Consider the following 57,671-nt stretch of genomic DNA (forward strand, 5'->3'; position numbering starts at 1 on the left):
GCTTGGCCCTTTGCCTTTTTTACGGCCCCGATTCCTCGGAGATGGAGCGCGTAGAGCTTACATACAATGGGGAAGAGCTTTCCTATCGAGGGAAGACTTCCTTGATTCGGGAGGACGTATACAGCCTTCGCGGGGCGGAGAAGATCCTGTATTTTGCCGATGACGAGGGGGAAAGCCTGATTCCCGTCAGACGGACTGTGCCCATCCAGCGGCCCCTGGATGAATTCTGGATCATACGGCAGATTCTAGCCGGTCCCCTGGAAGGGGAGGACGCGGACGCCCGGCCCCTTATTGCGGATACCCGTTTGACCAGCTCCTTTTTGGGTGGACGGCTCAGCGGCAATTTAGCGGTACTGGACTTTGATAGAAGTTTTTATTCCTATGCCGAGACCCTATCCGATGGGGAAACACGGCTTTTGATCTATGCGTTGGTAAACTCCCTAACGGAGGAGGGCAACATCGAGCAGGTGCTGTTTCTCCGAAATGGGGAAAATATACAGAAGCTGGGTAGCATTTTCTTGTATCAGCCCCTTTTACGAAATCCGGGAATGATTTCCGGAGGCTGACCAGATTCTTGTTAGGAGGAAAACCGTGGATTTTAGTTTATTACGGAGTGCGTTCCATGGAGGATTTTCTGCAAAGGGCCAAACCGTTGTCCGTGCGGCCCTATTCCTGCTCTTGGGCGTGATGCTGGCCCTATGGCCCGGCATCGCCGTGGGGCAAACCCTAGCCATTACCCTTGGAAACGTGGTGCTGTATCTATGTATCTATACCCTGCCCATGGGCTGGGGCGCTGTTTCCGTTTGCGGCGCCGGCTGTATTGCATGGTTGATCCAGGGGAAGGGACTTCTAGCCGTTGCTGTCGTGGTGGTGCGCCTCATGGCGTTTATGGGGGGAAAGGCGCTGTTTGTCTGCTCCACCAGCCAGGGAGCCAATCGCCTGGTGATCCCCGCCATCTGGTGCGGCGTGGCACTGCTGGCAGGGCATTTTTGCTATGACTCCGCCTTTTATGGCGTTTTGACGGGGGCCTTGAATCTGCCCTTCCGGCTGGTGGAATGGATTGTTTGTGCCGCTCTGGGGGTTCTCCTTGTGGCCTTCTTGGAGAGCCGAGGGGAGAGTACGTCCTCCGGGCTGTTGTCCCTTTTGGGGTTCCGGTCATGAAACTCCATATCATCGGGAAGTATGGCCCCTATCCCAAAAGGGGGAAGGGAACCTCCAGCTATCTGGTGGAGGCGGAGGGCAAAAGGATTTTACTGGACTGCGGCGCTGGCGCAGCGTCCTTTCTGGGGGAGGAAGCCGCCGGGCTGGACTGCGTCGTTTTAAGCCACCTGCATCCCGATCACATCTGTGATTTGCTTCTGTTGGATCAGGCCATCCGCATGCAGGCGCCTGGGCGGAGGGTGGATCTGTATTTGCCCCAGGTAGCCGGATCAGTTCATGGGCTGCTGCGGTCCTTGGAGGGATTTTCTCCCATCCCGGTGGAGGGGGAGTGCAGCTTTGATCGGAAGGAGCTGGTCCTCCGTTTCTGGCCTTTGACCCATCCCGTTCCAAGTTATGGAGTGTCACTGGAAGCGGGGGGACGCCGATTGGCCTATACCGGGGATACCACTTTGGATTCCCGCATAGTCAAACTATTGGCTGGGGCGGATGCCGCTCTGATGGACGCCGCTTTTACCAGGGAGACCCTTCCTCCGAACCCCGCCCATCTATGGGCGGAGCAGTGTGGCCGCTATGCCCGGGAGGCGGGGGTAGGAAGGCTCCTTTTGAGCCACATTCATCCCTTGGCCGATGAAGCCGTAGTGGAGGCTGAGGCGGCGGAAGCCTTCCCCGGGGCCCAGGTGGTGCGGGAAGGGGCCTGTTATACCATCTAGGAGGGGCTATGGGGCTGTTTCATAACCGGGCTTTGGTGGGGTATACCGTAGCCTTTTTGGCCGGCATTGTGGCGGCGCGGTACATGGCGCCGCCGGCTTTTTTATACCCTGCGGCCCTAGTTGCCCTGGTCTTTTTGCTGTTGGTCGTGTGGAAGAAAGCCCGGGGTTTTCTGGTGCTCATCGCCCTGCTGGCCGCTATGGCCGGATTTATGCGGGCCTATCCCGCCATCTATCCCAACTACGTTTATCGGGACAATGCGACGGTGGTTTCGGTGGCGGGAACCGTCCGGGAGGTTTGGAAGGAGGAAACTAGCCGGTCGGTGGTGCGCCTGGAGGATGCGGCTTTGTTATCCAACGGCCGGGAGCTGGAGTTGGGAGTCCAGGTATCCCTTCCTAAAAGCGGTGTTTCGCCGGGAGATCGGGTGGAGGTCAGCGGAAAATTGCGCATTCCTGAAAGGGAGGAGCAGAGGATCTCCCTTTTGGAGGAGGGCGTGGGATATCTTATGGATGCCCGGGAAGAGGGCCTGCGGGTGATCCCGCATGAGGGGATGCCCTTTCAGTACTGGCCCCAGTATGCCGCCGGATGGGTGCGGGGCGTCATCCAGGAGCTGTTTCCCGAGACCCATGGAACCGTTACCGGCATCCTCTTAGGGGATAAGAGCCGTATGGAATCCCAGGTGCTGGAGGAGTTTCGTGGGGTGGGCATCGGCCATGTGTTGGCGGTATCCGGCCTTCATGTGGGGTTTCTCACCGGCCTTCTGATGCTGATTTGCCGCTTGATACGGCTTCGGGGGCTGGGCCGGTTTTTGGTGGTATCCCTTTGCCTATGGGCCTATTGTTTTCTGACGGGGCTGCCGCCCTCTTCCATGCGCGCAACCATTATGGCAAACTGTCTGCTTTTGGCGGGGGCTTTGGGCAAGCAGTACGATCTGTTTACCAGCTTGGCTCTATCGGCCCTGGTGGTAACGGGGCTGAACCCCTTGGAGCTGTTCGACGTGGGATTTTTGATGTCCTATGGAGCTGTATTGGGTATCGGTGCCCTATCGGGAGCGCTGTACCGGAGGCTTTACAGGCTGCCTAAATCTTTGGCCGGCAGTATCTCCGTCTCCCTGGGCGCTCAGGCGGGGGTTCTGCCCGTATCCCTCTATGTGTTTCAGAACTGGTACGTGTTTTCCTTAATCAGCAACCTCTTGGCGGTACCGGTGGCAGGAACGGCCACCACGCTTGCATTTTTATCCTGTATGATACATCCGGTGCTGCCCTTTCTTGCCCGGCCCATTGCCTTTCTTTCCGAGGGGCTTATAATGGTGATGGAAGCCATTGCCCGTTTTCTGACGGCCTATTTGCCCGGCACTGTGAACTTGGAGGGGCTAACTCTCTGGGGCGTAGGATGCCTTTATGCCATGCTGCTGTGCATCTCTCCCTGGTTCGGGGGAAGCCGGCGTCTAAAGGGGTGGGTGCTGTTGGCTTTGGCCCTGGGCTTTCTTGCCTCTATCCTGTTTTAGGGAGGGAATCTATGGATTATCTCGCGTTAAATGACGCTATCAAAAAGGGGGAGCTGGGCAACCTCTATTTGTTTCAGGGGGAGGAGAACTTCACCAAGGAACGATCCCTTCGCCGGATTATGGAGCTATGGAAGGACCAGCTTCCGGAGATCAACCTATCGGTATACCAGGATACCGCTGGGGAAGACGAGCTGGTAGCGGCTATAAACGCCCTCCCCATGATGGCGGACCGCCGGCTGGTGGTGGTGAAGGATTGTCCGGCGCTCCAATCACGGGGCGGGGATATGCCGCAGCTGCTGGAAACCGTCAAGGACCTGCCGGAAACCACCATGGCGATCTTTTTCATGCGGGGCAAAGCCGATGGCAAGCGAAGCCTAACGAAGGCCCTTAAGCCTTACGCGGTGGAATTTCCACGGCTGGGGGAGAAGGAGATGCTGCAATACCTCCGGGTGGATGCCCGGCGCAGGGGCCTTGCCTGGGACGGAGGTGCTGCGGAGCGGTTGATCTTTCAGGTAGGAGACGACATGGCCTGCGTGGCCCTGGAGGCGGAAAAGCTGTATGCCGCGGTCCAAGAAGGGCGAATTACCCAGGAGGATGTGGAGCGGTACGGTACTCGGAATATTACCGCCAATGTTTTTCAGATGATGGATCAGGTGCTGCGGGGCCGAATGGGGGAAGCTATGGTACGATTGGAGGAGGTTCTTTCCGAAGGGGAGCAGCCGGTGATGCTCCTGGGAGGCATTGCGTACCGAATCCGGGGTCTCATGGTGGCAAAAGCTGCTGAACTCGGCCGGATGACCCAGGGGGAAGCCATCAAGAAGCTTCGGGGTTCCCGTTACTTTTTTCAAAATGCTTCTCGGGAAGCAAAAAAATATAGTGAAGCGCAAATCTGCCAAGCCATGATGGCGGTAACCGAGGCGGAATTTGCCATTAAATCCGGCCGGATGCGGGACAAGGCGGCGGTGGTTTCCGCCATCTTTTCGGGATTCGGCGTCAGGGGGTAGAGAAAGATGAAGACGAAAAAACTAACCCAAGCCGGAGTGTTGACGGCCGTAACCCTTGTTCTAGGGTTGACGCCTCTGGGCATCATCCCCATCCCTCCGGCCAACGTGACCATTATGCATCTGCCGGTGATCATTGGCACCCTGACCTGCGGGTTGGGGGTGGGGCTGGTGCTGGGCGGAGTATTTGGCCTATCCAGCGTCTACGCCGCCTTTACCCGGCCATCCGCTCTGGTGGCGCCCATTCTGGCTCAAAGCCCCGTTCTGGTGGTGGTCATGTCCCTGGGAGCCCGCTTGCTGGTTCCTCTTTTGACCCATCTGGTCTATCGAGCCATAACCCAGGGCGAAATCCGCCGCCAGCGAACCGGCGTGCTGGTGGCGTCCGTATGCGGCTCTCTTACCAATACCGTCTTCTATTTGGGCCTAATGCTGCTGTTCTATACCTTATTGGGCCTTAACGCTGGGGTGGTGCTGGGGGTGATCGCCGGCGCTGGCGCGCTCAACGGTTCCTGCGAGGCGGTGGCCGCCGCTCTGCTGTGTACGCCCATTGTGCTGGGGGTGCGGAGAGCTTTTGGAGATATCAGGGGATAGGGAAGGGGGTCCTCATGAAGTTGGACGGGAGAGCGTCCCCAATGAAGATGGAGAATACGCCGGAACTGACCACCGAGCGCTTGCTCCTGCGGCGGTTTCGTCCGGGAGACGAGGAGGATCTGTTCGCCATTTACCGGGACTGGGAGGTAAACCGGTTCCTGCCCTGGTTTCCCTTCGAGACCCTATCCCAGGCGGAGGAACAGCTTGCCAAGGAACTGGCCTTTTACCGGAACCCCGCGGGCTACCGCTATGCCATCTGTCTGAAAGAGGAGGATCACCCCATCGGCTATCTGAAGGTGGATGAGGGAGAGAGCCATGACTTTGGCTATGGCCTGCGGAAGGAATACTGGAACCAGGGGATTGTTACCGAGGCTGGGCAGGCACTGCTTTTGCGGCTAAAGGAGGCCGGGTATCGCTATATCACCGCTACCCATGACCGGGAGAACCCCGCCAGTGGACGGGTGATGCAGAAGCTTGGCATGGGCTACCGTTATTCCTACCTGGAACAGTGGATGCCCAAGGACATCCCGGTGACCTTTCGGATGTATCAGCTCAATTTTGATGGATCGGACTGGACCTATCTGGAATATTGGAACCGCTACGAACCGCATTTTATCGAGACGATTTAAGCTAGAAAAACGCTCCCATTAGGGAGCGTTTTTGGTACAAAAAAAGGCCTAAAAAGGCCTTTTAAGTTCTTTCGTTAGTTGATGGAAGCCAGCGTACGGGTCAACTGAGCCTTTTTACGGTCGGACGCATTCTTATGGATTACGCCTTTGGAAGCGGCCTTATCCACCATGCTAACGGCTTCCCGATAGCTGACAACGGCCTCATCCTTGGAACCGGCGGCAACAGCGGCTTCAAACTTCTTAACGCTGCTCTTCATCCGGGACTTGATGATGCGGTTATGCATGTTCTTCTTCTCGCTGACCAGAACCCTCTTCTTAGCGGATTTGATATTGGGCATTGGATTCACCTCCCATGGCGTAATGGACAACGGTTATTCTAGCACAGCCCCCGGTTATTTGCAATAAAAACCTATTTTACCAGGGTATATCTTTTGTTTTGGGGCACAATCTATGAAAAACAAAAGCGCTTATGGGCAAAAAATCGCGGTGGGTTATCCCGGGAAGCCTGTTTATCCGGGGATGGGGAACCAGTGCGATTATGGAAGAGGAGTGCGAAATGGGGGCGGGCAGCGCCCGCCGGGGAGGTATGCAATGAACTTTTTCCGAACGGATATGGCGGTGGAATCGGCCCAGGCGGTTGGTCGGAGCGTCAGAGGACTCCAGGTGGAGGAACGGACCGAGGGCGAGGGCATCAAGGTGACGGTGGTGGACGTAACCGACGCCTATGGGGAAAAGATGGTGAACAAGCCCATGGGCCGATATGTAACCATCGACGTACCGGATATGGCATTGGGGGATATCCCCACCAATAAGGAGGCTGCGCGCATCTTTGCCCAGGAGCTGGAAAAACTTCTTCAGGTGGGCGGAGAGGATGCCCCCTATCTCGTTGTAGGAGTGGGAAATCGGTCGGTGACCGCCGACAGCGTTGGTCCGCTGGCGGCTGAGGGCATCATCGTTACCCGGCATATGTTTGGAGAACTCCGGGAATTTCTTCCGCCCAAAGCCAGAAGCGCCTGTGCCATTGCGCCCGGCGTTCTAGGGGAGACCGGTTTGGAGACGGGAGAAGTGATCAAGTCTTTGGTGGAGGAGATCAAGCCTCGGGCGGTCATCGCCATCGACAGCTTGGCGGCCCAGAAACCCCAGCGGATTGCCGCTTCCATCCAGGTGGCCAACACCGGCATTTCCCCAGGCAGCGGCCTGGGCAATAACCGGCCCCGGCTGGACAAGGCCTATTTGGGGGTGCCTGTTATCGCCGTGGGGGTGCCTATGGTGGTGTACGCCAGCTCCATCGCCTATGAAGCATCCTCCAGCGCGCTAGAGGACGCGGATGTGCCTGAACGGGTTAAGGAACGGCTGGTGGAGATGCTCAATACCTCCTGCGGGGATCTGGTGGTAACGCCCAAGGATGTGGACGCCATTGCGGATAACTGCGCGGCCATCCTTTCCTCGGGGATCAATATGGCGATCCACGATTTAAGCTATGATGAGGCGGCGGAGTACCAGCTCAGCCTTTCATAAATATGACAACTTCTTCATATGCATAGGAAAGCCCGCTGTGTTGCGAGGCATCCCACTGGGGAGTTTCCGAGGTGTTGTCATCTATGAAGAAGCGGTCGATTGGAAAACGGTTTGCCACCCCATACAGGGGTTTGCCCGTCATTTTGGTGGGATTGGCGGTGATCATTGGAGGATTGGCGCTGGGGCAGCAGGCTCTGTTGCCCGTCCTGGGCCAGGAGGGTGCGTCCGGGGGAGCGGAAGCGGCTCAGCCTCAGGAACGGGATCCTGCCCGCGGGATGCTGGCCATGTCCTTTCCCATGGTGAACGGCTACGACCTGGATGAGGACGTGGAGTGGGCCTATGTTCCTCCTGCTGAGTCTGATCCCGCCTCTTCCACCTTTACGCCCAACGTTCAGCCGGGGGATAGCCCACGGATCATGATCTACTCCAGCCATTCCAACGAAGCCTATACGGGGGAGTACGAAGCATCCGGCAACTACCGCACCTTGGACCGTAACAACAATATCATGCGGATTTCAGGGGAGCTGGCCACCCTTTTAAGCAACCAGTACCAGATGCCCGTCTACTTTGAGGAGACGGATCATGAGCAGGGAAAGTATTATAACACCGCCTATAATCGCTCCTTGGAAAGCATGCTGAAACGCAAGGAGGAATACCCTACCCTAGATGTGTTTCTGGACATCCACCGGGACGCCTATTCCGCCGCGTCCACCGATATGGTGGTCATAGACGGCAAGGAATGCGCCCGCATCATGATTGTGGTGGGAACCGGCGAGGGACAGACCGGCGCTGGGTTCAAGGATAAGCCCAACTGGCAGGAAAACAAAAAATTTGCCGACGCCCTGTACAATCGCCTGGAGGCCAACGCCCCCGGCATTGGCCGGAAGGTGCTGGTGAAATCCGGCCGGTACAACCAACATGTCTCCAACATGTGTCTTGCCATCGAGGTGGGGTATACCGGAAACAACCTTCAGCAGGTGCTGAACGCCGTGCCCTATCTGGCCAAATCTCTGTACGAGGTGCTATCCGCCTCCTGACCGCCTTGACAGGAGAAATGGGCTGTGCCAAAATAAGGGCAATCAAGCAAACGAGGCGCTGCCATGAACTTACAGCCCATTGGCGTATTCGACTCCGGCATTGGAGGCATCAGCGTGCTGGCCGAACTGATCCGCCAACTGCCCCAGGAAGACTTTATCTTTTACGGTGATAATCAGAACGCCCCCTATGGGGTGCGGGAAGCCCGGGAAATCCGGGCTCTTTCCACTGTCTGTGTACAGCACCTGGTGGACCAGGGGGTAAAGGCCGTGGTGGTGGCCTGCAATACCGCTTCCTCTGCTGCCATTGACCATCTGCGGAGGGTATTCTCCCTGCCCATTGTGGCGATGGAACCCGCCATTCGCCCAGCCAGCAGGATGCGGCGGCAGGGAAAGATCTTGGTTCTGGCCACCGAGGCTACCTTGGCTCTGGAACGGTATCATAGCCGTATCGCGGAACTGGGGATCGCGGGAGAGGTGATCAGCTTGGCCTGTCCCAAGTTTGTGGAGCTGGTGGAGCGGGGGATCCAAGAGGAAGCGGCCCTTTTGCCGGTAATCCGGGAGACCTTCCTACCCGCCCGCGGCCAGCAGGTGGATGTGGTGGTGCTGGGCTGCACCCATTTTATCCATATCCAGAAGGCCATCGCCAGGGTGGTAGAGGAATTCTTTCCGGGGGCTGCCATTATCGATGGCAACCATGGAACCGCCGTCCAGCTGGATCGGGTGCTGGAACGGGCGGGGCTGGCCAACCACACCCGCAGGATTGGCCGGGTGGTGTTGCAGACTTCGGGGGATCCGGAGGTATACCTGCCTATCATGGAAGAGATGTTAAAAGAACATCGGTAAGCGGAATCTCAATAAAGCCAAAAAGCCAGACAGCGAAAGCTGTCTGGCTTTTTCCTGTTAAGTTTACTCCTGATATTCCAGTACATCTCCAGGTTGGCAGTCCAGCGCTTCACAGATTGCTGCTAGAGTGGAAAATCGAATGGCGGATACCCTGTTGTTTTTGATTTTGGATAGGTTGACGTTGGAGATACCAACCTGCTCCGCCAGTCCATTGAGGGATATCTTCCTTTCAAGCATTATGCGATCCAGTCGCAACACAATTTTACCCATAAGACATCCCTTCCTTTATACCAGGCCATCCACATCCCGCTGGAGTTCTATGCCGTAGGCAAATATCTGAGATAGGCAGAGAACCACAATACCGGTGATAAAGCCGCCCAGGCTCATGCTGGTCTCCAGGGACTCGGCGCCCAGAACCAGACGGGCGATCCAGGAGATGAAGAGGCCCAGTACCGGCACACCGATGTGGAAGATGCCGATCTCCCGCACCATGCGGACAATGTCGTTCTGGAAGGGGGTATCCCCCTTGGCGAACCAGGTCTTGCCCTTGGCGGTTCGGAGGATCAAATAGATGTTGCGAAACACCATCCCCATCAGACTGCAGAAGAAGAACCCGGCTACGGCGAAGGCCCGCACCGCGCCAAAGCTGACCCCTCCGGCGGGGGTGAGCACACCGATGGAGAAGCCGTAGAACTGGAGCTCTCCGTCGCTCAGGGCCACAAGGCCGGTGGCCCAGTCCTTTGCAACAAAACTCAGGATAAAGAGCGCAATTGCCGCCAGGATGCCTAGCCAGTGGAGTACCTCCAATACCTTTGCCGTTGCCATTACAAACCGATTTAGTTTTTCCATATGATACTGCCTCCTAAAGTAATAATTGTTCCTGCAAGAAAAGATAGCACCAATATTATTGAAAGTCAATATATTTTTATTGATAAACATTAAAAATATAGCTTTATTCGTTAAATATTGTAACGGGTGTAGTCCGCGAAATTTGGGGTGGCAGCATTGGTCTTTGATTGCAGCACTTTGGATGGAGGCGGAGGATTGGAGGGAAGAAGGGATAGCCGTAAAATACAACCGACCGGGATGAACCTTCTTTGTAGATACGGTACCGAGAGCACATCGGATATTCATTTGGAACCCAATCACATGATGGCGAATGGGCGGGAACGGGCGCATCATCAGACGGCGTCAACGCTGGTCTATGGGGAGCCAGATGAAAAAAGGGAGTGATAGGGGACTTTGGCAGGATCTTTACCGGAACTTTTTTGGATCAAGAAAAATTGATGGGAAACCATATTGCCTTATAATCCGCCGGATGCTAGAATGTTGCTACAATATCTAGTGAAATACTCTTAGAGAAACACAAAATATATGGTATACCATGGAGGAGGACAAGCAGTTGAAACTATCGGAGAATGCCATTAAAGTGCTGGAACGGCGCTATTTTGCAAAGGATGAGGATGGCACCCTTTTGGAAAACGCGGAGGGGATGTTCCGTCGGGTAGCCAGGAGCATTGCCCAGGCGGATTTGAACTTTGATCCCAATGCCGATGTGAAGGCGCTGGAGGATGCCTTTTACAACCGCATGGTGAATCTGGAGTTCATGCCCAACTCTCCTACTCTGATGAACGCTGGCCGGCCCATGGGCCAGCTTTCCGCCTGCTTTGTGCTTCCGGTGGAGGATTCCATGGAGGGAATCTTTGACGCGGTGAAAAACGCGGCGCTCATCCATAAGAGCGGTGGCGGCACCGGGTTCTCCTTTTCCCGGATCCGTCCGGCAGGTGCCAGCGTACGGTCCACCGGCGGTGTGGCCAGCGGCCCCATCAGCTTTATGAAGGTTTTCAACACCGCCACCGAGGCGGTGAAGCAGGGGGGAACCCGCCGGGGCGCCAATATGGGCATCCTGCGGGTGGACCATCCCAATATTTTGGACTTTATCACCTGTAAGAAGAATCCCGAAGAGATCACCAATTTCAATATCTCCGTGGGCCTTACCGAGGCCTTTATGCGGGCGGTGGAAGCTGGCGAGGAATATGAGCTCATTGATCCCGCCCACGGCGACGTGGTGGGCACCCTCAACGCCAAGATGGTGTTTGACCTCATCGTGGATATGGCTTGGACCAACGGCGAGCCCGGCATCATCTTCCTGGACCGGCTCAACGAGGATAACCCCGTGCCGCAGCTGGGCCAGGTGGAAAGCACCAATCCCTGTGGCGAACAGCCCCTTTTGCCCTATGAAAGCTGCAACCTGGGCAGCATCAACCTAAACGCCGTTATGACGGAACAGAACGGCAAGTATGCCCTGGATTTTGACAAGCTGGGTCAGGTGGTGGACGATGCGGTCCATTTCCTGGACAACGTCATTGAGGTAAACAACTACCCCCTCCCCGAGATTGAGGAGATGACCAAAAAAACCCGGAAGATCGGCCTTGGTATCATGGGCTTTGCGGAGCTGCTGTATAAGCTGAAGATTCCCTACGACTCCGATCAAGCCATTGAGACCGCCGAGATCGTCATGAAGTTTATCGATGACCGGAGCAAGGAGGCCAGCCGGAAGCTGGCTGAGGTGCGAGGAGCTTTTCCGGCTTTTGCTGGCAGCGTATATGACGGCGGTCCGGCCATGCGCAACGCCACCACCACCACCATCGCGCCTACGGGCACCATCAGCATCATCTGTGGAGCCAGCAGCGGAATCGAGCCTTTGTTTGCCCTGGCCTTTGTCCGAAACGTCATGGACAACGACGCGCTGCCCGAGGTGAACCCCTATTTTGAGGAGGTGGCCCGGGAAGAGGGATTCTATTCTCCCCAGGTTATGCGGGATATCGCCGCCCATGGCTCCGTCCGGGGAGTGGACGGGGTGCCGGAGGAGTACCAGCGCATTTTTGCCACCGCCCACGATGTTTCCCCTGAATATCACATCCGCATGCAGGCTGCTTTCCAGAAGTATGTGGATAACGCCGTCAGCAAGACCGTAAACTTCAGCCATGACGCTACCCGGGAGGACGTCCGGGAGGCTTATATGCTGGCCTTTTCCCTGGGCTGCAAGGGCGTGACCATCTATCGGGATGGCAGCCGGGACAGCCAGGTGCTGAACATTGGCACCTCCTTGGACAAGGCGCCGGAAGCTCCGGCGGCGCCGGTGAAGATCGTGCCCCGGCCCCGGCCCGATGTGACCCAGGGCTATACTGAAAAGGTGAAGATGGGCTGTGGAAATCTGTACATCACCGTCAACTACGATGACAAGGGCATTTGCGAGGTGTTTACCAATCTGGGCCGGGCCGGCGGTTGCCCCTCCCAGAGCGAGGCCACCAGCCGCCTGGTGTCCACCGCTCTTAGAAGCGGTATGGATGTGCCCACCATTGTGGAGCAGCTGAAGGGCATTCGCTGCCATTCCACCATGCGGCAGAAGGGGCTGAAGGTGCTGTCCTGTCCTGATGCCATCGGCCGGGCTATTGAGAAGGTATATAAGATGATCCAGGGCCAGGAGGCCATCCGGCCCACCGTGGATTTTGATGCCGACGATGAAAGCCGGGAGTGCACCGGCAACTGCCAAGTATGCCCCAGCCGGAGTTCCTGCGGCGACGCCCAGGTGGACAGCCCCTGTCCCGAGTGCGGAAGCCCTATGGAGCACGAGGGCGGCTGCGTCATCTGCCGGGCCTGTGGATACAGTAAGTGCGGCTGATAACCCATTGGAACATCCTTGCACCGTTTGCGTCTAATTGTTAGAATTAGACGCAAACTTTTTTGGTGATGAGATGAAAGATGAATTTCTTGAACAACTGAATGCCTATGCCGATGGGGAGCTGTCGGAAAAGGATCGACAGCGGGTGGAGGAACATTTGGCCGCCTGTCCGGAATGCCGGGCCGCCTATGAGGAGATTTTGGAGCTGAAAGCGCTGATGGGCGAGGCGAAGACCCCGCAGGGGTTATCGGCTCGGTGGCGTCAGGCGGCGGCGCGATCCCAGGAGCGAAAGGCACGCGGCCGCCGGATGGTGCGCACCGTGGCCTCCTTGGCGGCTGTGGCCTGTGTTGGAATCCTCTGTTTTCGGGCGATGCCCTGGTGGAGCGGAGATCAACCGACGGATCAACCTGCTTCCCCAGCTCTGGAAGCACGGGAGGAGACCGAAGGGGGCTCCACGGATGCCGTCAGCCGAGCAGCCGAACAGGAGAGCATGCTGCAGGATAGCGCCGAAGAGAAGAACGCGCTGTCTGCGCTCCAGAAGCAGGATGGGGCGGTTCTTGCCATGGAGGAGGACGACGCCATGGATATGGTGGCGGATCTTGGTTTAAAAAAAGCCACCAGAGAGGATAATGTGCTTTCCCTTTCCCTCTCCCAGGAGGAGGGGCAACGGGTACTGGCCTGGCTTAATGACCGGGGATATCACCTTGGCTGCCAAGGGCCGCCGTTGCATCTTACCATTACGCTACAATAGGCCGATTTCCACGCCCTTGGAGTAAAATCCGAGGGCGCTTTTTTGTGGCTTTCTGTGGCTTTTCCAGAAAACGCCCTGGGGCGGCTTTGGGACCGTAGGACCCCTTTCGGAATTTGGACGGAAAAACCATCCTATTTCTGGGAAAAAACTTTGTAATTGAGGACATAGTCTGCTAAAATGTAAAAGTAACTGTCGGGAGCAGTAAACGGAAAACAACTTTTGATTTTCATATACCATAACAATGGCAAGGGGGACTACTATGAAGAACTACAACGCCCAATCCCTCCGCAATGTGGCCATCGTCGGCCATGGCAGCGAGGGGAAGACCACGCTGACGGAAGCCATTATGTTCAACGCCGGGCTCATCGACCGGATGGGTAAGGTGGAGGACGGAAACACCGTCTCCGACTACGATGCCGAGGAGATCCGCAGGGGCATTTCTATTTCTGCCTCGTTGGCGCCCGTTGAGCACAAGGACGTGAAAATCAACTTCATCGACGCACCTGGGTATTTTGACTTCGTCGGTGAGATGGTGCAGGCTATGCATCTGGCCGATAGTGCCCTCATCGTCGTAGGAGCCATGAGCGGCATTGCCGTGGGCACCGAGAAGGCCTGGGATATGTGCGAGAAAAAGGGCATGCCTCGGATGATCTTCGTCAACCAGATGGATCGCGAGCATGCCGATTATCAGAAGGTATTCCATGAATTAAAGGAGAAATACGGTACCCATGTGGCGCCCATTGCCTGCCCCATTCTAGAGGGGGGCAAGATCACCGGCTATGTGGACATCGTCTCCATGAAGGCTTACCGGATCAACGGAAAGGCCTATGCTGAGACCGAAATCCCCGGCGACCTGGCGGACTTCATCGAGGAGTGCCGGGAGGCTTTGGTGGAAGCCGCTGCTGAGACCGATGACGCCCTTTTGGAGAAGTTCTTTGGAGGAGAGGAGCTCAGCGAGGAGGAGATCATCTCCGGTCTCCGTACCGGTATCAATCAGGGACAGGTGGCCCCCATGCTGGGCGGTGCCGCTGCACCCAATCTTCTGATTGCTCCCCTGGTGGATGCCATCGTAAAGTTCCTGCCCTCGCCCGCCGATCGGCCGGCGGTGACGGTAACGGACGTAAAATCCGGTGAGGAGATCGCCCTTTCCTGCGACGAATCCGCGCCTTTTGCCGCCCAGGTCATCAAGACTGTGGCCGATCCTTTTGTGGGGAAACTCTCCATTTTCCGGGTATATTCCGGCTCCCTTAAGGGCGGAAGCTCCTTCCTGAACGTCAGCCGGGATAAGACCGAGAAGGTTGGATCCATTTCCTCCATGCGGGGCAAAAAGCAGGTTGAGATGGATCGCATCATCGCTGGGGATATCGGCGCCATCGCCAAGCTCCAGAATACCGGCACCGGAGATTCCATCTGCGATCCCGCCCGGCCGGTACGGTTTGCGGATATGGAGTTCCCGGCCCCCTGCATCTCCATGGCGGTCAACGTCATGAAGGAAGGGGAGGAGGATAAGGTCTTCGGCGGTCTGGTCCGTCTGGAGGAGGAAGATCCTACCTTTGAGCTGGAGAAAACCACCGATACCATTGAAACCTTGATCAAGGGAATGGGCGAGCTCCATCTTGAGGTGATCATCAAGAAGCTGGAGAATAAGTTTGGCGTCAGCGCTAAGTTGAGCGAGCCCAAGGTGGCCTATCGGGAAACCATCCGCAAGGCCGTTAAGGCGGAGGGCCGTCATAAAAAGCAGTCGGGCGGACACGGCCAGTTTGGCCACTGCTGGATTGAGTTTGAGCCCCTTTACGATGGCCAGGACTTTGAGTTTGTGGATAAAGTCGTGGGCGGCGTGGTACCCCGTCAGTTTATTCCCGCGGTGGAAAAGGGCTTGCGGGAGAACCTGAGCCGGGGCGTGCTGGCCGGATATCCCATTGTGGGGATCCGCGCTACCCTTTACGACGGTTCCTATCATGCGGTGGACAGCTCGGAAATGGCCTTTAAAACGGCTGCCCGCCTGGCTCTGCGCAAGGGCTGCTCTGAGGCGAACCCGGTGCTGCTGGAGCCCATCTATAAGGTCAACGTCCAGATCCCCGATGAGTACATGGGGGATATCATCGGCGATATGAACCGCCGCCGGGGTCGGATCATGGGAATGAATCCTCTGGAAGGCGGCTTGCAAGAGGTAATGGCCGAGGTTCCCCAGGCGGAGATGTTCCGCTACGCCACCGACCTGCGCAGCATGACCCAGGCCCGCGGTACCTTCGATATGACCTTCGAGCGGTATGAAGAGGTTCCCAGCAACATTGCCCAGAAGATCATCGAAAACGCCAAGATTGAGGAGGACGAGGACTAACCCTCCTCTCAACAGGACAGCAAGTAAAAAGCTGCAACGCTGTTGCAGCTTTTTCCATGGAGTGAATGAAATGTATCGTATTACCGTTCCGGCCAGCAGCGCAAACCTAGGTCCCGGCTTCGATTGCATGGGAGTAGCGCTGACCCTTTATAACACCGTGACCCTGGCGCCTAGCCCGGCTCTATCCATCCGTGTAACGGGGGAGAGCGCGACCCGCATTGCCCGCAATCAGCGGAACCTGGTCTATGCTACCTATGCCCGGACCATGGAGTGGTGGGGGCTGGAGCCCCAGCCCATCCGCCTTGTGCAGGAAAACCGCGTTCCCAGTACCCGAGGTTTGGGCAGCAGTTCCACCGCCATCGTGGCCGGGATTCTATCGGCCTATGCCATGGCGGGGCGGGAGGTGGACCGGGAGGAAGCGCTAAGCTTGGCCACCCTGGCGGAAGGCCATCCCGATAACGTGGCTCCCGCTATCTTGGGAGGATTTACGGTATCCTTCTTTGACGGGGCCAACACCTATAGCATCCGGCAGGATGTGCCGTCTGAGGTGGTGTTTGTGGCGCTGGTTCCGGATTTTGAGCTATCCACTCGCAAGGCGCGGGAGGTACTCCCCAAAGAGGTATCCCAGGCGGACGCGGTCTTTAACCTGTCTCGGGGGGCATACCTGTCCGCCGCCATGATGGCGGGGGATGTGAAGAAAGCCGCCGCAGCGATGGAGGATCGTCTCCATCAAAACCAGCGCAGTGTGTTGATCCCCGGTTACGGGATCATCGCGGATGCAGCCCGATCGGCGGGAGCCATGGCGGTCTATCTTTCGGGCGCTGGCCCTACCATGATGGCTTTGGTGGAGGGGGAAAGGGTGAAGGGATTCACCGTCCAGATGCGGAGCGCCTTGGAACAGCTATCCAACCACTGGAGGATCTTGCCTCTATCGGTTTGCAACGGAGGAGCGCGGCTGGAGCGGATCTAACGATTATTTTGTTGTGACCTGATCAATCAGGACGGGGAGTCCCTGCCCTTTCTTGAAGGATGTGACGCCGATGAGTCGGCCAATTGGACAGAAGAACAGAAATGGGCACGCTTCCTCCCGTAAAAACCACAGTCAACGCGCCGGGAAAAAGAGGACGCGACGCCGTCCCACCGCACGGACATGGTGGTTTTTCGTGTCGCTGGTACTCGTAGTGGCATGTATCCTTGTGGTCCATCGCGCCATGTTCGGATGGGAGGCACGGCGGCTGCTCCATGTTCCCTATTTGGATCAATCCCTGGAATACCCCACCGGCTGTGAATCCGTTACCACCGTCATGGCCCTGCGCTATGCGGGGGTGGACATCACCGTGGATGAATTCATTCAGAACTACCTGTCCCAGGAGGATCTGGTGACGGAAAATGGCGTTACCTACGGCCCTGACCCCAACGATGCGTTTGTGGGAAGTCCCTATGAGCCAGATGGATTTGGTTGCTATGCCCGTACCATCGCTGTGGCATGCCGGGATATCGTTATAGAGCGTAATCTTACGGATTTTTATGTGGACAATGAGACGGGAAGCGATTTGCAGAAGCTGGTGATCCGGTATGTGGATCGGGATATCCCGGTGATCCTTTGGGCCAGTATGGAAATGAAGGGCGTCCATCCCGGAAAGCAATGGGTGATCCGGGAAACAGGGGAGACTTTCACCTGGAAGGCGGGAGAACACTGTCTTTTGCTGGTGGGTTACGACGACCTATACTACTACTTTAACGATCCCCGCAAAAACAGCGGCACGGTACGGTATCCAAAGGAGCTGGTGGAAACCTGCTATGGGGAAATGGGCAAACAGGCCGTGGTGGTTCGCAAGGAAGAAAGCGAGACGTGGTGGGAGGAAAAGTTGATGCAGTAGAAGGCAGCTTCCCTCCATAGCATAGGGTAAAAATGGTACGCAAATATGGAAAGAGCGCCACGAAATATGGCGCTCTTTTGTGGTTTTTTTGGAATCTTTGTGGACTTGGCCTGCCTGATCTGGGTTTATGGTAAACTGATAAAAAACGAAAAAGGTTGTGATCATATGGAGCGGTCCCGGCAAGAGGGCCAGGTACGGAGCCGCCAGGGGCGCTCTCGAACCAGGCGGGCAGGCTGGCACTGGGTGGTGGTATGCGCCATTCTTCCTGCTATCTGTTTGATGCATGATTATTTGTTTGGGTGGAGCAACGGGCGGCTGTTGGATGTACCCTATGTGGATCAATCCCTATTATATCCCACCGGCTGTGAGTCCGCCAGCGCCGTCATGGTATTGCGGTATACTGGAGTGGACATCTCCATGGATACCTTTATCGACCGCTATCTGCCCCGGGAGGACCTGGTTCAGGTGGGGGATACCCTCTATGGCCCCGATCCCTATGCGGCTTTTGCCGGAGACCCCCGGGATCCTGGCGGGATAGGATGTTACGCTCCGGCCATCGTCACAGCCTGTGAGAGGCTGATCCTGGAGCGCGGGGAGGCGATGCAGGTGGTGGACCTCACCGGGACGGGGCTTCGGACGCTGATCCGGGACTATATTGACCATGATATGCCGGTGATGATCTGGGCCAGTATGGGGATGAACGGCATCCGTCCTGGCAAACAGTGGGTGGTTCGGGACACCGGTGAAACCGTGACCTGGACAGCGGGGGAGCACTGCCTGGTCTTGGTTGGATATGACAAGGACTATTACTATTTTAACGATCCCCAGGATGGAAACGGCGTAGTGCGGTATCCCAAGGGTCAGGTGGAGGCCTGCTATGCGGAGATGGGACGGCAGGCGGTAGCCGTCTGCAAGTGGGAGGACTTGGAGGATTGGAGTACGGAGGAATGGGAAGCGGAGGAGGAACGGCGCGTGCGTTATAAGATGGAAACGGAGATGGGTACCCCTTGGGGATAGAAAAAAGCCCGCGGTCATTCGCGGGCTTTTGATGTTTTGGCGGAAATGAAGCCGGGACAAAAGGCTACTCACAGGGCTCCCAGAACCATCGGGCTTCATCCAAATAGAGCCAGATGGATCGGCCATGCACCAAACAGGTATAGCGTATGCCCCGCCCTCCCGACTTGAGGCTGGCGGCCGGCCGTACATCGGTAACTCGGTCCACTCGGAGCCGCCGATCTTGGATGTTGAGAAAGAGCGGGATAATCTCCCCGGCGGTGTTGAAGCAGGCGATGACGTCGATATATTCCGGCATGCTACATCACCCCTTTAAAGAAACTGGTGGGATGGACGGTATTGTCCTCAATGGGGCTGATGTTGAGGGAGGGGTCCATCAGCAATACACCCCGGGCGACGCAACTCTGCCCAAAACGCTGGCGTAGGCTGTCTATACAATGGTCCAGCCGCTCCTGGCGTTCCAGTCGGGGGGAGGAGAAGGTGGCCTGGCGTCCGCTGGATAAAAAGGAGAGATCGGCCACCCGTACGCCGATGGCTCGAAGGGGCGTGCTACAGCTCCAATTTTGTTCCACCAGCTCCATTGCGAGGTCGGCGATGGGAGAGCAGGCGCAGGTGGGTTCCATCAGAGATGCCTGGCGCTCTATGACACAGAGGCCTGTGTCCTTTAGGGAAATCTGTACCAGCTTGCCTACCATGGATTTTTGCCGCAGCCGCTGGGCTACGCTGTCGGACAGCATGTAGACTACCTGCCGGGCGTCCTCCATGGTGGCGATATCCCTGGGAGTGGTGGTGCTGTTGCCCACGCTCTTGGCGGCATCCACCGCGCCGTCCAGGTGTACGGGGGAATCGTCCAGCCCCATGGCGAAGGCGTAGATGGTGACGCCCCATTTGCCCAATACCGACTGCAGAAAGGCGGGGCCCGCCTGGGCGATTTCCCCAATGGTGCGGATACCCACCCGCAGAAGCTTTTTCTCCGTGACTGGGCCTACATAGAGAAGTTCCCGGCAGGGAAGCGGCCAGATGATCTCCTGGAACCGCTCCCGGGGAATGGGGGTAACGGCATCGGGTTTTTGTAGGTCGCTGCCCAGTTTGGCGAAGATTTTATTAAAGGAAACTCCGATGGAAAGGGTAATGCCCAGCTCCTCACTGACGGTACGACGAATTTCCTGGGCCTTTTGAACCCCTTCCGCAAAGGAGGAGACCCCATGGGTAAGGTCGATCCAGCTTTCGTCGATGCTGAAGGGCTGGATTCGGTCGCTATATCGGCGATAGACGTCGTTCACCAGCCGGGAAAATTTCTGATAGAGGGCCATGTTCGGCCGGATGGTAATTAGCTTGGGGCATTTGTCCATGGCCTGGTAGATGACTTCCCCTGTCTTTACCCCGAAGCTCCGGGCGATCTGGTTTTTAGCCAGTACAATGCCGTGGCGCTGGTCGGTATCGCCGCAGACTGCCACCGGAAATTCCCGGAGCTCCGGGTGGTAGAGGCACTCCACCGAGGCGTAGAAATTGTTGAGGTCGCAGTGCAGAATCACCCGGTCCATAAAACTCACTCCAATAATAAGAACATTTGTTCGTATTTAGTATATCCAGGAAGGACGAAAAAGTAAAGGGGAATGGGGGTGGATTCGGAAGAAAAAATAGTTGTAAAAAAATGAAAAAAGGGCTTGCATTTGGGAAAAAACTGCATATAATATAGATAAAAGTCAAAGAAAGTCAAAGTTAAAGACAGGAGTGGTCAGGATGTCACAGCTAAGCGATACCATCGAGCGGTTCATCATGGAGCTGATGGCCGAGGACGGGGAAGCGGAGCTCCAGCGGAACAAGCTGGCCTCTCAATTCCAATGCGCGCCCTCTCAGATCAACTATGTGATCTCTACCCGGTTTACCTCCCAGCAGGGGTATGTGGTGGAGAGCCGGCGGGGCGGGGGCGGCTATATCCGCATCATTCGGCTGGACGATAGCGATCGGGATCTGATGGCCATGCTAAAGGAGCAAATTGGGGACCGGCTCTCCAAACGGAACGGGACCTTGATCATCCGGCGGCTGCTGGAGAACGGGGCCGTGAGCCCGGAAACCGCCCGGGCCATGGATGCCGCTCTCCTGGATGACAACTTCCCGGGAATTCCCGGGGAGGAACGGGATAGAATAAGAGCGAGGACCTTCCAACACATGGTACTTGCCATCATAGGAAATCAGGGGTGAACGAGATGATCTGTGAACGTTGTAAACAAAAGGAAGCCACCGTCCATATGGCGCAGATGGTCAACGGCGATTATAAGGAGATCCACGTATGCGCCGACTGCGCCCAGAGCCTAGGGGCCTATATGTCCCCCTTCTCCCTCTCGGATATGTTTCAGTCCCTTTCGGGAATTCGGACGGATCGGGGGCAGACCTGCCCCACCTGTGGGATGTCTTACGGGGAGTTTAAGCGCACTGGGATGCTGGGCTGCGCCGATTGCTATAAGGCGTTTTCAGCGGAGCTGATGCCCATGATTTCCGCCATCCACGGCAGTACCGCCCACGTGGGGCGCACCGCTCCGGCGGAGGGTGCTCCAGCTACCCAGCCGGTGGATGAGCTGACCAGCCTTAGGGGAGAGCTGGAAAAAGCCATCCGAGAGGAGCGGTATGAGTATGCCGCTCAGCTGCGGGATAAGATCAAGGAACTAGAAGGGAGGGAGAAGGATGCGTAATGATGAATACCTGGCCGTCTCCTCCAGGGCACGGCTGGCACGGAACCTCTTTGGCATTCCCTTTTCCCGGAAGATGTCGGGCTATGATGAGGAAAAGGTATTGAACCAGGTTCGGGAGGCTCTCTCTGGAACGGATTTTACCCTCTATGCCATGAAGGATCTGGATCCCGACCAGAAGCGGGCGCTGATGGAGAAACACCTTATCAGCCCCGACCTGATGAAGAATCGGCAGGGGGCCGCTATGATCTCCCGGGATGAGCGGATCTCGGTGATGATCGGCGAGGAGGATCACCTTAGGATCCAGAGCTTTTCCGATGGGCTCAGCGTGGAGAAAGCCCTGTCCACCGCCCTTCAGATGGATGAGCTTTTAGGGAAGAAGCTGTCCTATGCCCAGGATCGTCTTTTAGGATACCTCACCGCTTGTCCCACCAATGTGGGCACGGGGCTCCGGGTCAGCGTCATGCTGCATCTGCCCGCCCTTACCATGACGGGACGGATGCGGGAACTGCAGCAGGAGCTCTCCAAGCACGGCATTGCTGTTCGGGGAATGTACGGGGAGGGCAGCGCGGCCTTGGGTCAATTATACCAGCTATCCAACAGCGTTACCCTGGGTATCACCGAGGAGAACATTGCCAAGCAGGTGAAGGAAACCGCTTTGTGGATTATGGAGCGGGAGGAGGAGACCCGAGCTGCCCTGATGCGCTCATCGGGACTGGCCCTTTCGGACCGCATGGGCCGGGCCTACGGCATCCTGCGGTATGCCCGCCGCTTGTCCTATGAGGAATTTATGGGACTGTGGAGCGATTGCATGATGGGGGCCGAGGAACAAGGGCTTTCCGCCCGCGGGATGAAAGAAATTTTGAACGCCGGCCAGCCCTCCCAACTCAACCTGGGGGACTGGAACCAGGAAATGCCGGTGGACGCCAGACGTGCGGAGGCCGTCCGCAATCTATTGGTCTCCATGGAACAGGAAAAACAGAAGTAAGAGGTGAAAGGATATGGAATACGAACGGTTTACCGAGGGCGCCCAGAAAGCTCTTGCGATTGCCCAGGAAGAGGCAAAGAAGCTGGGACATAACTATGTGGGTACGGAGCATGTGCTGCTGGGCCTGGCAAAGGCGGAGGAAGGGGTTACCGCAAAGGTATTTCGCGAAAACGACATCACCCCGGAACGGGTTCAGGATCTGGTCTATCGGCTGGTGGGCCAGGGGGACGGGGTATTTACCCAGGCGTTTGACTATACCCCCCGCACCAAGCGGGTGCTACAGATGAGCGTGGCCTTGGCCCGTTCTCTGGGCCATAGCTATGTGGGGTCGGAGCACATTTTGCTGGCCATCCTGAGGGAGTCAGACGGCATCGCCGCCCGGCTGCTCATGGAGATGGGAGTGAACCTCAACACCATGAATGTACAGATCCTGCAGAACATCGCCCCTACCGCGGGCGGCGCGCCGCAAGGAGAGGCGGGCACCCCTGGCGGCGAGGAGTTTAAGGTTCTAAAGGACTATGGCAAGGATTTCACCCAGATGGCTCGGGAGGGGGCTTTGGATCCCGTCATCGGCCGGGAAAACGAGGTGGAGCGGATCATCCAGATTCTAAGCCGCCGTACCAAGAACAATCCCGTTTTGATCGGCGAACCCGGTGTGGGGAAAAGCGCTGTGGTGGAGGGGTTGGCCCAACGCATCGTAGCGGGCAACATCCCTGAAAGCCTGAAAAACAAGCGGATCATCTCTCTGGATCTGGCCGGCATGCTGGCCGGTGCCAAGTACCGGGGTGAGTTTGAGGAACGCCTTAAGGCCGTCATGGAGGAGGCCACCCGCGCCGGTAACGTGATCCTGTTCATCGATGAGCTGCACAACATCATCGGCGCCGGCTCCGCCGAAGGGGCCATGGACGCCGCCAATATCCTGAAGCCCGCTTTGGCTCGTGGGGAGATGCAATGCATCGGCGCCACCACCTTTGATGAATACCGCAAGCACATTGAGAAGGACGCCGCCCTCCAGCGCCGGTTCCAGCCGGTGACGGTGGGAGAGCCCAGCCGGGAGGAGGCCATCGAGATTCTAAAGGGGATCCGGGACCGGTACGAAGCCCATCATAAGGTAAAGATTCAGGACGACGCCATCGTGGCGGCGGTAGAGCTGTCCGACCGGTATATCACCGATCGTTTTCTGCCCGATAAAGCCATCGACCTGATGGACGAGGCGGCTGCAAAGGTTCGTATCGACGCCTATACCGCTCCCTTGGATATGAAGGAGTTGGAACAGAAGCTGGAATCCATCCGCAAGGAGAAGGAGGAGGCTGTCGTTGGCCAGAACTTTGAAAAAGCCGCCCAGATGCGGGATCAGGAACAGGAACTGAACCGAGAGATGGAGGAGAAGAAAAAGGCCTGGCAGGAGGCGCAGGACAGCCGGGAGCTGGTGGTCACCGAGGAGGAGATCGCCAGTACCGTAGCGGCCTGGACCGGCATCCCGGTGAAAAAGCTCACCGAGGACGAGAGCCAGCGGCTTTTGAATCTGGAGAAGATTCTCCATGAGCGGGTCATCGGTCAAGAGGAGGCCGTAGTGGCGGTATCCCGCGCCATCCGGCGTGCCCGGGCGGGGCTGAAGGAGCCCAATCGTCCCATCGGCAGCTTTATCTTCCTGGGCCCCACAGGCGTGGGCAAGACCGAATTGAGCCGTGCCCTGGCCGAGGCTATGTTCGGAGATGAAAACGCCATGGTGCGCTTGGATATGAGCGAATACATGGAGAAGCACTCCGTCAGCCGGATGATCGGGTCTCCTCCGGGCTATGTGGGCTATGACGAGGGCGGCCAGCTCACCGAGGCGGTTCGCCGTCGGCCTTACAGCGTGGTGCTGTTTGATGAGATTGAAAAGGCCCACCCGGATGTGTTCAACACCCTTCTGCAGATTCTGGAGGATGGCCGGCTTACCGATGGCAAGGGGCGTACGGTGGATTTCCGGAATACCATCATCATTATGACCAGCAACGTGGGCGCTCACTCCATCGGCCGCAACCGCACCATGGGCTTCGGCGCCAACAACGACGCCAAATCCGTGGCTGACTATGACGCCATGAAGGAAAACGTCATGGAGGAATTAAAGCGCACCTTCCGTCCGGAGTTCCTAAACCGGATCGACGATATCATCGTGTTCCATAGCCTTACCGAGGAGGACATCAAGTCCATCGCTGGACTGATGCTGAACAGCCTTGGCAAGCGGCTTCGGGAGCGGAATGTGGAACTCAAATTCGACGATGCCGCCGTGGCCTATTTCGTCAAGGAGGGGTATGATCCCACCTACGGCGCCCGGCCCCTGCGGCGTGCCATCCAGCAGAAGCTGGAGGACCGCCTCAGCGAGGAACTGCTGGCGGGCCATATTTCCCTGGGCGATATAGTGGAGGTATCCGCAGAGGATGGAGAGCTTACGGTGAAGAGAGCCGGAAGGATTCAGGAGGAGGCTCCAGCCTCTGAGGAATAACGACGCCAAAGGCCGGTACAAATTGTACCGGCCTTTTTTATTGGGATTTTCACCTCTGGGGAATTGGACAAGCCCAAAATGAACGGATCACATGCCCAAACGCTGCCTTAGATGGGGAAGCTGTATTGAATTTTCTTGGCAAAGCTGCTTTTTATCGCCGAATATCTGTTATATAATAAAAATAAAAGGGGTGCGGCCATGGAATCCACCAGAAAACAACAGCATACCACCTGCCTTGTGGGCGGGGAGCGGGTGGCAAAGGACCATTCCATCATCGTCTTCCGGGGTGGATTGGACGAATTGTCCGCACTGGCGCAGCTCATCGCGATAAAGTACCCCGATGGCAGCGTCCCAGCCGTTTGCGCGCGGGAGGTGGCTCGCCGGTGTGATGGCATCTTTGCTGCTGAATACAGCGGAACGCCTCTAGACAAGAGCCCATATCCCTTGATTGAGAAGCCCCATGCCATGTCCCATGACCCCATGACGTACTTTGGCGTTCCCCACTTTTTCGGGGCTCGGCTCGCCGATGAGCCCCTTTGCTGGCTGAATCTCCTGCGAACCAAAGTCCGGCAGGCGGAACGGCAGGCAGTGGCGGCCTTCGGGGAAAAGCGGGCAGATCTTGTGGAGGAATTGAATCTTTTAAGCAGCTATGTATACTGCTGTATGTGCCGGTACCGGGCGGAGACGGAGGCCCGGCCGTGAGGTTTGGCGTATCCACCGCTTGCCTGTTTCTCCGGGAGTATACCGAGGACGCCCTTGCCGTACTCAGCCGCATGGGAGTTTTGCGGGTTGAGATCTTCTTGGAAGGGGAGTATGAATACGCGCCGGAGTACGTTCGAGGCCTGCGAAGCATCCTGGACAACCATGGAATGGCCTGCGCGGGGGTTCATGCTCTGCCCACCCAGTTTGAGCCGCAGCTCTTTTCCCGGCATGATCGGCTGTGCCGATCGGCAGAGGAGATATATTGCAGGGTGTTGGAGGCGGCCCGTGTTCTGGGCGCCGGATGCTATGTGATGCACGGAATCGTAAAAGCCCGGCGGGGAAGCCGAATCAATTATGAAGCGGCGGGAAAACGGCTTGGAGACCTGGGCCGGATGGCGGCGGATCATGGGGTGCTTTTAGCCCTGGAAAACGTTCATTGGTGTATGCTGTCCGATCCCTGCGCTCTAGAGGCCCTGGATCCTTATGTGGATGGCGTAACCTTGGGCTATACTCTGGATGTCAAGCAGGCGGTACAATCGGGGTATACGCCGTGGACGTATCTGGAACGGATGGGGAAGAAGCTCCGGCATGTCCATATATGCGGAACCCGGGTTCGGAAAGATGGATCCATCGCCACCTGTATGCCGGAGGAGCAGCCTGGACTCATGGAGGAGCTGCTATCCCGGCTCTGTGCTCAGGAATATGACGGCGATGTGGTTTTGGAAGTTTACAATCAGGACTATGGGGATTACAATGATCTAGCTCGGAGCTGTCGAACTTTGGCGGCCATGGTCGAGCGAAATAAATGATGATATCAATAAAAAGGCAGTACAGGAGGTACGCATATGCGCAAAGAAAAGATTCGTCTGGATTACAACAACATGCTGTCCCAGCGCATCGGGGATAAGGGAATCACCCCCGAGGAGCTTGCGGCGTTTGACGGGGAGCTGGCCGCTGCCGCTCAGCGGATGGCCGAGAAGAAAGCCAATATGGGCTTCCGCAGCCTACCCACCCGCGCTCCTGAGGTAACTGCGGATATCCTTGCTACCGCCAAGAACATCCAGGCGGAGTTCGATACCTTCGTGGTACTGGGCATCGGCGGCAGCGCTCTGGGCCCCCTGTGCGTTCAGACTGCCCTCAACCATCTGCGGTACAATGAGCTGACCCCTGAGGGCCGGAAGTATCCCCGCATCTATGTGGAGGATAACGTGGATCCCGAGCGGATGCTGGCGCTTCTTGACGTGCTGGATCTAAACAAGACCTGTTTCAACGTCATCAGTAAATCCGGTACCACCAGCGAGACCATGAGCCAGTTTATGGTGATTGCCGACGCTCTCAAAAAGGCGGGTGCCGACATCGGCAAGCATGTGGTCATCACAACCGACCAGGAAAAAGGCAACCTTTTGAAGATCGCCCGGCAGTACGGCAACAAGACCTTTGTGATCCCCAACGACATCGGCGGGCGGTTCAGCGAGCTGACCCCCGTGGGCCTGTTGGCCGCGGCGGTGGCCGGTATCGATATCGAAGCCCTTCTGGCCGGCGCTGCCTATATGGAGGAACTGTGCCAGGGTACCGACTATAAGACCAATATGGCCTATATGGACGGCGCGCTCCAGTACATCGCCTATAAAAAGGGCGCCAACGTTTCCGTCATGATGCCCTATGCCGACTCTCTCAAATACTTCGCCGATTGGTATGCGCAGCTGTGGGCGGAGTCCCTGGGCCGTAACAACGGCTACGGCAAGGGAATCAACGTAGGGCAAACCCCCGTCAAAGCTCTGGGCGTTACCGATCAGCATTCCCAGATTCAGCTCTATGTGGAAGGCCCCTATGATAAGGTCATCACCGTCATCGGCGTAGACGACTATCGGGGCGACGTGGTGATTCCCAACTCCTTCCCGGAGATTGAGGATATCGCCTTCCTGGCGGGCCACACCATGGGCGAATTGACCAAAACCGAGCAGTTTGCCACCTGCTATGCTCTCAACCGGGCGGGCCGGATGAATAAGACCATCACCCTGCCGGAGGTCAACGAGTTTACCCTGGGCCAGCTGCTGCAGCTGTTCCTCATCGAGACCGCCTACTTTGGCGAGCTGTGCGGGGTATATCCCTTTGACCAGCCCGGCGTTGAGGAAGGAAAGAACGCCACCTACGCCCTCTTTGGCCGCAAGGGCTATGAGGCCAAACGGGAGGAAATGGAAAATGCTCCCAAAGCCGATGACGCTTACATCCTGTAAAGCGGTTTGAATCTTAAAATACAATCGTAAAAAAGCGGCGGTATGGCTATACCGCCGCTTTTTTGTTGTGCGATGCTGCCGGCGTGGGGCATGATAACAAAGGCCCATATCGCCTAAAAACGGTATTCTAGTAAAACAAAACGCCCTCCCTTGGAAGGCGTTTTTTGCTGTGGACCTAAAGGACGCTTTTGTTCCGTAACGATCGTAAGATAGCCATTCGGGGTTTGTGCTTGGCGTCTCTCTGAGGGATGGGCTGTATGCCTCCGCTCTGCAGAAAACGGTCCACTCGGCCCATGAGCCAATATCCCAGGATGGAAAAGAGCAACAAAGCCATAGCCAGCAGGATATCCCTCATATCCGCCACCTTCTTTCTATCCTTAGAATAGGCGCTTTTTTACAAAGAGGGCATTATGAACGGGAGCGCGCTGCAAAGATTTCATTAAGGGACTGGGCTATATTTATACAATCTTAATGTTCTAGAATGGATTTTGATATTCTCTTAACTGGATGTTCCGTATAGTGAGGTTAATTGAGTATGCCAGAACGGGAGGATGAATGGTGAACCAAATCATTGGGCGGCTGCGCCGTATGTCCCCCATGAAGATCATTTTTCTGGGGTACTGTGTCATCGTTCTCATGGGGACGCTGTTGCTTTCCCTGCCGGCGGCTACCCGAACGGGGCAGCCATCATCGTTTTCCGACGCCTTTTTTACCGCTACCTCTGCCACCTGTGTGACCGGCCTGGTCCGGTTTGACACCTATCTCCATTGGTCCCCCTTTGGGCAGGGGGTCATTTTGTCGTTGATTCAGATTGGCGGGATGGGATTCATGACCTACGCCATCGCCCTCATTGCTCTCATGCGGCGAAAGATAGGACTGGGCACTCGAGTGGTGATGCAAAACTCTATCGCGGCGCCCCATGTAGGGGGAATTGTGCGGATGACCCGATTTATTCTCCTTGGCAGTCTTCTGGTGGAGGGGATCGGGGCGCTGCTGCTGGGATTTTATTTCTGCCCCCGGATCGGTCTGTGGCAAGGGATCTGGTTTGCCGTGTTTCACAGCGTGTCGGCGTTCTGCAACGCAGGGTTTGATTTGATGGGCGATGTCACTGGGCCGTACAGTTCGCTGACCGGCTTTGTGGGCAACTGGTATGTTACAGGCATCATCATGGCGCTGATTGTCATCGGCGGACTGGGCTTTTTTGTCTGGAAGGACCTCCTGGATACCCGGTTTCGGTTTTCCAGGATGCGTCTCCACACCAAGATGGTCCTATCCGTCACCCTGCTGCTCATCCTGATAGGGGCTCTGGGGATCTTTTTGATGGAGCAGGAGAGCGAGGCCTTTGCGGGTAAAACCCTGTCGGAGCAGGCGGCTGGAGCCCTGTTTCAGTCGGTAACCGCCAGAACAGCGGGGTTCAATACCCTGAACCTATCCGCTATGACCCAGTCCAGCCAGTTTTTGCTGATCTGCCTGATGATGATCGGCGGATCTCCCGGATCTACGGCGGGCGGTATCAAAACCACAACCTTTGGCGTAATGGTGATGACCATCTTTTCCATCTTTCGGAAACGAAAAAACATGGAGGCCTTTGGCCGCCGGATGGAGGACGGGGTGGCTCGGTCGGCAAGCTGCGTCTTTATGATGTATCTTACCCTCTCCTTGGTGGCGGCCATGGTGATCTCCCGGGTGGAGGGATTGCCGCTTTTGTCGGCCCTGTTTGAATGCGCCTCCGCCATCGGTACGGTGGGGTTATCCTTTGGCATTACTCCAACGCTTGGGATGCTCTCTAAAGCGCTGCTGGCGGGGCTGATGCTCTTTGGCCGGGTGGGATCCATCACCATCCTCTTGGCCTTTGCCTCCGAGAAAAACCAAGCGGCCAGTAAACTGCCCTTGGAAAAGATTCAGATTGGATAACGGAAGGGGAATGTTGCAATGAAAAATGTGCTTATCATCGGCCTGGGCCGGTTTGGACGCCATATGGCCCAACAGCTCATCGAGGATGGGAACCGGGTCCTGGCGGTGGAAAAGGACGAAGAGCGTGCGGATTCCGCCATCGATATCCTTCAGGATATCCAAATTGGGGACGCTACCAACGAGCATTTTGTACAGTCTCTGGGCGTCAATAATTTTGATCTGTGCGTGGTGGCTATCGGAGATAACTTCCAGCGGGCCCTGGAGATCACGGTGCTGTTAAAGGATCTGGGTGCCAAATACGTTCTGGCTCGGGCATGCCGGGATGTCCACAAAAAGCTGCTGCTGCGCAACGGCGCGGATCACGTGGTCTATGCCGAACGGGAAATGGCGGAACGCCTGGCCATTAAATACGGCAGTAAGAACATCTTTGATTATATCGAATTGACGCCGGAATATGCCATCTATGAAATTGCCGTTCCCGCCTCCTGGATCGGGAAAAGCATCCTGGAAAAGGGGATCCGCACCCGGTATGGCATCAGCATTCTGGCCACCAAAAAGGGGAGCAAGATCTTCCCGCAGCCTCATCCTGACCATATCTTTTCGGCGGATGAAACCCTGATGGTGATGGGAAACCGCCAGGACATCAAGGCCATCACCCGCTGACGGACGCCAGCAAATAGGGAAGCATGAAGGGGAAAAGTCTGAAGGGAATACCTTTAGACTTTTTTTATACCGTCAGAAGCTCCTCTAACGCCATTTTTAACTGGTCTCTGGCATTCTTGTTCCGAAGGAGGGATGCGGCATGCAGGTGATTACTGCCGTCATCGGTCTGGTAGGCGTGGCACTTCTGGCCTACTATTTTGTAATTCTAATGCGGGGTGATAGGCAATGACCCAAGCAATCTTACAGTATGGCATGTACCTGGTCATTCTAGTGCTGTTGGCCATTCCATTGGGCAGGTATATGGGGAAAGTCATGAATGGGGAACGGGTATTTCTTTCCTGCGCACTGGTCCCCTGTGAGCGGTTCATCTACCGGGTAATGCATGTCCGTGTGGATGAGGAGATGAGTTGGAAGAAGTACGCTGCAAGCGTGCTGCTATTCAGCCTAACGGGATTTATCGTCCTATTTTTGATTCAGGTGCTCCAGGGAGTGCTGCCCGGCAATCCACAGGGGATCGAAGGAATGTCCTGGCACCTTTCCTTCAATACGGCTTCCAGCTTTGTGACCAACACCAACTGGCAGGCGTACAGCGGAGAAGCCCAGGCCAGCTACCTGACCCAGGCTCTGGGGCTGACGGTTCAGAACTTCGTTTCTGCGGCCACCGGCATTGCGGTGTTGTTTGCGCTCATCCGGGGCTTCATTCGGGTTAAGACCCAGGGGTTGGGCAGCTTCTGGGTGGATATGACCCGGATTATCCTTTATGTGTTGATCCCGCTTTGCCTGGTCATCTCCGTTTGTCTGGCTTCTCAGGGGGTTTCCCAGAACCTGCGGCCTGCCGATCAAGTGGATCTTCTGGAGCCCGTGGCGGTGGACGCTGAGGGCAACATTCTGGAGGGCGCTGTGGTGGACGCCGATACCGGTACCGTGACCCTGAACGATCAGGTGGTTGCGGATGCGGAGATTGTGACCCAGCAAATCGTGCCTCTAGGGCCAGCGGCCAGCCAGATTGCCATCAAGCAGGCCGGCACCAACGGCGGCGGCTATTATGGCGTCAACTCCGCCCATCCCCTGGAGAATCCCAACGCCTTTACCAACCTGTTGGAGATGATCTCCCTTCTGCTGATTCCCGCAGCCCTCTGCTTTACCTTTGGAAGAAATATCAAGGATAAACGACAGGGCAGGGCCATCTTCATCGCCATGATGATCGTGCTGGTGATCGCCCTTGCGGTGGTGGCTTTCTGCGAACAGGTCGGCACGCCCCAGTTACAGCAGGGCGGTGCTGTGGATCTCACTGTGATGAACCAGCCCGGCGGCAATATGGAGGGCAAGGAAGCGCGGTTTGGCATTGCCACCAGCTCTACCTGGGCGGTATACACTACCGCGGCAAGCAACGGTTCCGTCAACTCCATGCATGATAGCTATACGCCCCTGGGCGGAATGGTCCCCATGCTGCTGATGCAGTTGGGCGAGGTAATCTTCGGCGGCACCGGCTGCGGACTCTATGGAATGCTGGGCTTTGCTATCCTAACGGTGTTCATCGCCGGACTGATGGTAGGCCGTACTCCCGAATATCTTGGCAAGAAGATTGAGCCCTATGAGATGAAATGGGCGGTGCTGGTCTGCTTGACTACCCCCATCGCCATTCTGGTGGGCAGCGGCATTGCGGCGCTGGTCCCCGAGGTGGCAGACAGCCTCAATAACGCCGGTGCCCATGGATTCTCGGAGATGCTGTACGCCTACTCCTCCGCTGGCGGCAACAACGGTTCCGCTTTTGCGGGGTTCAATGCCAACACGGTGTTCCTCAATGTGAGCCTGGGGATCGTAATGCTGTTCGTCCGGTTTATTCCGGTCATTGGGACCCTTGCCATTGCGGGTAGCCTGGCAAAGAAAAAGAAGATCGCTACCACAGCGGGAACCCTCTCTACCTGCAACGCGATGTTTGTATTCCTATTAATCATGGTGGTTTTGCTGGTGGGTGCTCTCAGCTTCTTCCCGGCTCTGTCGCTAGGGCCCATCGCTGAGCATCTGGGCATGCTGTAACCACTAGGAGGCTGATCGATATGTCCAACACGAAAAAAACTGCCTTAGCCGATCGAAAGATGGTGGCGCGGGCCATCAAGGATTCTTTTGTCAAACTGGATCCGCGGATCCAAGTGAAAAACCCGGTGATGCTGCTGGTATACATCGCCGCCATCCTCACTACCGTCCTTTGGGCAATTGCCCTCTTTGGAATTCGGGACGTGATGGCGGGTTATACCCTAGCCATTGCCATCATCCTCTGGTTTACGGTTCTGTTCGCAAACTTTGCCGAGGCCATCGCCGAAGGGCGGGGCAAGGCGCAAGCCGATGCCCTTCGAGCTGCCAGAAAGGATGTGGAGGCCCATGTAATCCCCTCGGTTGAGGAGAAAGAGCGGGTTACCCTAGTCCCCTCGGCCTCCCTGCAAAAGGGCGACATCATCATCGTCCAGGCCGGGGAGCAGATCCCCGCCGATGGGGAGGTCATCGAGGGCGCGGCATCGGTGGACGAAAGCGCCATCACCGGGGAATCTGCCCCGGTAATCCGGGAGAGCGGCGGCGATAGAAGCGCCGTTACCGGCGGCACCATCGTCATTTCGGATTATCTTGTGATCCGGGTTACCAGCCAGGAGGGCGAAAGCTTTCTGGATCAGATGATCGCCATGGTAGAGGGGGCATCAAGAAAGAAAACCCCCAATGAGCTGGCCTTACAGATTTTGTTGGTGGCGTTGTCCATTATTTTCCTCCTGGTAACCCTGGCCCTTTACGGTTACTCCCTGTTTTCCGCAAACCAGGCGGGAATTGCCAACCCCACCTCCATCACCACCCTGGTGGCCCTTCTGGTCTGCCTGGCGCCCACTACCATTGGCGCTCTGCTGTCCGCCATCGGCATCGCCGGCATGAGCCGTTTGAACCAGGCCAATGTCCTGGCCATGAGCGGCCGGGCCATCGAGGCGGCAGGGGATGTGGATATCCTAATGCTGGATAAGACTGGCACCATCACCTTGGGCAACCGCCAGGCCTGTGCCTTTATTCCAGTGGATGGAACCAGCGAGATGGAATTGGCCGACGCCGCCCAGCTGTCCTCCTTGGCGGATGAAACGCCGGAAGGCCGCAGTGTGGTGGTTCTTGCCAAAGAACAGTTTGGCATCCGGGGCCGCAGCCTGTCGGATCAGAATATGACCTTCATTCCCTTTACTGCCACCACCCGCATGAGCGGTGTGGACTTTGGCGGGGACGAGATCAGAAAGGGCGCCGCTGACGCGGTTCGGGCCTATGTGGAAGCCAAGGGCGGCGTTTACAGCGAGGCCTGCGACAAGGCCGTTACCGCCATCGCCAACCAGGGCGGGACGCCCTTAGTGGTGGCCAAGAACAACCGCATCTTAGGGGTAATTCACCTCAAGGATATCATCAAGCAGGGCGTAAAGGAGAAGTTCAGCGATCTTAGGAAGATGGGCATCAAAACCATTATGATCACCGGGGATAACCCCATCACCGCCGCCGCCATTGCCGCCGAAGCCGGGGTGGACGACTTCCTGGCAGAGGCAACCCCCGAGGGGAAACTGGCCTTGATCCGGGAATATCAGAAGCAGGGCCACCTGGTGGCCATGACCGGCGACGGTACCAACGATGCTCCTGCCCTTGCCCAGGCCGATGTGGCCGTGGCCATGAATTCCGGCACGCAGGCCGCAAAAGAGGCGGGCAACATGGTGGACTTGGATTCCTCGCCCACCAAGCTCATCGACATCGTCCGTATCGGAAAACAGCTGTTGATGACCCGGGGAAGTCTGACTACCTTCAGCATCGCCAACGATGTGGCCAAGTATTTTGCCATCATTCCTGCCCTGTTTCTGGGCCTGTATCCAGGATTGGCTGCCCTTAACGTCATGGGGCTGCACAGCCCGCAGAGCGCGGTACTGTCGGCCATCATCTACAACGCGCTGATCATTATCGCCTTGATTCCTCTGGCGCTCCGAGGGGTAAAATACCGGGAGGTGTCGGCAGGGAAGCTGCTGTCCCGCAACCTTCTGGTTTACGGACTGGGCGGCATCGTAGCTCCCTTTCTCTGCATCAAGATCATCGATATGATCCTGGTAGCGCTGGCTTTGGTATAAAAGGAGGAGATTCCCGTGAAAACCACCACAAAGATTATGAAACTGCTGCCCCGGTCCGCCCTGTTCCTCTTGATCTTTATCCTGATCTGCGGGGTGCTGTACACCGGCGTAGTAACCGGCATTGCACAGGTATTCTTCCCCGATAAGGCCAACGGCAGCATCATCGAGGTGGATGGAAAGAAATACGGCAGCGAGCTGCTGGCACAGCAGTATACCGATGATGCCCATATGTGGGGCCGGATTATGAAGCTGGATGTAAGCACCTATACCGATGAGGAGGGGAATAGGCTCCTATACTCCGCCCCCAGCAACCTGTCTCCTGCCAGCCCGGAATATGAGGCTTTGGTAGCGGAACGGGTGGAAAAGATCAAAGCGGCTCATCCCGAAAAGAAGGATACCCCCATCCCGGTGGACCTGGTGACCGGATCGGGCAGCGGCCTGGATCCCCACATCTCGTTGGCGGCGGCGGAATACCAGGTGGAACGCCTGGCTCGGGAGAATGGAATCACCGAGGACGCTGTCCGAGAGATCATCGAGCGCTGTACTCAGCACCGCTTCCTAGGTATCTTTGGAGAGGAGACCGTCAACGTGCTAAAGGTGAACCTGATGCTGGACGGTATCCTATAAGGAGGAAACATCCATGGAGACAAAAATCACGGTATGGAGTGGAAAGGCCCAGATTTCCGGCCTTAGTGAGCCGGCGTGCGCCGACGGGCAGCTTCTGGTTATGGTCCACGGGCTAAGTCAGGAGCTGTCCGAAAATCCCGCCATCTACACCGGCGACGATCACACCCTTTGGATCTATTTTCCCCATTCCTGCTTTGTCTGCGATGATCTCATGGAGGATTATGGAATCCCCGGCGCGCTGATTCTTCGGGAGTTCCCCTTTTCCTTCCGAGGTAATACCGAGGCTCTGGAACCGGGGGAGATCATTTGTAGTTTGGAGAAAGACCGGCTGCGGATGGAGCTGAAAAACGTATCCGGCCGGGAATTTCAAGAGCTATGCGATCTTTGTCTTTGGGTAAAGCTGGATTCTTCTGAGCATTGCCGGGAGCTGGAGGATATGCTGCGGCAGATGGACTGGCGAAATGAGTTTGCCGCTCTCACGCGGACGCGATATGTGGAGCGGGTCATGGGCCCGCTTCCCCAGCTACACGCGGATACCCATTTCCGGTTCCTCCCTCTTTCCCCGGAGGTTCATCTGGGGGACTGCGTTTCCAATCTATCGGTAGAGCGGCAGAAGGAGCTTTGGATGGTGTTCTTCCAGGATGGCATCAGCCCGGTGGAGTTCACCTATATGGCGGATATTCTGGCGGAGGGAACGCCTTTTCCCATGTTCTCTTGGGAGCTATCCTTGCGCCTGGCCCTCCATGAAGCCGGTATCCGTGTGGAATATCCGAATCACGGGGGATTCCAGGTTTGGGATGGAGCGGGAAAACGGCGGCTATTCAATTACGAGAACGGAACCGCCGCTGAAAGGCTTTTCTTAAAACTCCTGTTCCCAGCCCCGGCGGGGCAGGTCTGATCTTTATACAATCTTAATGGAAATCGGGCTTTCCCAGATATGTTTCTAATGACCGCCATGGTATAAAATAAAAAGAAAGAACCTGCGGAGGAGCGGCCATGTCGGAAGAACGATCCAATCCGGAAGTATTTCTGGAGCGGATTCAACGGGAAAATCAGGAGCGCGTAAGAGGGCATTTAAAGATCTTCTTCGGCTATGCCGCAGGGGTAGGGAAAACCTATGCCATGCTGGAGGCCGCCCAAGCGGCAAAGCTCCAGGGCGTCGATGTGGTAGCGGGTTATATTGAGCCCCACACCCGGCCCCAGACCATGGCCCTCTTGCGAGGATTGGAACAGCTGCCTCCCCTGGTGCTGGAGCATAAAGGTCTGCGCTTGGAGGATTTCGATTTGGACGCCGCTATCCGGCGGAAGCCGAGACTGATTCTGGTGGATGAGCTGGCCCATACCAATGCTGAGGGCTGCCGCCACAGGAAGCGGTATCAGGATATCGAAGAGCTGCTCAAGGCGGGCATCGATGTTTATACCACCGTCAACGTGCAGCATATCGAAAGCTTAAACGACATTGTTGCGGCCATTACCGGCATCCTGGTGCGGGAGCGGATCCCCGACCGGATTTTTGATGAAGCGGACCAGGTGGAGCTGGTGGATATTGAGCCGGAGGATCTGATCCGGCGCCTTCAGGCGGGGAAGATCTACCGGCCGGAGCAGGCGGAACGGGCCCTGGGCAACTTCTTCTCGGTGGAGAACCTTACTGCCCTAAGGGAGATCGCGCTCCGGCGCAGCGCGGATCGGGTGAACCGCATCTCCAGTCGAAGCGGAGGCCCTTCCCGGGGAGCCTATACCGATGAACACATCCTGGTGTGCCTTTCCTCCTCGCCCTCCAATGGGAAGATCATCCGCACAGCCGCCCGGATGGCCCGGGCCTTTCAAGGAAAGTTTACCGCCCTTTTTGTGGAAACGTCCGGCTTGGAAAGTATGCCGGAGGAGGATAAAAAACGCCTGCGGGACAACACCCGGCTGGCGGAGCAGCTTGGCGCCAAGGTGGAGGCCGCCTATGGGGACGATATCGCTTTTCAGATCGCGGAATTTGCCCGGCTGAGTCGGGTATCGAAGATCGTCGTTGGCCGCAGCAATACCCGGCGCAGGTTCCGCCTGGGGAAGCAGTCTTTCTCGGAACGGCTGACCATGTTGGCTCCCAATCTAGATATATATATCATCCCAGACGAAACCGGGGTGAGCTATGCCCAGCTAAAGGCCAAACATCGCCGGACGCCGGTTTCGATGGGGGACGTGCTAAAGACCACGTTGATTCTAGTATTGGCTACCCTTATCGGGCTGGGATTTCGAGGAGCCGGTTTCAGCGAAGCCAACATCATCACGGTCTATATCCTGGGGGTGTTGATCACCGCCGTAGTAACCCAGGGCCGAGCCTGCAGCCTGGCTGCATCAGCCATCAGCGTGCTGGTGTTCAATTTCTTTTTCACCTATCCAAGGTTTTCCCTGTTGGCCTATGACGCCAGCTATCCCGTTACCTTCATCATCATGTTTGCCGCCGCATTTTTGACCAGCTCTTTGGCCATCCAGATCAAACGCCAAGCCGCCCAGGCTGCGCGGACGGCTTATCGCACCAAGGTTTTGCTGGAGGCCAACCAGCTCATCCAGCAAGAACGGGATGCGGCGGGTATCATACGGGTGACGGCGGGACAGCTCATCAAGCTTTTGAACTGTGATATCATCCACTACGGGGTAGAGGAAGGAGCGCTTACCGCACCGGTGGTATTCCATACCGACGGCGGGGAAACGGACGTATCCGTCTATACCACTGAGAATGAGCAGGCGGTAGCCTGTTGGGTTTATCAAAACGACAAACACGCCGGAGCATACACCAATACCCTGGGCAGCGCCCGGTGTATGTATCTTGCGGTACGGGGTACTGCGGGAATATACGGGGTCATTGGCGTCGCCCTCCATCAGGAGCTGGATTCTTTTGAGAACAGCCTGATGCTCTCCATCCTGGGGGAATGCGGGCTGGCGCTGGAAAAGGATCTATTTGCCCGGAAGCGGGAGGAGGCGGCTACGCAGGCCAAGAACGAGCAGCTCCGAGCCAACCTGCTGCGCTCCATCTCCCATGACCTTCGGACCCCCCTTACCAGTATCTCTGGCAATGCCGGTGTTTTGATGAACAACGGGGAGACCCTGGACGCGAACAAGAGGCGGGAATTGTACGCCGATATCTACGACGACGCGATGTGGCTGATCAATCTGGTGGAAAATTTGCTTTCGGTGACCCGTATCGAGGAGGGCAGCATGCAGCTGCACCTGGAGGCGGAGCTCATGGAGGAAGTGGTGGCTGAGGCGCTGCGCCATGTAAACCGCCTGAGCGCCCAGCATACCATTCAGGTACGGCAAAGCGAGGACTTTATCCTGGCAAAGATGGATTCCCGGCTGATTATCCAGGTGGTGATCAACTTGGTGGACAACGCCATCAAATACACCCCCCCTGGTTCTACCATCGATATCTCCGTTACCAAACACGATGGAATGGTAGAGGTTAGCGTGGCCGATGACGGCCCTGGGATTCCCGATGAGACCAAACAACGGGTGTTTGATATGTTCTATACCATCAACAACGGCATTGCGGACAGCCGGCGTAGTCTGGGCCTTGGCTTGGCGCTCTGTAAGGCCATTGTAGCGGCCCATGGCGGCACCATCACCGTGGAAAACAACATGCCCAAGGGTACCGTATTCCGTTTTACCCTGCCGGCAGAGGAGGCAAACCTACATGAATAAACCTTTTATTCTGGTGGTGGAGGATGACGCCGCCATCAAGAATCTGATTGCGACCACCCTGGAAACCCAGAATTACCGCTTTCACACGGCCCAGACCGGCGCCCAGGCGGTAATGGAGGCGGTTTCCCAGAATCCGGACATCCTGCTCCTGGATCTGGGTCTGCCGGATATCGACGGAGTGGAGATCATCAAAAAGATTCGCACCTGGTCCAGTATGCCCATCATCGTCATCAGCGCTCGCAGCGAGGATAGCGATAAGATCGAGGCGCTGGACGCCGGCGCCGATGATTATCTCACCAAGCCTTTCTCGGTGGAAGAGCTATTGGCGCGGCTTCGGGCCATCCTCCGGCGATTGAACTATGTAAAGGGAGCTGGGGGGAAGGAGTCGGCGGTGTTCACCAACGGGGAGCTCACCATCGACTATGCTTCAGGCTGCGCCTACCTCAGCGGTGAGGAACTGCATCTGACCCCCATTGAATATAAGCTTCTTTGCCTTCTGGCCAAAAACGTAGGCAAAGTGCTGACCCACACCTACATCACCCGGGAGATCTGGGGAAGCGCCTGGGACAACGATGTGGCCTCCCTCCGAGTGTTTATGGCTACCCTGCGGAAGAAGATCGAGGAAAACACCGCGCAGCCCAAATACATCCAAACCCATGTGGGCGTAGGCTATCGGATGCTCCGAATCGAATAAAAAAACAAAACGCCCTGTAAAGGGCGTTTTGTTTTACTGGCCTACTTGCCAAATACCTGATTGTATTCGTCTATGCAGTCCTGAATGATGCGGACGGCTGCGTCCCGCCGCTCGATGTTCTCGATGGCGGTAACCTTATTCTCCAGGGCCTTATATACCGAGAAGAAGTGGCTCATTTCATCGAAGATATGCTTGGGCAGGTCGCTGATGTCCTTATAGCCGTTGTACATGGGATCGCCAAAGGGAATAGCGATGATCTTCTCGTCGCTGTCTCCGCTGTCCACCATGGAGATCACGCCGATGGGATAGCACTGGACCAGGGACATGGAGATGATCTGCTCGCTGCAGAGGACCAACACGTCCAAGGGGTCCTTATCCTGGGCATAGGTCCGAGGGATAAACCCGTAGTTGGCGGGATAGTGGGTGGAGGTGTACAGGATGCGGTCCATCAGAATGAGACCGGTTTCCTTGTCCAGTTCATACTTTACCTTGCCGCCCTTCTGTATTTCGATGACGGCGTAAAAACTGTCCTTGGTAATCCGCTCCGGGGCGATATCGTGCCAGATGTTCATGGCATATCCTCCTTTTGAGATTGTGCTTATTCTAGGACATCCGATGAAAAAAAGCAACCGCCCCGGGAAGCCGGAGCGGTTCTTTTCTCAGGTTAGGCGCCTTGCCGGAGGGACTTCTCCGCGCCGCCGATAATCTGAAGCATGGCCCGGCGCACCTGGGGAATCAGGAGCAGCACCACGCAGATAACGGTTTCGGGCAGCATATAGGAACCGTTGTAGATGAGGTTGTACATGAAGACGCTCTGGCCTTCGGGCGCATACATGTAGAAGAATACAAATCCTGAGATAAAGTGAACCAGGAACCGGCAGAGCCCGGCTAGAGCCGCTCCCAGGGGCATGAGCTTCTCCTTCTTAAAGAACCCTGCAATGCCCAGAACCGCGAAGGGTAGAACGTAGTCCAGCAGTAATTGGATGGGATGCACCACATAGGCTCCCTGCACCAGCTGCAAGACCCCGTAGATGGTGCCGGCGGCCACTCCGGCGGTGGGACCGTAGGCCATGGAAAAAACCATGATGGGCAGCATGGAGCCGGGGGTGATGGTGCCGCCCTGGGGCATCCGGTACAGCACCAGGCAGGAGAGCAGGAAGGCAACCGCTACCGATAGCGCGCCAGCTGATAGCATCCGGGGGGTAAATTTTTTGCCGGACAGGCAGAGGATCAGCCCCAGCACCCCGATGATGGCGGCAATGGTTCCCCAGAAGATGGGGCTGTATAGAATGGAGGGCGCAGCGCCGTCCAGCTCGGCGGGTTGTCCCATAAGGATGACCGCCACCACAAACCCAACAAAGATGAGGCCAACCAGGCAGAGGGTTACGGGCTTCCCAAGCTTTTTCTTGGCAAAGAGGATCATCACGACGCCCAGGGCGAAAAGCAGTCCTAAAAGGATCCACACCACGGAAGGAAGCTCTACTACGCCTTGAATGAATTCCGAAAACCAGTTCATAAAATAAGACTTCCTTTCCGCCACCACGGAACGAAAGTCGGTTCTTTCCCCAAATAAAAACCACAACCGATGGGTTGTGGGAAAAAGATCACGCAAAAAACTTGCGAAATCCGCTTCCCTTCGATAGGATTAACTATACAGGTTCAGTGGGTTGGGCAAATGCCCTCTCAGCCTTTCAGCACCCCCGCGGTGACGTATTCAAATTTTGCCTTGATTATAGGCCCCTCTCAGTGGCTTGTCAATAAGGAGGATGCACCATGTCCCATTTTTTTGCCTATCTCGCCCGGATGAAGAACATTCGGCGCTGGGGGCTGATGCGCAATACCCAGAGTGAAAACAATCTGGAGCATTCCATGATGTGCTGCTATATCGCCCATGGCCTGGCGGTCATCGGCAACGCTTATTTTGGCCGTTCCTATGATCCGGGAAGGATTATGGAGGCCGCTGCCTACCATGACGCCGCCGAGGTAATCACCGGGGATTTGGCCACCCCAATCAAGTATTTCAACCCCGGCATCCAGGAGGCCTATCGGACGGTGGAAGCGATGGCGGAGAAAAAGCTTATGGATATGCTCCCATCGGAGCTGCGCCCTACCTTTCAGTCCCTCTTTCAGATGGATGAGGAGACCCGCGCCGTCGTCAAGGCGGCGGACAAGCTCTGTGCCTATATCAAATGTCTGGAGGAGGGAAAGGCGGGGAACCAGGAGTTTCAAAAGGCCAAGGAGAATATCGAAGGAGCCCTTCTGGAAAACCCGTTGCCCGAGGTCCGGTATTTTATGGAACATTTTATGGAGAGCTTCTCCCTTACCCTGGACGAATTAAACTAATGCCTCTTGCGGGGCTTCCGCCAGGGTGCTACAATAAAACCATATCTTAGACCCTTTGGTGCCCGGCCCTGCCGGGATAATAGGGAAGACGGTGCAAGGCCGTCGCAGCCCCCGCTACCGTATGGTGGAGGGATTGCCAAAGCGCCACTGGAGCCAAGCTCTGGGAAGGCGGCAGTCCCTTTGAAGCCGAGCCGGTAAACCTGCCAAGGGTCTGGTCTAATTTCTTCGGAGGGAAGAAATGGCTGCCGGAATCCGGCGCGTACTGGCCCTTTCTTCGGAAAGGGCTCTTCTTTTCCGTGGGGAAAGCGAGGAGAGGAACATGAAACAGAACATGAAACGGTTGTCCGTCCTGCTGCTGGCCGTGGCCCTTATGGCCATGCTGGCCGCCTGTGGAGGAGGAAGCGGACAAGCCGCCGCCGTCACAGACCTTGCGGGCACGGAGATCCCCCTGCCCCAGAAGGTGGAGCGCATCGTCTCCCTGTCCCCCAGCACCACCGAGATTTTGGCGGAGCTGGGTGCTTTGGACAAGGTGGTGGGAACGGATGCTTACAGCAACTATCCCGAGGAGGCCAACGCCATCGACAAGATGGGGGACTATAACGGCGTCAACATCGAGCTGGTGGTAGCGGCTGAACCCGACGTGGTGCTGACCGCCGGCAAGCTTCAGGCGGACGCCATGGAAAAGCTCAGCGAGCTGAACATCCCGGTCATTGCCTGCGAGGCCACCGAGTACGCACAGATCCCAGACTCCATCCGGCTCATCGGCAAAGTGGTGGATAAGGAGAAGGAAGCCGAGGCCCTCATTCAAGACATCAAAGCGGTGGAGGAGGAGAGCGCCCGCGATGGGGAGCCTTTGAAAGTCTACTATGTGATGAGCTATGGGGAGTACGGCAACTGGACCTCCGGCCCCGGCAGCTTCATCAATGAGATGATCAAGATCGCCGGCGGATATCCCATCACTGAGGATGCTAACCCCAGCGCCCCTTGGATGGATTACAGTGTGGAAGCGATGGTGGCGGGCGATCCGGACATCATCCTTATGGCGGAAAGCCTGGGCGATCCCTCGGTATTGTCCAGCACCCCGGGTTATCAGGATATGCGGGCCGTCCAAGAGGGTCGCGTATATACCATTAACGACGACATCATCAGCCGTCCCGGCCCTCGGGTGCAGGAGGCCATCCGCGCCATTGCCAGCATCCTGGACCAGGCCGGGGAGGAGTAATCTTTCATGAACAAAAAAGCGGCTGTAATCATAGCCGTTTCCCTGCTGCTGGCCCTATTGGGCGTCGTGCTTTCGGTATCGGTGGGGGCCAGCGGAATGCCTCTTGACCGGGCCTTGAACGGGGTCCTAGGCAGGGGGAGCGCCGCCGATAACGCCATCATTCAGGGCCTGCGTCTGCCGCGGGCCCTGTTGGCGTATCTGGTGGGCGCCTGCCTAGCGGTGGCGGGCGCCCTTCTGCAGGGGGTGTTTATCAACCCCATGGCCGACCCACAGATCCTGGGGGTATCGGCTGGAGCGGGTTTGGGCGCCGCGGTGGTGATCGCCTATGGAGCCTTTTTGGGACAGATCGGCGTGGGAGTGGGCGCCTTTATCGGCGGCATCGTAGCCGTACTCACCATTCTTTTTGTGACGCGTGGAGGGCGCAGCGCCATGTCCCTGATCTTGAGCGGGCTGGCCCTCACCTCTTTTTTGTCTGCCATCTCCTTTTTCATCATGGTGTTAAACCGAAATAAGATGGACCAGATCATGCTATGGACCATGGGAGGCTTTACCGCCGTCTCCTGGGAAAAGGTACTGTTCCTGGCTCCTGTGGCCATTCTAGGCTTCTTTATCGCCTTGGCTTTTGCCCGCAATTTAAACCTGATCTCCAGCGGCGAGGAGGACGCCTGGCATCTGGGGGTGGATGTGGAACGGGTTCGGAGGAGTCTGCTTTTACTGGTAGCCGCCATGACGGCGGCGGCAGTGTCGGTCAGCGGTATGATTGGATTTGTAGGGTTGATGGTACCCCATATGGTGCGGATCCTGGCAGGACCGGATCACCGAGGACTGATTCCCTGCAGCTTTTGCGTGGGCGGGGTGTTTCTGATGCTCACCGATACCCTGGCCCGGGTGCTGGCTGCGCCGCTGGAGATCCCCGTCGGGGTTATAACCGCCCTATTGGGCACGCCATTTTTCATCTATCTCATCAAAAGGAGGAGCCTATGATTACCGTGGAAGGCCTGGGCTTTTCCTACGGGGAAAAGCCGGTGTTGGAGGATGTCTCCCTATGCGCGGAAGGCGGTACGTTTACGGCGGTGATTGGCCCCAACGGTTCGGGCAAGACCACCCTGTTGCGGCTGATTTCCGGCTATCTAAGGCCCCATAAGGGCCAAATCTGGGCCATGGGACGGGCAGTAGAGGGGATGAGCGTTCGGGACTTGGCCCGTCAGATGGCCTTTGTGCCGGGCACCCTTACCAACCAATTTGATTTTACCGCCTACGAGACGGTGCTGACCGGCCGGAATCCCTACATTCCGGCGTTTCAAAAGGAGGGGCCGGCGGACCGGGAAAAGGCGCGGGCGGCCATGGAACGATTGGAGGTATGGGACCTCAGGGATGCCGTAGCCAGCAACCTATCGGCGGGGGAACGCCAGCGGGTGGCCATTGCCCGGGCGCTCTGCCAGGATACCCCTATCCTCTTGATGGACGAACCGGTCTCCAATCTGGATATCCGCCATAAGGGCCGAGCCCTTCAGGTGGCGAAGGATCTGTCCCGGGAAGGGAAATGCGTGGTCAGCGTTCTTCATGACATGGATTTGGCGGCGGTGTTTGCCGATGCTGTGATCATCATGAAGGCGGGGCGGGTGTTTGCCGCCGGCCCCACCCGGGAGGTACTGACGGAGGAGAACATCCAGGCCGCCTTTGAGGTCTCCGCCCAGGTGGAGATGGAGGACGGCGTACCCCGGGTGCTGATTCGATATTAGTCTAGCCTTTCCACAACTGGGTATGCTATGATAAACGGGATAAGGAGGAGGATGGATGTGATGAAAAAAGCGCTGGCGCTGCTGCTGATGCTTTCCACCCTCATATTGGCCGCCTGCAGCAATCCCATTGTCGGCAAATGGCAGATGGAGAACGACAGCGGAATGATCTATGAGTTTGAGGCGGGAGGCAACTTTTCCATGTATACGCCGGGCAAGGAGGAGTGGGCCATTACCGGCACCTATACCGGCCATGGAGACCAGGTAACCTTGACCATAATGGGTCAGGCAACCACGTTGGATTATCGGATTGATGGGGATGTGCTGACCCTCACGGGGAACAATGTGGATGACGTGCTGCGCCGGGTAACCGGGGCGACCCCTTGAAAAAGCCGGGGTCCTATGTTAAAATTGCCCCATCTATGACGGGAACCACATTCCAGCAATCGGTTCTAAGCGAGCGGAGGACGGGTGAAAGCTCCGCGAAGCGATTGGGATGGCCCAGCCCCGAGATACCAGGGAGGCATTCCCTGCGCCTGCCGGCGTTATCGGCCAATGAGATGGCTTTTGCCAAAGTAAGGTGGTACCGCGGTCCTTCCGCCCTTACAGGGGGAAGGCCCTTTTTTTATCATCAAAACACGGCTGGAGGATGGAATTCATGGCCAAGAAAAATGAGACCTTTGTACAACACATTACCCCCATGGAGGAGGATTTCTCCCGGTGGTATACCGACGTGGTGCTTCGTGCGGAGCTTATGGATTACTCCGAGGTACGGGGCTGTATGGTGATCCGCCCCTATGGCTACGGCATCTGGGAGCTGATCCAGAAGGAGCTGGATCAGCGTTTTCGGGCTACCGGCCATAAGAACGCCTATTTCCCCATGTTCATTCCCGAAAGCCTTTTGAAAAAGGAAGCGGAGCATGTGGAGGGGTTCGCTCCCGAAGTAGCCTGGGTGACCAAGGGAGGCAACGAGGAGCTTGCCGAGCCCCTGGTGGTGCGGCCCACCAGCGAGACCATCATCTGTAGCATGTACGCTAAATGGATTCAGAGCTACCGGGATCTTCCCATGCTTCTAAACCAGTGGTGCAATGTGGTCCGGTGGGAAAAATCCACCCGGCCCTTCCTCCGCACCAGCGAGTTTCTCTGGCAGGAGGGCCATACCGTCCACGCCACCTATGAGGAGGCCCAGGAGGAGACCCTTCAGATGCTGGGGGTTTACCGGGACTTTGCTTTTAACGTGCTGGCCATTCCGGTGTTGACCGGACGGAAGAGCGAAAATGAGAAGTTCGCAGGAGCGGAGGCCACCTATACTATGGAGGCCATCATGCACGATGGGAAAGCCCTCCAGATGGGCACCTCCCATAACCTGGGCCAGCATTTTGCCAAGGTGTTTGACATCCAGTTCCTGGATCGGGATGGCGTCCAGAAGTACGCCTGGCAGACCAGCTGGGGCGTCAGCACCCGGATGATCGGCGGCCTGATCATGGTTCACGGAGACGAGCGCGGGCTTCGGCTGCCTCCCAAACTGGCGCCTATCCAGGCCATTGTAATTCCCATTGCCGCCCATAAGCCGGGGGTTACCGAATGTGCCGCCGAGATGACCCGCCGCCTGATCGCCGCCGGGATCCGGGCGGAATCCGACGACCGGGATCAGAGCCCCGGCTGGAAGTTCAACGAGTGGGAGCTGCGGGGCGTACCTCTTCGGGTGGAGATCGGCCCCCGGGATATGGCCCAGGACCAGCTAACCCTGGTGCGCCGGGATACCCACGAGAAGGCCACCATCCCCATGGAGGGGGCCGAGGAAGCCATTCTGAAGCTGCTGGAGGACATCCATGCCAACATGCTCCGCCAGGCGGGGGAGCGGATGCAAAGCCAGATCACCTCCGTTCAGGATTACGACGCCCTGGTGGAAGCGGTAAACAAGGGTGGATTCGCCTACGCTCCCTGGTGCCGGGAGGGGGACTGCGAGGAGAAGCTCAAGGCCGATACCGGCATTACCACCCGCTGTATGCCCTTCGAGGGTCAGGAGGAGGCGGAGGGGAAGGTCTGCGCCGTCTGCGGCCGGCCCGCCAAGGCCATGACGTATTTCGCAAAATCCTATTGAGGAAGGCAGGGGGGATCCCGGCTCGACTTTTGCGGCTGGATTCTTTTGCCCTTGGCTTTTGTTTCTGGATAATAAAAAAAGGACGCTTATGCGCGTCCTTTTTCTTTTTTGCCAGGGGGATTATCGGCCGGGGTTGAAATCGATGCTCTGGGGATAGACATAGGGGGTGATGGTGGGCGCGGCACTGTCCATGGGCGCGCTGGCGCCGCCCGGAGCTGCCGCGTTTCCGGTGCTCGGCTGCTGGGGAAACTCGAAGTTTTCGATGGGCCCCCGCTGCTGAAGCTCGGCGGGAACAGGGAAGGTGACGAATTTCACGGAGAATACGTCGCAGACGATGTATTCCTGGTTGTCGTGGTTATACAGCACAAGGAAGGAGCGCCCTACGTTGTAGATATAGCCTTCCCGAAGGGTCATGTTCTGGGTGCCGATGAGGAATTCCACCACCACATAGGCGCCTATGTTCTCGGACAGAATCTGCTGCATAGAACCCTGGAAGGCCTCGGTGTTCATGTCGGTTTCGGGCGGGGTGTTGATGGTGCCATCGGGGCTGGGAATTCCCTGGTTGCGGTGCATGGGCATCCCGCTGTTCTGATTGCCGGGATTGTTGGGATAGTAGTTCATGAAAAACCTCCTGATTATGTTTGTGCGTAGGCCGCGGTGGGGTTGTAAAAACAATGATCTCCGATGCGAATCACAAAGGAGCCCACCGCCGACGGGAAATTGGGTCTGCAGTTGGGACTATACGGGTTGAAAAACCAGAGCGCCTGGCCCAAGTTGGTGAGCCGGTTTCCGGCCATTGCCCAGAGTGCGATGTCATAATGGATCTGGTCTGGGCGCATGTTGTAGATGTTCTGGGGGTTATAGGAACCGCCGATCACCTCCTGTACGCAGGAGAACTGGCCAGGCTGGTATACCACCTCTTGGATGGTATCCAGGCGGCCGTACTCCCCGTACGATACTTCAACCCGATTCATCACAACGCAGGCCACGGCTTTCATGCCATTGTCCCCCTCGCCGCCGGCTTCGCACTGAATCAAGCGGGCGAGGAGATCTACGTTCGAATATGCCATGCGATTGTTACCTCCCTGTCAAAGTCTTGCGCAGAAGAGGGCGTATTTGCCCCCTTCAGGCGGGATGGAATCAAGGCTACTATATCCTATTGCGCCGGGGAAAAAGTGTGACATCCAATCCAGCTCCGGGGGCCTTGCGCTTGGAGCGGGAATTGGGTAGGATAAGGGGAGCGACTAAGATAAAAGGTGAGTAGAATGGAACAACATCCCGTGGATGACCGCATCCATAAGCTTTATATCGAATCCTCCACCCTCTGTAACCTCAAGTGCACCATGTGCATGCGGAACACCTGGAAGGACGAGGAAATGGGGCATATGGATTTTGACATGTATCAGAGGATTATTCGGGAGGTGTCCCGGGAGGACAGCATCGAGACCGTCTTCTTTGGCGGCATCGGAGAGCCCACCTTCCATCCCCAGTTCCTGGAGATGGTACGCCTTGCAAAGCAGGCGGGCAAACGGGTGGAATGCGTCACCAACGGCACCCTTTTGACGCCGGACGCCATCCGGGAACTCATCGCCGCCGGGCTGGATATGGCCTGGATTTCCATCGACGGTCTGGACGAGGATCATTACGAGGCCATCCGCAAGAACGGTAAATTTTCGGTGGTATACAATAACCTCATCGCCATGCGGGATCTGCGGATGACGGAATTTGGCAAGCATTTTGGTGTGGGTCTGACGTTTGTGGCCATGCGGGAAAACATCAACGAGCTGCCCAAGCTCGTCAATCTGGCGGCCCAGGTTCACGCCAGCGACGTGAAGATCACCAACCTCATCCCCTATACCGAGGAAGCCAGCCAGAGCTCCCTTATCTGGCAGACCGTAAACAACAGCAAGTTCAGCGACCGGCTTACCACCACCCCCGATTCCATGGGGGATCCGCCCTGCGCCCACATCGATTTCCCGGTGATGGATATCGACGAGGACACAATCGGCCCTCTGGCCTATATGCTCAACAGCCTCAACACCTTTTCCGTCATGGGAGAGCCCCTGCGCCGCCGGACCCGGTACTGTAAGTTTGTCATGGAGGGCAACGTGTTTGTCCGCTGGGATGGAGAGGTGACCCAATGCATGGGGCTGCTGCACAACACCGAGGCCTATATCTATAAGCAAAACGGCTTTACCCGCCAGATCAAGGAAAAGAGCTTTGGCAACGCCCATGAGAAGCCCTTGTTGGAGATCTGGAACGGGGAGGAGTTCGCGGCGTTCCGCCAGCGGGTTCGGGATTTTGATTTTTCCCCCTGTCATATTTGTGGAGGGTGCAGCTATATCTATTCCAACGAGCAGGATTGCTTTTTGAACGACCATCCCACCTGCGGCGCCTGCCTGTGGGCGCAGGGGTTGGTGCAGTGTCCCTGAGGCGCCCGAGGAATTTTCAAAAAAAATGACTTTACAATTGCCAAGCTGTGTGATAATATAACCTTCGCACGGGGCATTAGCTCAGTTGGCTAGAGTGCAACACTGGCAGTGTTGAAGTCATCGGTTCGAATCCGATATGCTCCACCAGCGGCACGTTGCTGCTTCCAAATTCGCAAACTGCTTTGGTAGTTTGCGAATTTTTTATTGCTCGAAATAAGCGTAAGCTTTTTGCACCAAAAGAAAAAGAAATGCCCTACATTTATCCCGGCATTTCTTTTTGAGTATCTTAATATTCTGGCATTCCTACATTTTGCGTCTTATTTTTTTGATCCAGCAGTTCAAATCATAGCCCAACTTGCCTTCACGGTAAATTACTATTACATGCTTGTACGCTCCGCACCCTTCACAAAGGTCTAAATCCTTGGGAAGAATCACATCGCGCTCTGTTAGATGAATGCCATTGATCCTGCTCCAGCATTCCAAGCAAAATTCTGCCATACATATCACCAATACCATTGCAATGCGAATTCATTTTGATATCAATATGAATTCGTATGCTTTTTGCTAAATTCGATATAATTTTGACATCAAAGTGAATTGAGTTGGTGAAATATGGGCAATTATTATCCTCCTTACTCGTTGAGAGTGTCCGAGGAATTGATGGATAAAATTAAGCAAATAGCTAAGGAGAATAAACGATCTGCCAATAAAGAAATTGAATACGCTTTGGAGCAATATGTAAAAGCATATGAGCAATCCAAGGAAAAGCAATCGTGAGTAAAGCCGCAAAACATGCGGCTTTTTCTTTTTCTACCTCCCAGCCTCTCCCATTGCTCCCAATCTAAAACCCTGCTATCATGATTCCATGAGCAACGGGAATATCAACCTATCGAAAATCGTCCGGCCCCTTATAGATTGGTATCGGATCAACGCCCGGGACCTCCCCTGGCGGAAAATCCCCGAACCCTACCGGGTGTGGGTGTCCGAGATCATGCTCCAGCAGACCAGGGTGGAAGCGGTAAAACCCTACTATGAGCGGTTTTTGACAGCTCTGCCCACGGTGGCCTGCCTGGCGGCCGCGCCTGAGGAACAGCTTTTGAAACTCTGGGAGGGCTTGGGCTACTATAGTCGGGTTCGCAATATGCAAAAGGCCGCCCGTATGATAATGGAGGAATACGGAGGCGTCCTACCGGGGACCTATCAAGAGCTGCTCCGATTGCCGGGCATCGGCAGCTATACGGCGGGAGCCATCGCCTCCATTGCCTTTGGCGAACCGGTACCGGTGGTGGATGGCAACGTTCTGCGGGTGATTTCCCGGATCACCGCCAGCCGGGAGGACATCGGCCTTGCCGCCACCCGCAAGGCCATGGAAGCGCGGTTGATGGACGTGGTGCCTGTGGACTGCCCCGGCGACTTCAACCAGGCAGTGATGGAGCTGGGCGCTACCATCTGCCTGCCCAACGGAAAGCCCCTATGCTTGGATTGCCCCCTGTGGGGCCTATGCTTGGCCCGAAGGGAGGGACGCACCGGCGAGATCCCCGTAAAGGCGCCTAAATCCCCCCGGCGGGTGGAGAAAAAAACGGTGTTGGTTCTGGTGGATGAGTTGGGCCGCGTTGCCCTCCGCAAGCGCCCGGGAAGGGGATTGCTGGCCGGCCTGTGGGAGCTGCCCGCTTTAGAGGGAAATCTGGATGAAAAGAGCATCGCCAAAGCGCTGGCCGACTGGGGACTGACGGCTGGCCAGGCCGTCTTTCTGGGCCCAGCAAAGCATATTTTTACCCACGTGGAGTGGCGGATGACGGGCTATCGCGTTCCCGTCCATGGAGCGGGCCGGGGGTTGGCCTGGGTTACCAAGGAACAGCTGGAGGAGGAGTACGCTCTGCCATCGGCTTTTCGGGCCTACCGTCAGGCTCTGGAGGTCCCGTAAGGGAATTCCGTTCTGTTTGAGAATGGGGGAAAGAGGCTTTTCCTTCCGTTCCCGCCTTGACACTCCCAGATAAAATGGAGTAGAATTTATCTGTATTTCTATGCCATGTCATCCTGCCCCACCAGCGGGATGTTCTGATATGGAATCTTTAAAGGAAGGGTTGAAACAAGCATGCCTTATGGTTACAACGGAAAGATCCTGAAGGTAAACCTCACAACCCGGGAAATCACGGTGGATGAGCACGACGAGAAATGGTACCGCCAGTATCTGGGCGGAACCGGAATCGGCGTGTATTATGCCATGACGGAGATTCCCGCAGGGGCTGATCCCCTGGGCCCGGACAACGTCCTGACCCTCTCTGCCAGCGTTATCGTTGGCGCCCCCTTGCCGGCTTTGTCCCGGGTGTCCTGCAACATGAAATCCCCTCTGACGGGCGGAATTGGCGATGCCCAGGGAGGCGGCTATTGGGCGCCGGAACTGAAGTACGCCGGGTTTGACGCGGTGGTACTGAAGGGCCGTTCGGAGACCCCCGTATATCTGTGGATCCACGACGGCCAGTGCGAGATCCGCGACGCCAGCCATCTGTGGGGCAAGGATATGGGCGAGAGCGAGGCCATGGTTCGGGAAGAGCTGGGCGACAACCTCATCCGCGTGGCGGGCATTGGCCCCGCGGGAGAGAATATGGTGCGGTACGCCTGTGTCATCAACGAGCGGAAGCACAGCGCGGGCCGTACCGGTGCCGGCGCGGTCATGGGCAGCAAGAATGTAAAGCTTCTGGCCTGCCGCGGAAAGAGCACCGAGACCGCCTATGAGTATGCCGATCCCGAGGGTCTCAAGGAGTTTATGCGGAACCGGGTCGTGCCTCTGACCAAGACTCCTGCGGTTCAGGGTCAGGCCTACGGCACCCATCCCGTCATCATTGGCTCTCAGAACATCGGCCAGCTGCCCACCCGTAACTTCAGCGAGGGCGTGTATGACCATTACATGGACATCAGCCATGAGCGGTTCATGGAGATCATGGAGGTCACCAACGAAACCTGCTATATGTGTCCCATCCGCTGCAAGCGGGCGGTAAAGGGCACCAGCCCCGACGGTAAGATCACCCTGGATCCCCGGTTCGGCGGTCCCGAATATGAAAGCGCTTCCACCCTGGGCAGCTATGTGATGGTGGATGATCCCTTTGTCATGGCCAAGGCCAACGAGCTTTGCAACCGCTATTCCGTGGATACCATCACCATCGGCGCTACCATCGCCTTTGCTATGGAGTGCTACGAGCATGGCATTCTCAAGCCCGAGATGTGCGACGGCCTGGAGGTTCGCTTCGGCAACAACGACGTGCTGATCCCCCTGATCGAGAAGATCTGCCATCGGGAGGGTTATCTGGGCAACCTTCTGGCCGACGGTCCCAAGATGGCGGCCAAGGTGCTGGGCAACGGCGCTGAGAAGTTCTCCATCGAGGTAAAGGGAAATCCCATGCCGGCCCATATGCCTCAGGTGAAGAAATGCCTGGCTATCCATTACGCCACCAACGCCTATGGCGCGGACCACTGCTCCGCCACCCATGACGGCGCTCTGGATCTGGCTAACTTCGAGAGCCAGGCCGGCCGGGATAACAGCTACGGCATCAACGTCTACGACGGCTGCGAGAATTGGGATGTCATGGACGTCACCAAGGCCCATGCCGTAAAGGAGTACAACGCTGCGGCCACCCTGCGGGATATGCTGGGCACCTGCAGCATGGGCTGGGGCTGGACCAGCGGCGTGTTGAACGTGTTCGATATGCAGAAGGTCATCGAGATGGTCACCGGCTGGAAGATGACCCAGTACGAGATGATGATGTGCGGCTACCGGGTGGTCAACCTGGAGCGGGTGTTCAACCAGAGGGAAGGCTTCACCAAGGCCGACGATTGGCTTCCCGACCGGATGTTCGAGCCCTTCAAGGCCGAGGGCCCCAGCAAGGGCAAGTGCGTAGACCCCGTCAAACTGCGGGAGATGATCGACATCTACTACGATATGCAGGGCTGGGATGTTGAGACCGGCTTTGTCCGGGATGGCACCCTTTATAACCTGGATATCAAGTGGGCCCGTCCCTAAGTAGAATCCATCAGAGAAAGAGGAGTGACAATGGCGGCAATCACCGTAAAGTACATCGGCCTGTATAGCGATCTTGCGGGAACCACCCAGGAGACCGTGGAAATTCCGGAGGAAGGGATCACCACAAAGGATCTCGCCATCCAGCTGTGTGAGAAATACGGCCCTGACTTCGAGCATGTGATGTTTGAAGATAACCGTACCGGCTGGGCGGCCGCCCTGTTTGTTGACGGCCGTGCCGCCGCCATGAGAACCATGATCCAGGACGGCAACGTGCTGACCATCACCTACCGCCTGGAGGGGGGCTGAAAAGCGCCAACCAAGAATCAAAGCGCCGCCAAAGCGGCGCTTTTTCTTTTATGAAACGGGCTAGGGTTATGCCCAAAAACTTCTTTCTATGCGATAAAAAAGCATAAACAAAAAGAGAAAGGGGGCGGGGAGCGCGGCTATTGACTTTTGCCTTCTTGGCAGGATACACTGAATTTATAAAAGTGTGCCTTCCGGCTGCCACCATCGGCCAGCAGGCGCCGGTTCATTTTAAATTTCATTAGGAAGGGTTGAAACAAGCATGCCTTACGGTTACAACGGAAAGATCCTAAAGGTAAACCTCACAACCCGGGAAATCACGGTGGATGAGCACGATGAGAAATGGTACCGCCAGTATCTGGGCGGAACCGGAATCGGCGTGTATTATGCCATGACGGAGATTCCCGCAGGGGCTGATCCCCTGGGCCCGGACAACGTCCTGACCCTGTCCGCCAGCGTGCTGACGGGCGCCCCTCTGCCAGCCATCTCCCGGGTGTCCTGCAACATGAAATCCCCTCTGACGGGCGGCATTGGCGATGCCCAGGGAGGCGGCTATTGGGCGCCGGAGTTGAAGTACGCCGGGTTTGACGCGGTGGTACTGAAGGGCCGTTCGGAGACCCCCGTATATCTGTGGATCCACGACGGCCAGTGCGAGATCCGCGACGCCAGCCATCTGTGGGGCAAGGATACCGGCGAGAGCGAGGCCATGGTTCGGGAAGAGCTGGGCGACAACCTCATCCGCGTGGCGGGCATTGGCCCCGCGGGAGAAAATATGGTGCGGTACGCCTGTGTCATCAACGAGCGGAAGCACAGTGCGGGCCGTACCGGTGCCGGCGCGGTTATGGGCAGCAAGAATGTAAAGCTCATCGCCTGCCGCGGAAAGAATACCGAGCTTGCCTATGAGTATGCCGATCCCCAGGCTTTGAAGGACTTTATGAAGCGCATGCCGGAGATTGTAAAATCCCCCGGCGTTACCGGTATGGCCTATGGCACCCATCCCGTCATCATTGGCTCCCAGGAGATGGGGCAGCTGCCCACTCACAACTTCAGCGAGGGCGTGTACGACCATTACATGGACATCAGCCACGTGCGGTTCATGGAGGTCATGGAGGTCACCAACGAAACCTGCTATATGTGCCCTGTACGGTGCAAGCGGGCGGTAAAGGGCACCAGCCCCGACGGTAAGATCACCCTGGATCCCCGGTTCGGCGGTCCCGAATATGAAAGCGCTTCCACCCTGGGCAGCTATGTGATGGTGGACGATCCCTTCGTTATGGCCAAGGCCAACGAGCTTTGCAACCGCTATTCCTGCGACACCATCTCTGTGGGCGCGGTAATCGCTTTTGCCATGGATTGCTATGAGCATGGCATTCTCAAGCCCGAGATGTGCGACGGCCTGGAGCTTCGCTTCGGCAACAACGACGTGCTGATCCCCTTGATCGAGAAGATCTGCCATCGGGAGGGTTATCTGGGCAACCTTCTGGCCGAGGGAAGCAAGAAAGCGGCTGAGATTCTGGGCAACGGCGCCGAGAAGTTCTCCATCGAGGTAAAGGGAAATCCGCTGCCGGCCCATATGCCTCAGGTAAAGAAGATCCTGGCCCTGCATTATGCGGTGAACGGCTACGGTGCGGACCACTGTTCCTGCACCGGTGACGGTACTCTGGATGAAGCCACCTATGAGAGCAAGGCAGGCCGGGACGGCAACTTTGGCCAGACCATCTACAATAGCTGCGAAAGCTGGGATACCCTTGACTGGGTCAAGACTCAGGCGGCGGTACAGGGCAACCGCGGTTCTACCCTTACCGACATGCTGGGCTGCTGCGGCATGGCCTGGGGCATCACCGGCACCTTCGACTTCTTCGATATGCAGTACTGTGTCAACGCCGTTACCGGTTGGAAGATGACCCAGTATGAGATGATGCGGTCCGGTCAGCGGGTGGTGAACCTTATGCGGGTATTCAACCAGCGGGAAGGCTTTACCAAGGCCGATGATTGGCTCCCGGAGCGGATGTTTGAGCCCTTCCAGGCCGAAGGCCCCAGCAAGGGCAAATGTGTCAGCAGAGAGGATCTCAGAAAGTGCATCGATCTCTATTACGATATGCAGGGCTGGGATGAGAACGGCTTTGTCCGGGATGGCACCCTCTACGATCTGGATATCAAATGGGCTCGTCCCTAGTCAACTGGATGAAACGAAAAAAAGACCGGCGTTTAGCCGGTCTTTTTTTGTCCATCTTTGTCCAGGATTGGCCAAATACGGCCTTCTAGGGCTGGTTCAATTCCCCTAGGGTCCGTTCCAATTTTCCAAATCGTCTGAGACAGCCGATATACTCCGCCACCAAATAGTAGTTTTCCAGATCCATGGCGTCCAGCCCTCGGAAGGCAAAGAGCTGATCGCATAGAAGGCTGCACCCCCCTTCCACCTGGAAATATCCCGTGATGAGATCCATCCCCACATAGATGGGACTTCCCGTGTTACCCTCCTCCTGGGATTGGTAGAGGGAAGCCCCCGTCCCGCTGTTTTTTACCCGAAAGGCCACGGGTAAGGGAAAGGCGCCGGGAGGCAGTTTTTCCCATTCAAAGGGGTTTTCCAGCACGTTGCCCCGAATGGCCTCCTCCCAGCAATGGTCGGTGCATACCGATAGGGGATAACACTCCATCAAAAAGGAGGCCAATAGGGAGGCCGGCTTTCGGTTGGGGCGCAGCAGGGGACGGTACTTTTGAAACAGGGCCTTCCATTGGGCAATCAGTTCCGGTGTGACAGCTTGGGTCAGCATGGTATTCTCCTTTATCGCCAAGACTCAGCGGTCCTGGGAAGGGGAATGGCGGCGGAATAGGGGAAGCGGAGCCTTTTGCTTTAGGACCTTTTCCCCAAACGCATAGGAACCCAGAAAGACCACGATCCATAGGACGGCACATCCCAGGCCGATGAGGAACATGGACCGAACGCCTAAGGCGTCGATGACAGCGCCCCCCGCCAGCATGGCGATCATGCCCGCCACTTGGCCGCCGGAAAGCCACACCGACACGGCGGTAGACTGCATTCCCCGAGGGCTCAGCTGATTGACATAGTTGATAGCGGTGCAAAGCACCAGCCCATAGGCGGCGCCGCCAAAACAACAGCTGAGGGTAGCGTTAACAACGCTACCTGCGAACTGGTACCCCAGCATTTCCAAGCAAAAGCACCCGGCGGAGGCCAGCATTAGCATGGGGGTGGGGAATCGGGCTTTGAGCCAGGGAGAAACCAATAGCGTCAGGACTTCGCCAGTAACCCGACAGGCGATGACGATGCCCACTAAAGAGGTATCGGCGTTTATTTCCTCCAACAGATATACCATGAAGGAGGAGCAGTTGGAGGGAATACAGATCAAAATATTGATGATTAAAAACACCATAAGGTAATAATTTTGAAACAGTCGAGAGAACCGCACTTTTTCCATGGGTGCTTCCTCGGCGTCCACCCGTTCCCTTGGCGGCTCCTCATATTGCTTGATGACGTTGCCGGAAAATAGGAGCAAAAGAGCAAAGCCGGTGGAGGCAAAAAAGGGAATGCTGGAGCCCCAGGAGGCCACCAGAGGAGTCATAGCCAGATTGCCAGCGGTATAACCGATGGACATCCACATCCTTAGACGGCTGTATTCCACACCGGGGATGGTAACGCTGGCCGATACCGAAGAAGCGTCTACGATGCTCTGGGAGGGGATGAAAAAGGCATTGGTCAACGGGATGATGGCGGAGGCCAGCAACAGACCGCCGATACGGACGGGACCCAAGGTGGGAACCAGCGCGCAGGTAAGGGACACCCCTAGAACGGTTAGGACAAAGACCCGGTATTTAGAACGCATACTGTCGGCCAACATGCCCCATAGAGGAGGGGTGATGGTGCCCATGACCATGGTAAGGCACATAACAATGCCGCTTTGCGTTGCGGTTAGGCCGATGCCGGAAAGATATAGCACCCGAAAGTTCATTACCGAGGAGGCAAGGCCATGTAAAAAGTTTACCGCACGCAACTGCAGGACCTGCT

At 56.6% G+C, this 57,671-nt stretch carries 54 protein-coding genes, 1 tRNA gene and 2 riboswitches (2 of these 57 only partly in view); of the genes, 44 read left to right on the top strand and 11 right to left on the bottom strand.

Features of this window, described 5'->3' with window-relative positions:
* The 7 genes in view from KP626_RS00495 to KP626_RS00525 are tightly spaced (at most 47 nt apart) and all read left to right on the top strand, a layout consistent with a single transcriptional unit that may run on beyond the window.
* On the top strand, positions 1-566 hold the 3' portion of the coding sequence (locus KP626_RS00495) for a GerMN domain-containing protein (RefSeq protein WP_395977290.1). It extends 784 nt beyond the left edge of the window; 566 of the gene's 1,350 nt are visible here — the last part of the coding sequence; its start codon lies off the left edge, out of view; it ends in the stop codon at positions 564-566.
* Between the two features lie 25 nt (positions 567-591).
* A complete protein-coding gene (locus KP626_RS00500) occupies positions 592-1,161 on the top strand; it encodes a hypothetical protein (protein ID WP_395977292.1) in 570 nt (189 codons plus the stop codon).
* On the top strand, positions 1,158-1,871 hold the full coding sequence (locus KP626_RS00505) for an MBL fold metallo-hydrolase (RefSeq protein WP_395977294.1): 714 nt from the start codon (positions 1,158-1,160) through the stop codon (positions 1,869-1,871). The genes KP626_RS00500 and KP626_RS00505 overlap by 4 nt, the downstream gene beginning before the upstream one ends.
* 8 nt (positions 1,872-1,879) lie before the next feature.
* Positions 1,880-3,376: a ComEC/Rec2 family competence protein gene (locus tag KP626_RS00510; protein WP_395977296.1), complete on the top strand. Its 1,497-nt coding sequence runs from the start codon at positions 1,880-1,882 to the stop codon at positions 3,374-3,376.
* An 11-nt stretch (positions 3,377-3,387) separates the two neighbouring features.
* Positions 3,388-4,380 carry a DNA polymerase III subunit delta gene (gene holA, locus KP626_RS00515; RefSeq protein ID WP_395977298.1) on the top strand — a complete coding sequence of 331 codons (993 nt, stop codon included), beginning with the start codon at positions 3,388-3,390 and terminating at the stop codon, positions 4,378-4,380.
* A gap of 6 nt (positions 4,381-4,386) precedes the next feature.
* Positions 4,387-4,968: an ECF transporter S component gene (locus KP626_RS00520; protein WP_395977300.1), complete on the top strand. Its 582-nt coding sequence runs from the start codon at positions 4,387-4,389 to the stop codon at positions 4,966-4,968.
* A 47-nt stretch (positions 4,969-5,015) separates the two neighbouring features.
* Positions 5,016-5,597, top strand: a complete 582-nt coding sequence (locus KP626_RS00525; protein ID WP_395978899.1) for a GNAT family N-acetyltransferase — start codon at positions 5,016-5,018, stop codon at positions 5,595-5,597.
* 74 nt (positions 5,598-5,671) lie between these two features.
* Here the strand turns inward: KP626_RS00525 and rpsT are convergent, their stop codons facing one another.
* Entirely contained in the window at positions 5,672-5,935 is a 264-nt protein-coding gene (gene rpsT, locus KP626_RS00530) for a 30S ribosomal protein S20 (protein WP_395977302.1), read from the bottom strand.
* A gap of 253 nt (positions 5,936-6,188) precedes the next feature.
* On the opposite strand from rpsT, the gene gpr reads away from it, so the two are divergent.
* From gpr to murI, 3 genes are all read left to right on the top strand, one after another.
* Positions 6,189-7,115, top strand: coding sequence for a GPR endopeptidase (gene gpr / locus KP626_RS00535; RefSeq protein WP_395977304.1), 927 nt, complete (start codon positions 6,189-6,191; stop codon positions 7,113-7,115).
* Between the two features lie 83 nt (positions 7,116-7,198).
* On the top strand, positions 7,199-8,152 hold the full coding sequence (gene spoIIP / locus KP626_RS00540) for a stage II sporulation protein P (protein WP_395977306.1): 954 nt from the start codon (positions 7,199-7,201) through the stop codon (positions 8,150-8,152).
* Between the two features lie 63 nt (positions 8,153-8,215).
* On the top strand, positions 8,216-8,995 hold the full coding sequence (gene murI / locus KP626_RS00545) for a glutamate racemase (protein WP_395977308.1): 780 nt from the start codon (positions 8,216-8,218) through the stop codon (positions 8,993-8,995).
* 63 nt (positions 8,996-9,058) lie between these two features.
* Here the strand turns inward: murI and KP626_RS00550 are convergent, their stop codons facing one another.
* Together KP626_RS00550 and KP626_RS00555 are read right to left on the bottom strand one after the other, a co-directional pair.
* On the bottom strand, positions 9,059-9,265 hold the full coding sequence (locus KP626_RS00550) for a helix-turn-helix domain-containing protein (RefSeq protein ID WP_395977310.1): 207 nt from the start codon (positions 9,263-9,265) through the stop codon (positions 9,059-9,061).
* A gap of 15 nt (positions 9,266-9,280) precedes the next feature.
* The gene (locus KP626_RS00555) at positions 9,281-9,844 is read right to left on the bottom strand and encodes a hypothetical protein (RefSeq protein ID WP_395977312.1); all 564 of its coding nucleotides are present in this window, start codon (positions 9,842-9,844) and stop codon (positions 9,281-9,283) included.
* Between the two features lie 553 nt (positions 9,845-10,397).
* Between KP626_RS00555 and KP626_RS00560 the strand changes: the two genes are divergently transcribed.
* The 6 genes from KP626_RS00560 to KP626_RS00585 all read left to right on the top strand — a co-directional run bounded on the left by KP626_RS00560 (position 10,398) and on the right by KP626_RS00585 (position 18,669).
* Entirely contained in the window at positions 10,398-12,680 is a 2,283-nt protein-coding gene (locus tag KP626_RS00560) for a vitamin B12-dependent ribonucleotide reductase (RefSeq protein ID WP_395977314.1), read from the top strand.
* A 73-nt stretch (positions 12,681-12,753) separates the two neighbouring features.
* Positions 12,754-13,431, top strand: a complete 678-nt coding sequence (locus KP626_RS00565) for an anti-sigma factor family protein (protein ID WP_395977316.1) — start codon at positions 12,754-12,756, stop codon at positions 13,429-13,431.
* A gap of 259 nt (positions 13,432-13,690) precedes the next feature.
* Positions 13,691-15,772: an elongation factor G gene (fusA, locus tag KP626_RS00570; RefSeq protein ID WP_395977318.1), complete on the top strand. Its 2,082-nt coding sequence runs from the start codon at positions 13,691-13,693 to the stop codon at positions 15,770-15,772.
* Between the two features lie 70 nt (positions 15,773-15,842).
* The gene (thrB, locus tag KP626_RS00575) at positions 15,843-16,742 is read left to right on the top strand and encodes a homoserine kinase (RefSeq protein WP_395977320.1); all 900 of its coding nucleotides are present in this window, start codon (positions 15,843-15,845) and stop codon (positions 16,740-16,742) included.
* Positions 16,743-16,935: 193 nt separating this feature from the next.
* Positions 16,936-17,652: a C39 family peptidase gene (locus KP626_RS00580; protein ID WP_395977322.1), complete on the top strand. Its 717-nt coding sequence runs from the start codon at positions 16,936-16,938 to the stop codon at positions 17,650-17,652.
* 165 nt (positions 17,653-17,817) lie between these two features.
* The gene (locus KP626_RS00585) at positions 17,818-18,669 is read left to right on the top strand and encodes a C39 family peptidase (RefSeq protein WP_395977324.1); all 852 of its coding nucleotides are present in this window, start codon (positions 17,818-17,820) and stop codon (positions 18,667-18,669) included.
* A gap of 64 nt (positions 18,670-18,733) precedes the next feature.
* On the opposite strand, the gene KP626_RS00590 is transcribed toward KP626_RS00585, so the two are convergent.
* Together KP626_RS00590 and KP626_RS00595 are read right to left on the bottom strand one after the other, a co-directional pair.
* On the bottom strand, positions 18,734-18,964 hold the full coding sequence (locus KP626_RS00590; protein ID WP_395977326.1) for a hypothetical protein: 231 nt from the start codon (positions 18,962-18,964) through the stop codon (positions 18,734-18,736).
* Between the two features lies 1 nt (position 18,965).
* Positions 18,966-20,210 carry a DNA polymerase IV gene (locus tag KP626_RS00595; protein WP_395977328.1) on the bottom strand — a complete coding sequence of 415 codons (1,245 nt, stop codon included), beginning with the start codon at positions 20,208-20,210 and terminating at the stop codon, positions 18,966-18,968.
* A 199-nt stretch (positions 20,211-20,409) separates the two neighbouring features.
* On the opposite strand from KP626_RS00595, the gene KP626_RS00600 reads away from it, so the two are divergent.
* From KP626_RS00600 to KP626_RS00670, 15 genes are all read left to right on the top strand, one after another.
* The gene (locus KP626_RS00600) at positions 20,410-20,871 is read left to right on the top strand and encodes a CtsR family transcriptional regulator (protein WP_395977330.1); all 462 of its coding nucleotides are present in this window, start codon (positions 20,410-20,412) and stop codon (positions 20,869-20,871) included.
* Positions 20,872-20,876: 5 nt separating this feature from the next.
* Positions 20,877-21,359, top strand: a complete 483-nt coding sequence (locus KP626_RS00605; protein ID WP_395977332.1) for a UvrB/UvrC motif-containing protein — start codon at positions 20,877-20,879, stop codon at positions 21,357-21,359.
* Positions 21,352-22,344, top strand: a complete 993-nt coding sequence (locus KP626_RS00610) for an ATP--guanido phosphotransferase (RefSeq protein WP_395977334.1) — start codon at positions 21,352-21,354, stop codon at positions 22,342-22,344. The genes KP626_RS00605 and KP626_RS00610 overlap by 8 nt, the downstream gene beginning before the upstream one ends.
* Before the next feature lie 13 nt (positions 22,345-22,357).
* Positions 22,358-24,832: an ATP-dependent Clp protease ATP-binding subunit gene (locus tag KP626_RS00615; protein ID WP_395977336.1), complete on the top strand. Its 2,475-nt coding sequence runs from the start codon at positions 22,358-22,360 to the stop codon at positions 24,830-24,832.
* A gap of 198 nt (positions 24,833-25,030) precedes the next feature.
* A complete protein-coding gene (locus KP626_RS00620) occupies positions 25,031-25,534 on the top strand; it encodes a hypothetical protein (protein ID WP_395977338.1) in 504 nt (167 codons plus the stop codon).
* Positions 25,531-26,343, top strand: coding sequence for a sugar phosphate isomerase/epimerase family protein (locus KP626_RS00625; RefSeq protein WP_395977340.1), 813 nt, complete (start codon positions 25,531-25,533; stop codon positions 26,341-26,343). Before KP626_RS00620 ends, KP626_RS00625 begins: the two co-directional genes overlap by 4 nt.
* Positions 26,344-26,379: 36 nt before the next feature.
* Positions 26,380-27,771 carry a glucose-6-phosphate isomerase gene (locus KP626_RS00630; RefSeq protein ID WP_395977342.1) on the top strand — a complete coding sequence of 464 codons (1,392 nt, stop codon included), beginning with the start codon at positions 26,380-26,382 and terminating at the stop codon, positions 27,769-27,771.
* A gap of 555 nt (positions 27,772-28,326) precedes the next feature.
* The gene (locus tag KP626_RS00635) at positions 28,327-29,685 is read left to right on the top strand and encodes a TrkH family potassium uptake protein (protein WP_395977344.1); all 1,359 of its coding nucleotides are present in this window, start codon (positions 28,327-28,329) and stop codon (positions 29,683-29,685) included.
* A gap of 18 nt (positions 29,686-29,703) precedes the next feature.
* Positions 29,704-30,348 carry a potassium channel family protein gene (locus KP626_RS00640; protein ID WP_395977346.1) on the top strand — a complete coding sequence of 215 codons (645 nt, stop codon included), beginning with the start codon at positions 29,704-29,706 and terminating at the stop codon, positions 30,346-30,348.
* Between the two features lie 225 nt (positions 30,349-30,573).
* Positions 30,574-32,388 (top strand): potassium-transporting ATPase subunit KdpA, encoded by a 1,815-nt coding sequence (gene kdpA, locus KP626_RS00645; protein ID WP_395977348.1) that lies wholly within the window; start codon positions 30,574-30,576, stop codon positions 32,386-32,388.
* 20 nt (positions 32,389-32,408) lie between these two features.
* A complete protein-coding gene (kdpB, locus tag KP626_RS00650) occupies positions 32,409-34,478 on the top strand; it encodes a potassium-transporting ATPase subunit KdpB (RefSeq protein ID WP_395977350.1) in 2,070 nt (689 codons plus the stop codon).
* Between the two features lie 36 nt (positions 34,479-34,514).
* Positions 34,515-35,105 carry a potassium-transporting ATPase subunit KdpC gene (gene kdpC, locus KP626_RS00655; RefSeq protein WP_395978901.1) on the top strand — a complete coding sequence of 197 codons (591 nt, stop codon included), beginning with the start codon at positions 34,515-34,517 and terminating at the stop codon, positions 35,103-35,105.
* A 13-nt stretch (positions 35,106-35,118) separates the two neighbouring features.
* Positions 35,119-36,003: a hypothetical protein gene (locus tag KP626_RS00660; RefSeq protein ID WP_395977352.1), complete on the top strand. Its 885-nt coding sequence runs from the start codon at positions 35,119-35,121 to the stop codon at positions 36,001-36,003.
* 98 nt (positions 36,004-36,101) lie between these two features.
* Positions 36,102-38,792 (top strand): ATP-binding protein, encoded by a 2,691-nt coding sequence (locus KP626_RS00665; RefSeq protein ID WP_395977354.1) that lies wholly within the window; start codon positions 36,102-36,104, stop codon positions 38,790-38,792.
* Complete coding sequence (locus tag KP626_RS00670; RefSeq protein WP_395977356.1) at positions 38,785-39,486, top strand: response regulator; 702 nt, start codon at positions 38,785-38,787, stop codon at positions 39,484-39,486. Before KP626_RS00665 ends, KP626_RS00670 begins: the two co-directional genes overlap by 8 nt.
* A 41-nt stretch (positions 39,487-39,527) precedes the next feature.
* Here KP626_RS00670 and KP626_RS00675 read toward each other — a convergent pair whose 3' ends face one another.
* Both KP626_RS00675 and thiT read right to left on the bottom strand, forming a co-directional pair.
* On the bottom strand, positions 39,528-40,058 hold the full coding sequence (locus KP626_RS00675) for an inorganic diphosphatase (RefSeq protein WP_395977358.1): 531 nt from the start codon (positions 40,056-40,058) through the stop codon (positions 39,528-39,530).
* 92 nt (positions 40,059-40,150) lie between these two features.
* The gene (gene thiT / locus KP626_RS00680; RefSeq protein WP_395977360.1) at positions 40,151-41,002 is read right to left on the bottom strand and encodes an energy-coupled thiamine transporter ThiT; all 852 of its coding nucleotides are present in this window, start codon (positions 41,000-41,002) and stop codon (positions 40,151-40,153) included.
* Positions 41,003-41,099: 97 nt separating this feature from the next.
* Positions 41,100-41,198, bottom strand: a riboswitch (TPP riboswitch).
* Positions 41,199-41,259: 61 nt separating this feature from the next.
* Here thiT and yfbR point away from each other — a divergent pair.
* From yfbR to proS, 6 genes are all read left to right on the top strand, one after another.
* Entirely contained in the window at positions 41,260-41,829 is a 570-nt protein-coding gene (yfbR, locus tag KP626_RS00685) for a 5'-deoxynucleotidase (RefSeq protein ID WP_395977362.1), read from the top strand.
* Between the two features lie 39 nt (positions 41,830-41,868).
* A riboswitch (cobalamin riboswitch) is annotated at positions 41,869-42,052 on the top strand.
* Between the two features lie 96 nt (positions 42,053-42,148).
* Entirely contained in the window at positions 42,149-43,051 is a 903-nt protein-coding gene (locus KP626_RS00690; protein ID WP_395977364.1) for an ABC transporter substrate-binding protein, read from the top strand.
* Between the two features lie 6 nt (positions 43,052-43,057).
* Positions 43,058-44,035 (top strand): FecCD family ABC transporter permease, encoded by a 978-nt coding sequence (locus KP626_RS00695; protein ID WP_395977366.1) that lies wholly within the window; start codon positions 43,058-43,060, stop codon positions 44,033-44,035.
* Positions 44,032-44,793: an ABC transporter ATP-binding protein gene (locus KP626_RS00700; protein ID WP_395977368.1), complete on the top strand. Its 762-nt coding sequence runs from the start codon at positions 44,032-44,034 to the stop codon at positions 44,791-44,793. The genes KP626_RS00695 and KP626_RS00700 overlap by 4 nt, the downstream gene beginning before the upstream one ends.
* Before the next feature lie 60 nt (positions 44,794-44,853).
* Complete coding sequence (locus KP626_RS00705; protein ID WP_395977370.1) at positions 44,854-45,177, top strand: DUF5640 domain-containing protein; 324 nt, start codon at positions 44,854-44,856, stop codon at positions 45,175-45,177.
* A gap of 271 nt (positions 45,178-45,448) precedes the next feature.
* Complete coding sequence (gene proS / locus KP626_RS00710) at positions 45,449-46,894, top strand: proline--tRNA ligase (protein ID WP_395977372.1); 1,446 nt, start codon at positions 45,449-45,451, stop codon at positions 46,892-46,894.
* Between the two features lie 120 nt (positions 46,895-47,014).
* Here the strand turns inward: proS and KP626_RS00715 are convergent, their stop codons facing one another.
* Positions 47,015-47,515: a hypothetical protein gene (locus KP626_RS00715; protein ID WP_395977374.1), complete on the bottom strand. Its 501-nt coding sequence runs from the start codon at positions 47,513-47,515 to the stop codon at positions 47,015-47,017.
* A 14-nt stretch (positions 47,516-47,529) separates the two neighbouring features.
* The gene (locus KP626_RS00720; protein WP_395977376.1) at positions 47,530-47,964 is read right to left on the bottom strand and encodes a cell wall hydrolase; all 435 of its coding nucleotides are present in this window, start codon (positions 47,962-47,964) and stop codon (positions 47,530-47,532) included.
* A gap of 195 nt (positions 47,965-48,159) precedes the next feature.
* On the opposite strand from KP626_RS00720, the gene KP626_RS00725 reads away from it, so the two are divergent.
* The 7 genes from KP626_RS00725 (at position 48,160) to KP626_RS00755 (ending at position 55,823) form a co-directional block, all read left to right on the top strand.
* Positions 48,160-49,326 (top strand): radical SAM protein, encoded by a 1,167-nt coding sequence (locus KP626_RS00725; RefSeq protein ID WP_395977378.1) that lies wholly within the window; start codon positions 48,160-48,162, stop codon positions 49,324-49,326.
* A 70-nt stretch (positions 49,327-49,396) separates the two neighbouring features.
* Positions 49,397-49,473 (top strand) — tRNA-Ala (locus KP626_RS00730).
* 513 nt (positions 49,474-49,986) lie between these two features.
* Positions 49,987-50,103, top strand: coding sequence for a hypothetical protein (locus KP626_RS00735; protein ID WP_395977380.1), 117 nt, complete (start codon positions 49,987-49,989; stop codon positions 50,101-50,103).
* Positions 50,104-50,191: 88 nt separating this feature from the next.
* Positions 50,192-51,250: an A/G-specific adenine glycosylase gene (gene mutY / locus KP626_RS00740; protein WP_395977382.1), complete on the top strand. Its 1,059-nt coding sequence runs from the start codon at positions 50,192-50,194 to the stop codon at positions 51,248-51,250.
* Between the two features lie 171 nt (positions 51,251-51,421).
* Complete coding sequence (locus KP626_RS00745; RefSeq protein WP_395977384.1) at positions 51,422-53,344, top strand: aldehyde ferredoxin oxidoreductase family protein; 1,923 nt, start codon at positions 51,422-51,424, stop codon at positions 53,342-53,344.
* 30 nt (positions 53,345-53,374) lie between these two features.
* The gene (locus KP626_RS00750; protein WP_395977386.1) at positions 53,375-53,650 is read left to right on the top strand and encodes a MoaD/ThiS family protein; all 276 of its coding nucleotides are present in this window, start codon (positions 53,375-53,377) and stop codon (positions 53,648-53,650) included.
* 259 nt (positions 53,651-53,909) lie between these two features.
* Positions 53,910-55,823: an aldehyde ferredoxin oxidoreductase family protein gene (locus KP626_RS00755; RefSeq protein ID WP_395977388.1), complete on the top strand. Its 1,914-nt coding sequence runs from the start codon at positions 53,910-53,912 to the stop codon at positions 55,821-55,823.
* 85 nt (positions 55,824-55,908) lie between these two features.
* Here KP626_RS00755 and KP626_RS00760 read toward each other — a convergent pair whose 3' ends face one another.
* Together KP626_RS00760 and KP626_RS00765 are read right to left on the bottom strand one after the other, a co-directional pair.
* Positions 55,909-56,421 (bottom strand): hypothetical protein, encoded by a 513-nt coding sequence (locus KP626_RS00760; protein ID WP_395977390.1) that lies wholly within the window; start codon positions 56,419-56,421, stop codon positions 55,909-55,911.
* 24 nt (positions 56,422-56,445) lie between these two features.
* Positions 56,446-57,671 carry the 3' portion of an MFS transporter gene (locus KP626_RS00765; RefSeq protein ID WP_395977392.1) on the bottom strand. 28 nt of this gene lie beyond the right edge of the window, so only the last 1,226 of its 1,254 coding nucleotides appear in the window; its start codon lies off the right edge, out of view — the gene reads right to left on this strand; the stop codon is at positions 56,446-56,448.

It is taken from the genome of Christensenella sp. MSJ-20 (assembly GCF_044357945.1).
Taxonomy (GTDB): domain Bacteria; phylum Bacillota; class Clostridia; order Christensenellales; family QAND01; genus QAND01.

Excerpts from the sequence above, each read along its gene's own strand:
- KP626_RS00505 (WP_395977294.1), top strand. The coding sequence starts at position 1,158 with ATGAAACTCCATATCATCGGGAAGTATGGCCCCTATCCCAAAAGGGGG.
- KP626_RS00510 (WP_395977296.1), top strand. The coding sequence starts at position 1,880 with ATGGGGCTGTTTCATAACCGGGCTTTGGTGGGGTATACCGTAGCCTTT.
- holA (WP_395977298.1), top strand. The coding sequence starts at position 3,388 with ATGGATTATCTCGCGTTAAATGACGCTATCAAAAAGGGGGAGCTGGGC.
- KP626_RS00520 (WP_395977300.1), top strand. The coding sequence starts at position 4,387 with ATGAAGACGAAAAAACTAACCCAAGCCGGAGTGTTGACGGCCGTAACC.
- KP626_RS00525 (WP_395978899.1), top strand. The coding sequence starts at position 5,016 with ATGGAGAATACGCCGGAACTGACCACCGAGCGCTTGCTCCTGCGGCGG.
- rpsT (WP_395977302.1), bottom strand. The coding sequence starts at position 5,935 with ATGCCCAATATCAAATCCGCTAAGAAGAGGGTTCTGGTCAGCGAGAAG.
- gpr (WP_395977304.1), top strand. The coding sequence starts at position 6,189 with ATGAACTTTTTCCGAACGGATATGGCGGTGGAATCGGCCCAGGCGGTT.
- spoIIP (WP_395977306.1), top strand. The coding sequence starts at position 7,199 with ATGAAGAAGCGGTCGATTGGAAAACGGTTTGCCACCCCATACAGGGGT.
- murI (WP_395977308.1), top strand. The coding sequence starts at position 8,216 with ATGAACTTACAGCCCATTGGCGTATTCGACTCCGGCATTGGAGGCATC.
- KP626_RS00550 (WP_395977310.1), bottom strand. The coding sequence starts at position 9,265 with ATGGGTAAAATTGTGTTGCGACTGGATCGCATAATGCTTGAAAGGAAG.
- KP626_RS00555 (WP_395977312.1), bottom strand. The coding sequence starts at position 9,844 with ATGGAAAAACTAAATCGGTTTGTAATGGCAACGGCAAAGGTATTGGAG.
- KP626_RS00565 (WP_395977316.1), top strand. The coding sequence starts at position 12,754 with ATGAAAGATGAATTTCTTGAACAACTGAATGCCTATGCCGATGGGGAG.
- fusA (WP_395977318.1), top strand. The coding sequence starts at position 13,691 with ATGAAGAACTACAACGCCCAATCCCTCCGCAATGTGGCCATCGTCGGC.
- thrB (WP_395977320.1), top strand. The coding sequence starts at position 15,843 with ATGTATCGTATTACCGTTCCGGCCAGCAGCGCAAACCTAGGTCCCGGC.
- KP626_RS00585 (WP_395977324.1), top strand. The coding sequence starts at position 17,818 with ATGGAGCGGTCCCGGCAAGAGGGCCAGGTACGGAGCCGCCAGGGGCGC.
- KP626_RS00590 (WP_395977326.1), bottom strand. The coding sequence starts at position 18,964 with ATGCCGGAATATATCGACGTCATCGCCTGCTTCAACACCGCCGGGGAG.
- KP626_RS00595 (WP_395977328.1), bottom strand. The coding sequence starts at position 20,210 with ATGGACCGGGTGATTCTGCACTGCGACCTCAACAATTTCTACGCCTCG.
- KP626_RS00600 (WP_395977330.1), top strand. The coding sequence starts at position 20,410 with ATGTCACAGCTAAGCGATACCATCGAGCGGTTCATCATGGAGCTGATG.
- KP626_RS00605 (WP_395977332.1), top strand. The coding sequence starts at position 20,877 with ATGATCTGTGAACGTTGTAAACAAAAGGAAGCCACCGTCCATATGGCG.
- KP626_RS00610 (WP_395977334.1), top strand. The coding sequence starts at position 21,352 with ATGCGTAATGATGAATACCTGGCCGTCTCCTCCAGGGCACGGCTGGCA.
- KP626_RS00615 (WP_395977336.1), top strand. The coding sequence starts at position 22,358 with ATGGAATACGAACGGTTTACCGAGGGCGCCCAGAAAGCTCTTGCGATT.
- KP626_RS00620 (WP_395977338.1), top strand. The coding sequence starts at position 25,031 with ATGGAATCCACCAGAAAACAACAGCATACCACCTGCCTTGTGGGCGGG.
- KP626_RS00630 (WP_395977342.1), top strand. The coding sequence starts at position 26,380 with ATGCGCAAAGAAAAGATTCGTCTGGATTACAACAACATGCTGTCCCAG.
- KP626_RS00635 (WP_395977344.1), top strand. The coding sequence starts at position 28,327 with ATGGTGAACCAAATCATTGGGCGGCTGCGCCGTATGTCCCCCATGAAG.
- KP626_RS00640 (WP_395977346.1), top strand. The coding sequence starts at position 29,704 with ATGAAAAATGTGCTTATCATCGGCCTGGGCCGGTTTGGACGCCATATG.
- kdpA (WP_395977348.1), top strand. The coding sequence starts at position 30,574 with ATGACCCAAGCAATCTTACAGTATGGCATGTACCTGGTCATTCTAGTG.
- kdpB (WP_395977350.1), top strand. The coding sequence starts at position 32,409 with ATGTCCAACACGAAAAAAACTGCCTTAGCCGATCGAAAGATGGTGGCG.
- kdpC (WP_395978901.1), top strand. The coding sequence starts at position 34,515 with ATGAAACTGCTGCCCCGGTCCGCCCTGTTCCTCTTGATCTTTATCCTG.
- KP626_RS00660 (WP_395977352.1), top strand. The coding sequence starts at position 35,119 with ATGGAGACAAAAATCACGGTATGGAGTGGAAAGGCCCAGATTTCCGGC.
- KP626_RS00665 (WP_395977354.1), top strand. The coding sequence starts at position 36,102 with ATGTCGGAAGAACGATCCAATCCGGAAGTATTTCTGGAGCGGATTCAA.
- KP626_RS00670 (WP_395977356.1), top strand. The coding sequence starts at position 38,785 with ATGAATAAACCTTTTATTCTGGTGGTGGAGGATGACGCCGCCATCAAG.
- KP626_RS00675 (WP_395977358.1), bottom strand. The coding sequence starts at position 40,058 with ATGAACATCTGGCACGATATCGCCCCGGAGCGGATTACCAAGGACAGT.
- thiT (WP_395977360.1), bottom strand. The coding sequence starts at position 41,002 with ATGAACTGGTTTTCGGAATTCATTCAAGGCGTAGTAGAGCTTCCTTCC.
- yfbR (WP_395977362.1), top strand. The coding sequence starts at position 41,260 with ATGTCCCATTTTTTTGCCTATCTCGCCCGGATGAAGAACATTCGGCGC.
- KP626_RS00690 (WP_395977364.1), top strand. The coding sequence starts at position 42,149 with ATGAAACAGAACATGAAACGGTTGTCCGTCCTGCTGCTGGCCGTGGCC.
- KP626_RS00695 (WP_395977366.1), top strand. The coding sequence starts at position 43,058 with ATGAACAAAAAAGCGGCTGTAATCATAGCCGTTTCCCTGCTGCTGGCC.
- KP626_RS00700 (WP_395977368.1), top strand. The coding sequence starts at position 44,032 with ATGATTACCGTGGAAGGCCTGGGCTTTTCCTACGGGGAAAAGCCGGTG.
- KP626_RS00705 (WP_395977370.1), top strand. The coding sequence starts at position 44,854 with ATGAAAAAAGCGCTGGCGCTGCTGCTGATGCTTTCCACCCTCATATTG.
- proS (WP_395977372.1), top strand. The coding sequence starts at position 45,449 with ATGGCCAAGAAAAATGAGACCTTTGTACAACACATTACCCCCATGGAG.
- KP626_RS00715 (WP_395977374.1), bottom strand. The coding sequence starts at position 47,515 with ATGAACTACTATCCCAACAATCCCGGCAATCAGAACAGCGGGATGCCC.
- KP626_RS00720 (WP_395977376.1), bottom strand. The coding sequence starts at position 47,964 with ATGGCATATTCGAACGTAGATCTCCTCGCCCGCTTGATTCAGTGCGAA.
- KP626_RS00725 (WP_395977378.1), top strand. The coding sequence starts at position 48,160 with ATGGAACAACATCCCGTGGATGACCGCATCCATAAGCTTTATATCGAA.
- KP626_RS00735 (WP_395977380.1), top strand. The coding sequence starts at position 49,987 with ATGGATAAAATTAAGCAAATAGCTAAGGAGAATAAACGATCTGCCAAT.
- mutY (WP_395977382.1), top strand. The coding sequence starts at position 50,192 with ATGAGCAACGGGAATATCAACCTATCGAAAATCGTCCGGCCCCTTATA.
- KP626_RS00745 (WP_395977384.1), top strand. The coding sequence starts at position 51,422 with ATGCCTTATGGTTACAACGGAAAGATCCTGAAGGTAAACCTCACAACC.
- KP626_RS00750 (WP_395977386.1), top strand. The coding sequence starts at position 53,375 with ATGGCGGCAATCACCGTAAAGTACATCGGCCTGTATAGCGATCTTGCG.
- KP626_RS00755 (WP_395977388.1), top strand. The coding sequence starts at position 53,910 with ATGCCTTACGGTTACAACGGAAAGATCCTAAAGGTAAACCTCACAACC.
- KP626_RS00760 (WP_395977390.1), bottom strand. The coding sequence starts at position 56,421 with ATGCTGACCCAAGCTGTCACACCGGAACTGATTGCCCAATGGAAGGCC.